This window comes from Streptomyces sp. NPDC020958, from assembly GCF_055562175.1.
Genome location: NZ_JBVHFU010000003.1, coordinates 621670 through 677791, shown reverse-complemented (window position 1 = coordinate 677791; position 56122 = coordinate 621670). Strand labels below are relative to the sequence as shown.

The 56122-nt window shown below is 72.9% G+C and carries 54 protein-coding genes (2 of these 54 running past the window's edge); 28 read left to right on the top strand and 26 right to left on the bottom strand.

Translation table 11 applies throughout. The annotated features are described in order from the left end of the window. The 7 genes from ACZ3KP_RS13260 to ACZ3KP_RS13230 form a co-directional block, all read left to right on the top strand. Positions 1-649, top strand: partial view of a carbohydrate ABC transporter permease gene (locus ACZ3KP_RS13260; protein ID WP_467499029.1) — the 3' portion only. The gene continues 206 nt to the left of window position 1, outside the view; only the last 649 of its 855 coding nucleotides appear in the window; its start codon lies beyond the left edge, outside the window; it ends in the stop codon at positions 647-649. Between the two features lie 8 nt (positions 650-657). Then, entirely contained in the window at positions 658-2664 is a 2007-nt protein-coding gene (locus ACZ3KP_RS13255) for a DUF8034 domain-containing protein (RefSeq protein ID WP_467499027.1), read from the top strand. Continuing rightward, the gene (locus ACZ3KP_RS13250; RefSeq protein WP_467499025.1) at positions 2661-3002 is read left to right on the top strand and encodes an L-rhamnose mutarotase; all 342 of its coding nucleotides are present in this window, start codon (positions 2661-2663) and stop codon (positions 3000-3002) included. The genes ACZ3KP_RS13255 and ACZ3KP_RS13250 overlap by 4 nt, the downstream gene beginning before the upstream one ends. Positions 3003-3066: 64 nt before the next feature. Then, positions 3067-3972: an amidohydrolase family protein gene (locus tag ACZ3KP_RS13245; protein ID WP_467499023.1), complete on the top strand. Its 906-nt coding sequence runs from the start codon at positions 3067-3069 to the stop codon at positions 3970-3972. Positions 3973-4082: 110 nt separating this feature from the next. After that, positions 4083-4286: a hypothetical protein gene (locus ACZ3KP_RS13240; RefSeq protein WP_467499021.1), complete on the top strand. Its 204-nt coding sequence runs from the start codon at positions 4083-4085 to the stop codon at positions 4284-4286. Positions 4287-4427: 141 nt separating this feature from the next. Beyond that, positions 4428-6122 carry an aa3-type cytochrome oxidase subunit I gene (gene ctaD / locus ACZ3KP_RS13235; RefSeq protein WP_467499019.1) on the top strand — a complete coding sequence of 565 codons (1695 nt, stop codon included), beginning with the start codon at positions 4428-4430 and terminating at the stop codon, positions 6120-6122. After that, positions 6119-6475: a cytochrome C oxidase subunit I gene (locus tag ACZ3KP_RS13230; protein WP_358980268.1), complete on the top strand. Its 357-nt coding sequence runs from the start codon at positions 6119-6121 to the stop codon at positions 6473-6475. The genes ctaD and ACZ3KP_RS13230 overlap by 4 nt, the downstream gene beginning before the upstream one ends. A gap of 19 nt (positions 6476-6494) precedes the next feature. Here the strand turns inward: ACZ3KP_RS13230 and ACZ3KP_RS13225 are convergent, their stop codons facing one another. The 5 genes from ACZ3KP_RS13225 to ACZ3KP_RS13205 all read right to left on the bottom strand — a co-directional run bounded on the left by ACZ3KP_RS13225 (position 6495) and on the right by ACZ3KP_RS13205 (position 14028). Continuing rightward, complete coding sequence (locus ACZ3KP_RS13225; RefSeq protein ID WP_467499017.1) at positions 6495-8540, bottom strand: SWIM zinc finger family protein; 2046 nt, start codon at positions 8538-8540, stop codon at positions 6495-6497. After that, positions 8537-11341: a DEAD/DEAH box helicase gene (locus ACZ3KP_RS13220; protein WP_467499015.1), complete on the bottom strand. Its 2805-nt coding sequence runs from the start codon at positions 11339-11341 to the stop codon at positions 8537-8539. Before ACZ3KP_RS13220 ends, ACZ3KP_RS13225 begins: the two co-directional genes overlap by 4 nt. A gap of 97 nt (positions 11342-11438) precedes the next feature. Further along, positions 11439-12020 carry a sugar kinase gene (locus ACZ3KP_RS13215; RefSeq protein WP_467499013.1) on the bottom strand — a complete coding sequence of 194 codons (582 nt, stop codon included), beginning with the start codon at positions 12018-12020 and terminating at the stop codon, positions 11439-11441. Beyond that, positions 12017-13162: an ROK family glucokinase gene (locus ACZ3KP_RS13210; protein WP_358980261.1), complete on the bottom strand. Its 1146-nt coding sequence runs from the start codon at positions 13160-13162 to the stop codon at positions 12017-12019. The genes ACZ3KP_RS13215 and ACZ3KP_RS13210 overlap by 4 nt, the downstream gene beginning before the upstream one ends. Positions 13163-13290: 128 nt before the next feature. Further along, positions 13291-14028 (bottom strand): GntR family transcriptional regulator, encoded by a 738-nt coding sequence (locus ACZ3KP_RS13205; RefSeq protein ID WP_358980518.1) that lies wholly within the window; start codon positions 14026-14028, stop codon positions 13291-13293. Positions 14029-14158: 130 nt separating this feature from the next. On the opposite strand from ACZ3KP_RS13205, the gene ACZ3KP_RS13200 reads away from it, so the two are divergent. Beyond that, positions 14159-15169 carry a Gfo/Idh/MocA family protein gene (locus tag ACZ3KP_RS13200; RefSeq protein ID WP_358980259.1) on the top strand — a complete coding sequence of 337 codons (1011 nt, stop codon included), beginning with the start codon at positions 14159-14161 and terminating at the stop codon, positions 15167-15169. A 10-nt stretch (positions 15170-15179) separates the two neighbouring features. On the opposite strand, the gene ACZ3KP_RS13195 is transcribed toward ACZ3KP_RS13200, so the two are convergent. From ACZ3KP_RS13195 to allB, 7 genes are all read right to left on the bottom strand, one after another. Then, positions 15180-16364 carry a cytochrome P450 family protein gene (locus ACZ3KP_RS13195; RefSeq protein WP_467499010.1) on the bottom strand — a complete coding sequence of 395 codons (1185 nt, stop codon included), beginning with the start codon at positions 16362-16364 and terminating at the stop codon, positions 15180-15182. Positions 16365-16462: 98 nt separating this feature from the next. Continuing rightward, entirely contained in the window at positions 16463-17125 is a 663-nt protein-coding gene (locus ACZ3KP_RS13190) for a response regulator (protein ID WP_467499008.1), read from the bottom strand. 39 nt (positions 17126-17164) lie between these two features. Further along, on the bottom strand, positions 17165-18427 hold the full coding sequence (locus ACZ3KP_RS13185; RefSeq protein WP_467499006.1) for a sensor histidine kinase: 1263 nt from the start codon (positions 18425-18427) through the stop codon (positions 17165-17167). 193 nt (positions 18428-18620) lie between these two features. After that, a complete protein-coding gene (locus tag ACZ3KP_RS13180) occupies positions 18621-19016 on the bottom strand; it encodes a ribonuclease domain-containing protein (protein ID WP_358980251.1) in 396 nt (131 codons plus the stop codon). 114 nt (positions 19017-19130) lie between these two features. Next, positions 19131-19943: an AIM24 family protein gene (locus tag ACZ3KP_RS13175; protein ID WP_132891445.1), complete on the bottom strand. Its 813-nt coding sequence runs from the start codon at positions 19941-19943 to the stop codon at positions 19131-19133. Between the two features lie 44 nt (positions 19944-19987). Then, positions 19988-21100, bottom strand: a complete 1113-nt coding sequence (gene alc / locus ACZ3KP_RS13170) for an allantoicase (RefSeq protein ID WP_467499003.1) — start codon at positions 21098-21100, stop codon at positions 19988-19990. A gap of 80 nt (positions 21101-21180) precedes the next feature. Beyond that, positions 21181-22521, bottom strand: coding sequence for an allantoinase AllB (allB, locus tag ACZ3KP_RS13165; RefSeq protein WP_467499001.1), 1341 nt, complete (start codon positions 22519-22521; stop codon positions 21181-21183). A gap of 272 nt (positions 22522-22793) precedes the next feature. Here allB and ACZ3KP_RS13160 point away from each other — a divergent pair, with 272 nt between their 5' ends. Beyond that, positions 22794-23585, top strand: a complete 792-nt coding sequence (locus ACZ3KP_RS13160) for an IclR family transcriptional regulator (RefSeq protein WP_467498999.1) — start codon at positions 22794-22796, stop codon at positions 23583-23585. Between the two features lie 62 nt (positions 23586-23647). Here ACZ3KP_RS13160 and ACZ3KP_RS13155 read toward each other — a convergent pair whose 3' ends face one another. Beyond that, complete coding sequence (locus ACZ3KP_RS13155) at positions 23648-23962, bottom strand: DUF5955 family protein (RefSeq protein WP_467498997.1); 315 nt, start codon at positions 23960-23962, stop codon at positions 23648-23650. Between the two features lie 153 nt (positions 23963-24115). Between ACZ3KP_RS13155 and ACZ3KP_RS13150 the strand changes: the two genes are divergently transcribed. Both ACZ3KP_RS13150 and aceB read left to right on the top strand, forming a co-directional pair. Next, positions 24116-24715: a nucleotidyltransferase family protein gene (locus ACZ3KP_RS13150; RefSeq protein WP_467498995.1), complete on the top strand. Its 600-nt coding sequence runs from the start codon at positions 24116-24118 to the stop codon at positions 24713-24715. A gap of 184 nt (positions 24716-24899) precedes the next feature. Further along, positions 24900-26522, top strand: a complete 1623-nt coding sequence (gene aceB, locus ACZ3KP_RS13145; RefSeq protein ID WP_358980239.1) for a malate synthase A — start codon at positions 24900-24902, stop codon at positions 26520-26522. Positions 26523-26560: 38 nt separating this feature from the next. Here the strand turns inward: aceB and ACZ3KP_RS13140 are convergent, their stop codons facing one another. The 6 genes from ACZ3KP_RS13140 to ACZ3KP_RS13115 form a co-directional block, all read right to left on the bottom strand. Continuing rightward, positions 26561-26842: an Rdx family protein gene (locus tag ACZ3KP_RS13140; RefSeq protein WP_358980237.1), complete on the bottom strand. Its 282-nt coding sequence runs from the start codon at positions 26840-26842 to the stop codon at positions 26561-26563. Continuing rightward, positions 26839-27744 (bottom strand): HipA family kinase, encoded by a 906-nt coding sequence (locus ACZ3KP_RS13135; protein WP_467498992.1) that lies wholly within the window; start codon positions 27742-27744, stop codon positions 26839-26841. Before ACZ3KP_RS13135 ends, ACZ3KP_RS13140 begins: the two co-directional genes overlap by 4 nt. A 58-nt stretch (positions 27745-27802) precedes the next feature. Next, positions 27803-29230 carry an MFS transporter gene (locus tag ACZ3KP_RS13130; protein WP_467498990.1) on the bottom strand — a complete coding sequence of 476 codons (1428 nt, stop codon included), beginning with the start codon at positions 29228-29230 and terminating at the stop codon, positions 27803-27805. Then, positions 29119-30366: an acyltransferase family protein gene (locus ACZ3KP_RS13125; RefSeq protein ID WP_467498988.1), complete on the bottom strand. Its 1248-nt coding sequence runs from the start codon at positions 30364-30366 to the stop codon at positions 29119-29121. Before ACZ3KP_RS13125 ends, ACZ3KP_RS13130 begins: the two co-directional genes overlap by 112 nt. Before the next feature lie 43 nt (positions 30367-30409). Continuing rightward, complete coding sequence (locus ACZ3KP_RS13120; RefSeq protein ID WP_467498986.1) at positions 30410-32098, bottom strand: FAD-binding oxidoreductase; 1689 nt, start codon at positions 32096-32098, stop codon at positions 30410-30412. Positions 32099-32465: 367 nt separating this feature from the next. After that, positions 32466-33536 (bottom strand): VOC family protein, encoded by a 1071-nt coding sequence (locus ACZ3KP_RS13115; protein ID WP_358987270.1) that lies wholly within the window; start codon positions 33534-33536, stop codon positions 32466-32468. A gap of 426 nt (positions 33537-33962) precedes the next feature. Here ACZ3KP_RS13115 and ACZ3KP_RS13110 point away from each other — a divergent pair, with 426 nt between their 5' ends. The 6 genes from ACZ3KP_RS13110 (at position 33963) to ACZ3KP_RS13085 (ending at position 38827) form a co-directional block, all read left to right on the top strand. After that, positions 33963-34406 (top strand): MarR family winged helix-turn-helix transcriptional regulator, encoded by a 444-nt coding sequence (locus ACZ3KP_RS13110; RefSeq protein ID WP_046734646.1) that lies wholly within the window; start codon positions 33963-33965, stop codon positions 34404-34406. 455 nt (positions 34407-34861) lie between these two features. After that, on the top strand, positions 34862-36070 hold the full coding sequence (locus ACZ3KP_RS13105) for a sedoheptulose 7-phosphate cyclase (protein WP_467498983.1): 1209 nt from the start codon (positions 34862-34864) through the stop codon (positions 36068-36070). Continuing rightward, positions 36067-36936, top strand: a complete 870-nt coding sequence (locus ACZ3KP_RS13100; RefSeq protein WP_467498981.1) for a cupin domain-containing protein — start codon at positions 36067-36069, stop codon at positions 36934-36936. The genes ACZ3KP_RS13105 and ACZ3KP_RS13100 overlap by 4 nt, the downstream gene beginning before the upstream one ends. Further along, positions 36933-37319, top strand: coding sequence for a cupin domain-containing protein (locus ACZ3KP_RS13095; protein ID WP_467498979.1), 387 nt, complete (start codon positions 36933-36935; stop codon positions 37317-37319). Before ACZ3KP_RS13100 ends, ACZ3KP_RS13095 begins: the two co-directional genes overlap by 4 nt. A 14-nt stretch (positions 37320-37333) precedes the next feature. Further along, positions 37334-38242, top strand: coding sequence for an NADP-dependent oxidoreductase (locus ACZ3KP_RS13090; RefSeq protein WP_467498977.1), 909 nt, complete (start codon positions 37334-37336; stop codon positions 38240-38242). 108 nt (positions 38243-38350) lie between these two features. Next, a complete protein-coding gene (locus ACZ3KP_RS13085) occupies positions 38351-38827 on the top strand; it encodes a MarR family winged helix-turn-helix transcriptional regulator (protein ID WP_467498975.1) in 477 nt (158 codons plus the stop codon). Positions 38828-38882: 55 nt separating this feature from the next. Here ACZ3KP_RS13085 and ACZ3KP_RS13080 read toward each other — a convergent pair whose 3' ends face one another. Then, positions 38883-39491, bottom strand: coding sequence for a TetR/AcrR family transcriptional regulator (locus ACZ3KP_RS13080; RefSeq protein ID WP_467498974.1), 609 nt, complete (start codon positions 39489-39491; stop codon positions 38883-38885). A 112-nt stretch (positions 39492-39603) separates the two neighbouring features. On the opposite strand from ACZ3KP_RS13080, the gene ACZ3KP_RS13075 reads away from it, so the two are divergent. Then, complete coding sequence (locus ACZ3KP_RS13075; RefSeq protein ID WP_467498972.1) at positions 39604-40371, top strand: SDR family oxidoreductase; 768 nt, start codon at positions 39604-39606, stop codon at positions 40369-40371. Positions 40372-40468: 97 nt separating this feature from the next. Further along, a complete protein-coding gene (locus ACZ3KP_RS13070) occupies positions 40469-40861 on the top strand; it encodes a hypothetical protein (protein ID WP_467498970.1) in 393 nt (130 codons plus the stop codon). Positions 40862-40944: 83 nt separating this feature from the next. Here the strand turns inward: ACZ3KP_RS13070 and ACZ3KP_RS13065 are convergent, their stop codons facing one another. Next, complete coding sequence (locus ACZ3KP_RS13065) at positions 40945-42471, bottom strand: IucA/IucC family protein (RefSeq protein WP_467498968.1); 1527 nt, start codon at positions 42469-42471, stop codon at positions 40945-40947. A gap of 94 nt (positions 42472-42565) precedes the next feature. On the opposite strand from ACZ3KP_RS13065, the gene ACZ3KP_RS13060 reads away from it, so the two are divergent. The 3 genes from ACZ3KP_RS13060 (at position 42566) to ACZ3KP_RS13050 (ending at position 46234) form a co-directional block, all read left to right on the top strand. Beyond that, positions 42566-44068: an IucA/IucC family protein gene (locus ACZ3KP_RS13060; protein ID WP_467498966.1), complete on the top strand. Its 1503-nt coding sequence runs from the start codon at positions 42566-42568 to the stop codon at positions 44066-44068. A gap of 103 nt (positions 44069-44171) precedes the next feature. Further along, the gene (locus ACZ3KP_RS13055) at positions 44172-45434 is read left to right on the top strand and encodes a VWA domain-containing protein (RefSeq protein ID WP_467498964.1); all 1263 of its coding nucleotides are present in this window, start codon (positions 44172-44174) and stop codon (positions 45432-45434) included. Next, positions 45434-46234 (top strand): hypothetical protein, encoded by an 801-nt coding sequence (locus tag ACZ3KP_RS13050; RefSeq protein WP_467498962.1) that lies wholly within the window; start codon positions 45434-45436, stop codon positions 46232-46234. Before ACZ3KP_RS13055 ends, ACZ3KP_RS13050 begins: the two co-directional genes overlap by 1 nt. Before the next feature lie 56 nt (positions 46235-46290). On the opposite strand, the gene ACZ3KP_RS13045 is transcribed toward ACZ3KP_RS13050, so the two are convergent. Further along, a complete protein-coding gene (locus ACZ3KP_RS13045; protein ID WP_467498960.1) occupies positions 46291-46917 on the bottom strand; it encodes a winged helix-turn-helix transcriptional regulator in 627 nt (208 codons plus the stop codon). 81 nt (positions 46918-46998) lie between these two features. Here ACZ3KP_RS13045 and ACZ3KP_RS13040 point away from each other — a divergent pair, with 81 nt between their 5' ends. The 4 genes from ACZ3KP_RS13040 (at position 46999) to ACZ3KP_RS13025 (ending at position 50123) form a co-directional block, all read left to right on the top strand. Next, entirely contained in the window at positions 46999-48207 is a 1209-nt protein-coding gene (locus tag ACZ3KP_RS13040; protein WP_132891461.1) for a pyridoxal phosphate-dependent aminotransferase, read from the top strand. A gap of 123 nt (positions 48208-48330) precedes the next feature. Then, entirely contained in the window at positions 48331-48930 is a 600-nt protein-coding gene (locus tag ACZ3KP_RS13035; RefSeq protein ID WP_467498957.1) for a histidine phosphatase family protein, read from the top strand. Positions 48931-49017: 87 nt separating this feature from the next. Beyond that, positions 49018-49635 carry a hypothetical protein gene (locus ACZ3KP_RS13030; RefSeq protein ID WP_467498955.1) on the top strand — a complete coding sequence of 206 codons (618 nt, stop codon included), beginning with the start codon at positions 49018-49020 and terminating at the stop codon, positions 49633-49635. Positions 49636-49700: 65 nt separating this feature from the next. Then, positions 49701-50123: an acyl-CoA thioesterase gene (locus ACZ3KP_RS13025; RefSeq protein ID WP_467498953.1), complete on the top strand. Its 423-nt coding sequence runs from the start codon at positions 49701-49703 to the stop codon at positions 50121-50123. A 295-nt stretch (positions 50124-50418) separates the two neighbouring features. Here ACZ3KP_RS13025 and ACZ3KP_RS13020 read toward each other — a convergent pair whose 3' ends face one another. Then, on the bottom strand, positions 50419-50820 hold the full coding sequence (locus ACZ3KP_RS13020) for a winged helix-turn-helix transcriptional regulator (protein ID WP_467498951.1): 402 nt from the start codon (positions 50818-50820) through the stop codon (positions 50419-50421). 133 nt (positions 50821-50953) lie between these two features. Here ACZ3KP_RS13020 and ACZ3KP_RS13015 point away from each other — a divergent pair, with 133 nt between their 5' ends. Beyond that, positions 50954-52387, top strand: coding sequence for an MFS transporter (locus ACZ3KP_RS13015; RefSeq protein ID WP_467498949.1), 1434 nt, complete (start codon positions 50954-50956; stop codon positions 52385-52387). A 3-nt stretch (positions 52388-52390) separates the two neighbouring features. Here the strand turns inward: ACZ3KP_RS13015 and ACZ3KP_RS13010 are convergent, their stop codons facing one another. Then, complete coding sequence (locus tag ACZ3KP_RS13010) at positions 52391-53245, bottom strand: NAD(P)H-binding protein (RefSeq protein WP_467498947.1); 855 nt, start codon at positions 53243-53245, stop codon at positions 52391-52393. A gap of 102 nt (positions 53246-53347) precedes the next feature. On the opposite strand from ACZ3KP_RS13010, the gene ACZ3KP_RS13005 reads away from it, so the two are divergent. Beyond that, complete coding sequence (locus tag ACZ3KP_RS13005; RefSeq protein WP_467498945.1) at positions 53348-54163, top strand: helix-turn-helix domain-containing protein; 816 nt, start codon at positions 53348-53350, stop codon at positions 54161-54163. On the opposite strand, the gene ACZ3KP_RS13000 is transcribed toward ACZ3KP_RS13005, so the two are convergent. Together ACZ3KP_RS13000 and ACZ3KP_RS12995 are read right to left on the bottom strand one after the other, a co-directional pair. Continuing rightward, a complete protein-coding gene (locus ACZ3KP_RS13000) occupies positions 54138-55481 on the bottom strand; it encodes a nucleobase:cation symporter-2 family protein (RefSeq protein WP_467499264.1) in 1344 nt (447 codons plus the stop codon). The genes ACZ3KP_RS13005 and ACZ3KP_RS13000 overlap by 26 nt on opposite strands. Before the next feature lie 273 nt (positions 55482-55754). Then, positions 55755-56122, bottom strand: partial view of an 8-oxoguanine deaminase gene (locus ACZ3KP_RS12995; RefSeq protein WP_467498943.1) — the end only. Its footprint extends 1012 nt past the window's final position; only the last 368 of its 1380 coding nucleotides appear in the window; its start codon lies off the right edge, out of view; it ends in the stop codon at positions 55755-55757.

The following is a 56122-nucleotide window of genomic DNA, read 5'->3' as shown; positions in this document are numbered from 1 at the left end:
GCGCAACTCGGCCGTCTACGCCGCGATCTCCCTGGCCGTCACGCTCTGCCTGGCCATACCGGCCGGGTACGCGCTGGCGATGACCGAGTTCCGCGGCCGGCGCACGCTGCTGATCGCGACCCTGGTCGTGATGCTGATGCCGAACGCCACGCTGGTGGTACCGCTGTTCCTGGAGATCAACGCGGTCCACCTGATCGGCACCATGTGGTCGATCATCCTGCCGTACTCGTTCTACCCCTTCGGCGTGTACCTCACCTACATCTACTTCACCACCGCCGTGCCCAGGGACCTCCTGGCCGCGGCCCGGATGGACGGCTGCTCCGAGTTCGGCGTGTTCCGTCATGTGGCCCTGCCGCTGGCGACACCCGTCATCGCGCTGGTCGGGTTCTTCAGCTTCGTCGCCAACTGGACCAACTACTTCCTGCCCTACGTCATGCTCCCCGACAGCGACCAGATGCCTGTCCAGGTGGGCGTCGGCAGCCTGCTCAGCAACGTGCCGTCGTTCAACCCGACCGTCGGCGACCTCGCGATCCAACGCCCGCAACTGGCACTGGCCACGCTGGTCGCCATCACACCGGTCCTCGTCGTGTTCCTGTTCGCCCAGCGCTTCCTGGTCAGCGGAATGCTCGCCGGCGCCACCAAGGAGTGACCGCTCTCATGCCCTTCGACTCCCCCCTCCAGGCCCACGGTGAGGGCACCCCGCCCCCCGTCCTCGATGTCCGGGCCACGGTCCCGCTGCTCGAACCCCCCGGCTGGGCCGTCGCCCAGCGCGCCCTGTTCGACCTGCTCGACCACGCCTGGCGCCGCTTCGAGGACGCCTTCACCGGCCCCGACGGACGCCTGAACTACACCGGCCCGCTGACCACCCGCGACGGCGTCGACGACTTCTACGAAGTGTTCTTCAACTGGCCCCAGCTCTACCTCCTCGGCGGCGCCGACGACCTCCTGCCCGCCAGCGAGAAGCACTGGGAGGGCGTCACCAGGCAGCTGACCGAACTGGACATGCTGCACGACGAGTACGAGCGCGGCTACGACTGGTTCCACCAGGGCGAGAGCCTGCTCCTGCTCTACTTCCTGTGCATGGCCGCCCCCGACCGCTGGCGGGAGCGCGCCCTGCGCTTCGCCGAGCTGTACGTCGACCCCGCCAAGGGCAACTACGACCCCGAACACCGCATCATCACCCGCCCCCACAACGGCAGCGACCCCGCGCGCACCGGCCTGTTCGACGGCGACGTCTACCCCTGGCTCCGGAAGGAGGCGGAGACCTACGGCTACCCGCTCGAATGGCTCCCCGAGGCCCAGGACGGCCCCTACCCGCTCTCCGCCGACCCGCGGCTGGGCGACCAGATGCGCGACCGGATGGGCGTCGGCGACACCGCGCTCAACCTCGCCGCCGCCGGACTGGTCCTCAACGCCTGGATCCTGACCGGCGAGGAGCGCTACCGCGACTGGATCGTCGAGTACGTCGGCGCCTGGCGCGAGCGCACCGAGGCCAACGGCGGGCTGATCCCGGACAACGTCGGCCCGGACGGGGTCGTCGGCAGCCTGCTGGAGGGCCGCTGGTACGGCGGCCACTACGGCTGGTCCTGGCCGCACGGCTGGCACAGCCTCGGTCACGCGGCCTGCGTGGCCGCGCTCGCGGCGGCCACGGTCACCGGCGACGACGACCACCTCTCCATGGTCGCGACCTCGCTCGACACCCTCATCGGCCACGCCAAGGTCATGCCCCACACGGAGGCCGACTCCAGCCTGCCCTCCAAATGGGCAGTCGAACTCGGCCCCGACGACATCCACACGCCCACCCTCCATCTGCCGTTCCGCCACAACGACTCCGGCTGGTTCGACCACAACCCGGCCACACCCCCCGTGCCGGTGGCCCTGTGGCACCACACCTCCTCCCCGGCCGACCGGGCCCGGCTGGAGCACCTGCGCGAGGCCGACGGCATCGACTGGCGCACCGTACGGCCCTTCCGCGCAAAGGAGGAGTCCGGCCACGAGAAGGCCTGGTTCGCCTTCCTCGCCGGCGACGACCCCGACTACCCCGAGCGGATCCTCGCCATGGCGCAGGCCCAGGTCCGCCACCGGCTGCGGCGCATCGACCGCTACCGCGACCTCGACGTGCCCGAGGCCGACATCCACGTCTGGCAGCAGTGCAACCCGGTGGCCACCGAAGCCCTCGTCCAGCTGACCTGGGGCGGCCCCCAGGTCCTGTACAACGGCGGACTGCAGCAGGCCCGGCTGCGCTACCACGACGCCGACGCCCGCCGCGCCGGCCTCCCTCAGGACGTGGCCGCCCTCGTCACCTCCATCGACCCCGGGGCGACCACCGTCGAACTGGTCAACCTGGCCCCCGAGACGGACCGCACGGTCATCGTCCAGGCCGGCGCCTTCGCCGAGCACACCATCACCGCCGTCCGCCACACCACCTGCCAGGACGACAGCTGGATCGGCGACATGTACGACTACGGCCACACCGAGCCCGTCGTCACCGAGGCCGAAGCCGTCTGCGACGGCCCGTACCTGACGGTCCGGCTGCCCGCCTCCACCCGCATCCGGCTCACCCTGCGGCTCGGACTTCGCACCCGCACGCCCAGCTACCGGTCACCGTTCGACACCGCTGCCCACCCGATCAACTCCACCGACCCGACAGGGGAACCGGCGTGAAGCGCATCGCCCAGACCATCAGGCTCCGTCCCGAACACCGCGAGGAGTACCTCCGGCTGCACTCCGCCGTCTGGCCCGGCGTCGAAGCCGCCCTGCACCGGGCGAACATCCGCAACTACAGCATCTTCCTCCATGCTGACGTGCTGTTCGCCTACATGGAGTACCACGGCGAGGACTTCGAGGCGGACATGGCGTCCATCGAGGCCGACCCCGAGACCCAGCGGTGGTGGAAGCTCACCGACCCGTGCCAGGAGCCGTGGCCCGACCGGGGTGAGGGCCGCCAGTGGAGCGAGCTTCCCGAGATCTGGCACCTGAGCCCGCCCGACGCCACCGCCTGAGCCCGGCGGCGACGCCACCGCCCGACCTCGCCCCGCACCGGCCCGACCCGACTTGGACCAGCCCGTGAACGCACCCGTGCTCGTCGACGCCCACCACCACCTGTGGGACCTCGCCCACCGTGCGCAACCCTGGCTCGACGACCCCGCCGTGGCGTCGATCCGCCGCACCTTCACCGCCGACGACCTGCGCACCACCGCCACCCACCCCGTCGCGGGCCGGCGGCTGCACGGCACGGTGGTCGTCCAGTGCGTCGCGGAGGTCGCCGAGACCGAGGACCTCCTCGCGCTCGCCGCGCGGGAGCCGCTGATCCAGGCCGTGGTCGGCTGGGCCGACCTGACGTCACCGGCCATCGGTGACGCACTAGACCAGCTGCGAGCCGGTCCGGGCGGCGGCCACCTGCGCTCCCTGCGGCACCTCGTCCAGGGCGAGACGGACCCGAACTGGCTGCAACGCCCCGACGTGGAACGCGGATTGCGGGCGACCCGGGACCGCGGACTGCGCTACGACGTGCTGGTGCGCGACCACCAGCTCGACCAGGCCGTCCGGCTCGCGGAACGCTTCCCCGACCTGCCCCAGGTCCTCGACCACGCGGGCAAGCCGGACCTCGCCCGACAGGACATCGCGGACTGGGCACGCCGGATCCGGCTGCTGGCCGGACACTCGCACGTGGTGTGCAAGGTCTCCGGGCTGATCACCGAGGCCGACCACCACCACTGGACCACCGCCGACATCCGCCCCGCCTGGGACGTACTGGTCTCCGCCTTCGGCCCCGAGCGGCTCATGTTCGGCTCCGACTGGCCGGTCGCCAACCTGGCCGGCGGCTGGAACCGGTGGGCCGCCACCGTGGACGAACTGCTCACCGGCTGGAGCGACGGCGACGTCCACGCGCTCCTCGCCGGCACGGCGACCGTGTTCTACGGCCTGTCACCCGCCGCCGGGGAGGGCGACGTCACCACCCCGACGACCTGAACCCCCGCCACAGCGCACAGCGCACCGCAGACCCGCCGGACACCCCGTCACGCAGGCCGAGACCTCGGCGTCCGCGTGCTCCGTGCCGCGCCGAAGGGACTCCGACCCCCATGACCTCAGCCGCCCCCCGCCTGTCCGCCCGATACCTCTCCGCCCGCACCCTGGACACGGCGGCCGCCCAGAGCGCGCCGCCCGGCCCCGCACAGCACGTCCCCGGCGGCCTGTGGTCCGAGTTGCGTGCGCAGGGCCTGATCAGGGCCGGGACATCGACGTCACCCCGGACCGCCGGCAAGGTGGGGCGGTATCCCCGCTGATTGCTCCACTCGTGGGTACCGGACCCCCGATCGGCCGTACGGAGGCCGATCGGGGGCTCCTCTTCCGACCGCAGCCGCAAGGATGACGGGTGACTCGCCTCAAAGGCGCGGATGGCCCGCAGCGTCTGGAGAAGCAAACCCGTGACTGTTCTCAACGAACCGGAGCACCCGGCTCCCGACTACTACGAGGGTGAAGTGCCGCTGCGCGGGCGGCAGCCGGGAAACGTCGTCGTCAAGTGGCTGACCACCACCGACCACAAGACCATCGGCACGCTGTATCTGACCACGTCGTTCGCGTTCTTCCTGATCGGCGGTGTCATGGCGCTGCTCATGCGCGCCGAACTCGCCCGGCCGGGTCTGCAGATCCTCTCCAAGGAGCAGTACAACCAGGCGTTCACGATGCACGGCACGGTCATGCTGCTGATGTTCGCGACACCGCTGTTCGCCGGCTTCACGAACTGGATCATGCCGCTCCAGATCGGCGCGCCGGACGTCGCCTTCCCGCGGCTGAACATGTTCGCCTACTGGCTGTACCTGTTCGGCTCCACCATCGCTGTCGGCGGCTTCATCACCCCGCAGGGCGCCGCCGACTTCGGCTGGTTCGCCTACTCCCCGCTGTCGGACGCGGTCCGCTCGCCGGGCCTCGGCGCCGACATGTGGATCATGGGTCTGGCCTTCTCCGGCTTCGGCACCATCCTCGGCGCGGTCAACTTCATCACCACGATCATCTGCATGCGAGCGCCGGGCATGACCATGTTCCGCATGCCGATCTTCGTGTGGAACGTGCTGCTGACCGCCGTCCTGGTCCTGTTCGCCTTCCCGGTCCTCGCGGCCGCGCTGTTCGCCCTGGAGGCGGACCGCAAGTTCGGGGCACACGTCTTCGACCCCGCGAACGGCGGCGCACTGCTCTGGCAGCACCTCTTCTGGTTCTTCGGACACCCCGAGGTGTACATCATCGCGCTGCCGTTCTTCGGCATCATCACCGAGGTCATCCCGGTGTTCTCGCGCAAGCCGATCTTCGGCTACATGGGCCTGGTGGCCGCGACGATCGCGATCGCGGGTCTGTCCGTCACCGTCTGGGCGCACCACATGTACGTCACCGGCGGTGTGCTGCTGCCGTTCTTCTCCTTCATGACCTTCCTGATCGCCGTGCCGACCGGTGTGAAGTTCTTCAACTGGATCGGCACCATGTGGAAGGGCTCGATGTCCTTCGAGACACCGATGCTCTGGGCGGCGGGCTTCCTCGTGACGTTCCTGTTCGGCGGGCTCACCGGAGTCATCCTGGCCTCGCCGCCGATGGACTTCCACGTCTCCGACTCGTACTTCGTGGTGGCCCACTTCCACTACGTGGTGTTCGGTACGGTCGTCTTCGCGATGTTCGCCGGGTTCCACTTCTGGTGGCCGAAGATGACGGGCAAGATGCTCGACGAGCGGCTCGGCAAGATCACCTTCTGGACGCTGTTCGTCGGCTTCCACGGCACCTTCCTGGTGCAGCACTGGCTGGGCGCCGAGGGCATGCCGCGCCGGTACGCCGACTACCTCGCGGCCGACGGCTTCACCACCCTCAACACGGTCTCGTCGATCGCCTCCTTCCTGCTCGGTCTGTCGATCCTGCCGTTCCTCTACAACGTGTGGAAGACCGCCCGCTACGGCAAGCCGGTCGGCGTCGACGACCCGTGGGGTTACGGCCGTTCGCTGGAGTGGGCGACCTCCTGCCCGCCGCCGCGGCACAACTTCGTCACGCTGCCCCGGATCCGCTCCGAGTCCCCGGCGTTCGACCTGCACCACCCGGACATCGCCATGGCCGAGGCCGAGGCGAGCAGGCTGCACACATGACCGACGCGGGACATCGCGTGGGCACGCCGGGAGCCGACGGGGACCTCGCCCACCAGGCCGAGGGGTATCTGCTGTGGCAGGCCAGGATCGCCGAGGCCGAGCAGCGGGCGCGGGAGTTCACCGAACGCCTGGACTGGCTGACCACGTCCCAGCGCGACGAGGTCGAACGCCACCACGCGGAGGACAGCCTGCGCCGGGCGCGGCAGGACCTCGAAAGGGTCGCCGCCCGGTGCCGGTCCCTGCGCGGCGAGTACGAGCGACGGTACCGCTCGCTGCGCGTGCGCTGCGTGGGATGGACGGTGGCCGTCTGCGCGGGTGCGGTCCTGCTGGCGGCCGTGTCGCTGGTCCGCTGACGGACGGACCGACAGCACGTCACGTCAGCTCGTCCGAGGTGCCGAGGCCCGTGAGGGCGCCCACCGGGTCCAGATCCGGGGTGCCTCTGGGCCACCAGTCGTCGTGGCCCGGTTCGGACTCGTAGGCGTACCACAGGCCGTCCCGGCCCAGGCGGAGCTGGACGTGGCCGCCGGGGTGCGTGAGGTGGTTGCGCCAGGGGCGGAACGCCGGCAGGTCGGCGGCGAGGAGCAGCGGCCGGGCCCGGTCGAAGCGGCCGGCCGGGGGGTCCCAGGGCTCCTCCAGTACGGCCAGCCCGGCCGGGCCGCCCTGCCGCCAGGCCGCGACCGCGCGTGCCAGGTCGCCCGGCGCCCGGCCCACGGCGTCCGCGAGCGACGCGTAGAGAGCGCGGGTGGACGCGGTCAGGCCGGACCCCGGACGGGCGGCGGCGAGCCGTACCGCGTCCTGCCAGAGCGTCAGGTCGCCGACCGGGTCGTGTCCGGTGGTGAGCAGGGTGTGGGCGCGGGCCGCCGCGTCGGTGGCCAGCTGGTCCAGCGCGAAGGGGTCGGGGCCGCCGGGCACGCCCGGATAGACCGGGGGCTGCTCCGGGTGCGGCGGGAGCGGCAACGGCGGCGGCAGCGGCGGGAGCTGTCGGGCGACGAGGACCTCGGTGGCCCGGACGCCGGGCAGCGACTCCGGCCGCCGCTCCCGGGCCGCGCGGGCGGCGTTGCGCCGGGACAGGGCGTCGAGCACGTCCCGTTCGCCGCGGCCCCGCAGCAGGAGCAGCACGAACGGGTCGGCGTCCAGCAGCCGTGCGGTCTGGTAGCAGAGGGCGGACGCGTGCTTGCAGGGGTGGCCGACGTCGGGGCAGCTGCAACGGGGTTCGAGTTCACCCGCGGCGGGCAGCAGCGGGACGCCGCTGTCGGCGAGGGTCTGCGGCAACTCCTTGTCGAGAAGGGCCGCGATGTCTCCCGGCCGGTCGGCGGCGGCGTCCAGGAACCGCTCCCACTCCTGCTCGCCGAAGGTGCGCAGCCTCAGCTGCACGCGGTACGGCCGGGGTCGGCTTCCCTGGACGTACGCCAGGACCGCTCCCGGGGTCACGGTGATGGCGTCCACCTGGCCCCGCTCGGCGTAACTGCGCCCCCGCGCCAACCGCTTGACGTCCAGCGCTCCCTCCTCCAGCGCCCGCACCCAGGCGTTGCCCCACCAGGTCCCGGCGAACCCGGTGGCGGTGCCGGAGGCACGGGACGGGAGGGAGGGGAAGGTACGGCGGAGTTCGGTGTCGCGGTGGGGGGTGGCCATGGTGCGCGGGAGGCGGGGGGCGCCGGGGTCCGCGAGTCCGGGGGCCGGGGTGGACGTGGGCGCGCTGGGCGCGGTGGGCGCGGAGCTGGAGGTGTCGGCGGGCGTCTCGCGGGTGGCCTCCGGCGTCCGGTGGCCGGGAGCCGGGGCTGAGGTGTTCGACTCCGGGGGGTTCGGGGTGGCCACGGCGGACGGGAGCTCGTGCTCCGGCCCGTGCTCGCTCTCGAAGGACGGCTCGGAGTCGTCCGCGTTCGGCATGCGGAACGCCGTGGCCAGGAACTGTTTCAGGTCGCGGGCGGTGCGGGTGCGTTCCGTGGTCGTCGCCGCGGACGGTGCCGGGACGCGGTGCGGCGCCCGGTTCGGGCGCCGTTCCGCCGCTTCCGCCGCCGCGGTCTCTCCGGCGCGCCGCGCCTCGGCGCGCGCCGCCCGCAGCGCCTCCCGGGCGACGTCACCGGGACGGCCGACCGGACGGTCGGCGGCCGGACGGTCGGCGGCCGGCGCACCGGCCCCGGTGTCGCCCGCGAGTTCGGTGTCCCGCCGCTCCGCCCCCTTCGCCGCGGCGGCCGTCCGCAGCGCACGCCGCACGGCGTCGCCGGGCCGCGGCACCCGCCGCTCCGGAACGGCCCCGTCCGGCGCGTCCGGCGCCGCAGGGGCAGCCGGTTGCTCCGCCTCGGCCGGGACCGCCCCGTCGGCGCCGGAATCCGCCCCGCGGTCCCGTGCCGCTCGCAGCGCGCGCCGGGCCGCGTCGCCCGGCCGGTGCCCGTCCTCGCTCATGACGTCCTCGCTCATGACGTCCTCCGCAGCGACACCAGGTCGGACAGCTCCCGGTCCGTCAGTTCGGTCAGGGCCGCCTCGCCGGTGCCGAGGATCGCGTCCGCGAGAGCCCGCTTGGACTCCAGCATCTCCGCGATGCGGTCCTCCACCGTGCCCTCGGTGACCAGCCGGTGGACCTGGACGGGCTGGGTCTGCCCGATGCGGTACGCGCGGTCCGTGGCCTGTTCCTCCACCGCCGGGTTCCACCAGCGGTCGAAGTGGACGACATGGCCGGCGCGGGTGAGGTTGAGCCCGGTGCCCGCGGCCTTCAACGACAGCACCAGGACGGGGGTGGCGCCGGCCTGGAAGCGGTCCACCATGCGCTCCCGCTCGGGTACCGGCGTACCGCCGTGCAGCAGGTCGACGGGGACCGCGCGGGCCTGGAGGTGCCCGGTGATCAGGCGTGCCATGCCGACGTACTGGGTGAAGACGAGCGCCGAGCCGTCCTCGGCGAGCACGGTGTCCAGCAGTTCGTCGAGCAGGGTCAGCTTCCCGGAGCGGGCGGCGAGGCCGTCGGCGCGGGCCTCCTCCTTCAGGTACAGCGCGGGATGGTCGCAGATCTGCTTGAGGGCGCCGAGGAGCTTGAGCACCAGGCCCCGGCGGGCGATGCCCTCGGCCGTCTCGATGGCGAGCAGCGACTCGCGGACCATCGCCTCGTAGAGCGCGGCCTGTTCGCGGGTGAGCGGGACCGGGTGGTCGGTCTCCGTCTTGGGCGGGAGTTCGGGGACGATCCCGGGGTCGGACTTCCTGCGGCGCAGGAGGAAGGGCCGCACGAGTCGGGCCAGTCGCGCCACGGCCTCGTCGTTGTCGCCGTTCTCCACGGCGCGCGCGTGCCGGGCCCGGAAGGACTTCAGCGGGCCGAGGAGTCCCGGGGTGGTCCAGTCGAGCAGGGCCCAGAGTTCGGAGAGGTTGTTCTCCACGGGGGTTCCGGTGAGGGCCACGCGCGCGGGGGACGGGATGGTGCGCAGGGCCTTGGCGGTCGCCGAGTACGGGTTCTTGACGTGCTGGGCCTCGTCGGCGACGACCATCCCCCAAGGCTGTTCGGCGAGGCGTCCCGCGGTGGCGCGCATGGTGCCGTAGGTGGTGAGGAGGAAGCCGCCGTCGAGGCCGTCCAGGCTGCGCTCGGGGCCGTGGAAGCGGCGCACCGGGACGCCGGGCGCGAACCGGGTGATCTCCCGCTGCCAGTTGCCGAGCAGCGAGGCCGGGCAGACCACCAGGGTCGGTTCGGTGCGGGCCCGCTTCAGGTGCAGGGCGATGACGGTGATGGTCTTGCCGAGGCCCATGTCGTCGGCGAGGCAGCCGCCGAGCCCCAGGGAGGTCATGAGGTCGAGCCAGGCCAGGCCGCGCAGTTGGTAGTCGCGCAGGGTGGCGTGCAGTCCGGCGGGCGGCTCGGCGGGGCGGACGCCGGCCGTGAGGCGGTCGCGCAGGGCCGCGAGGACGCCGACGGGGACCGCCTCGACGGTCTCGCCGTCCACCTCGGCCTCGCCGGTGAGCGCCATGGACAGCGCGTCGACCGGGTCGAGCAGGCCCAGTTCGCGTCTGCGGGCCTTGCGCACGAGTGCCGGGTCGACGAGCACCCAGCGGTCCCGCAGGCGTACGACGGGGCGGTGGGCCTCGGCGAGGGCGTCCATCTCGGCCTCGCTGAGGGGGTCCCCGCCGAGCGCCAGCTGCCAGCGGAACTGGAGGAGTTCCTCTCCCTCGAAGAAGCCGGTGCCGTCGGTGGCGGAGCCGGGGGCGGTCCTGACGACCGCGGCCGCGGTCAGGTCCTGGGCCAGGTCCCGGGGCCAGTGCACGGCGACCCCGGCCGCCGCGAGCCGGGTCGCGGCCACTCCGAGCAGGTCGCCCAGCTCCTCCTCGGAGAGCGCGAGGACGTCGGGCACGTCCTGTTCCGTGAGCCGGTCCAGGGGCGGCCACACGCGCGCGGCCCGGCGCACGGCCAGCGCCGCGTCCACGCGCGCGCGGGGGCCGAAGGCCGCGTCGGACCGCCCGGCCCACAGGGCCGCCGCGTCGGTCAGCAGGGTCGGGTCGGCCAGGCTGTGCACCTGGACGATCGCCGCGCCCGCGCGGTGCGCGCCCTCGCCGTCGTCGAACAGGTCGGAGGCCGACAGGTCCAGGCGCAGCGAGATCCGCACCCCGGCGTCCATGCCGGCGGCGACCTCCGCGGCCCATTCCCGGGCGTCGGGCAGCCGCTGGGCCTCGCGCGCGGCGAACGGCCGACCCGAGGTGTGGGGCGCGGCCGGGGTGCGGGGCAGGGTGTCCGCGACCGCGTCGAGGAAGGAGCGGATCAGCGCCTCCGGCTGGGGCAGCAGGAGCGGGCCGGGGCCCGGCAGCGGGACGGCGTGGCCCTCGGCGGGCAGTGCGGCGGCCACCGCGCGCAGGTGGGCGATGTCGGCGGGCTCCAGGGGGCCGGCCCGCCAGGCGTCGTGTCCCGCCGGGGTCAGGCCGGGCAGCAGCCGGCCCCGGGCGGCGAGCCGCAGCGCGTGCTGGGCGGCCGCTCCCCAGCAGGCGGTGGCGGGGTGGGCGGCCGGGTCGCGGCGGGCCCTGACCAGCACCGGGAGGGCGTCGCCGACCGGCAGGGTGAGCGCGGGCACCTGCCGGCGGCGGACACCGGCGCCGTGCCGGCGTACGACGGTCAGCTCCTGGCCCTCCCCGGGCAGGGGGCCGCCCGCGGGGTCCCAGAAGGCGATCCGGCCCTGGCGGGGAAGGTCGGCGGGCAAGTAGACCGCCGCGAGGCGCACGGGCACGTCCGCGTGCGTCCCGGCAACCGCGCCGCTCATACGTTCTGCCACCTCCCGCCCGTGCGTCGGATCAGATGTCTTCGACTGTACGGGCGGGGTCTGACAATCGGCCCCGGCGACCGGCCGGGGCCGGCCGTCACGGCACGGTGCGCGAGACGACGTAGACCATCGGGAACTCGGGGTCGGCGGTGTTCACGACCACGTCCTGGGTGGGCGCCGGGTTCTTCTGGGCGTGCGTGAGGCCCGCCCAGGGTCCGGTGCCGGTGAACTTCCAGCCGGTGATCTTCCGGTCCCGGGAGCTGACGCTGATGTCGTTCTTCTTGAGCGCGTCCCGGTTGACGCCCATGCCCTCCAGGAAGCTGTCCAGTCCGGCGCTGTTGGTGCGGAACTGGACGTAGAGACGGCTGGTCTTCCAGTTGTTCGTCTCGTAGTAGGCGATCCTGTCGGCGGGATGCGGGACCGGTACCTGGTAGAGGCGCCGCTGCACCTTCGAGGGCCAGCCCTCGGCGAGGCCGGTCGCGGAGGCCTTGGACTCCTTGTCCTTGCCGCTGTCGCGGCTCTGGGCGGCGGAGATCACCAGATAGCCGGCCGGCACGCCGATGAGCAGCACGATGATGAGCAGGGTGAGCGCCCGACGACGGGTCCTGTGGCCGGGGGTCTCCGGCGGGCGGCGCGGTTCGTCCGGGGGCGCCGCCTGGCGGGGCAGTGCAGCGGTCATGCGGTGTCCCGGGTACGGCGGGCCTCCGCGTACCGCTCGTAGCGCTCGTAGCGCTCCACCCGGCGCCGGTTGGCGCGCCGGAACCGGCGGGCGACCAGGCGGGCGAGGTCGGCGGCGCCGACCATGCCGGCCTCGGGACCCAGCTGGGCGCGGGCGATTCGGGCCTCGGGGCGGTAGCCGCGCCCGGTCAGCTGGCGTTTGAACGCGTCCCGTGCGGGGCCGATGAGCAGGTCGTCGGCGGCGCTGACGCCGCCGCCGATCACGAAGCAGGACGGGTCGAGGGCGGCGGCGAGGTTGGCGATGCCGACGCCGAGCCACTGGCCGATGTCCTGGAGCAGCTCGATGCACATGGCGTCGCCCTCGCGGGCCAGCTCGGTGATCATCGGGCCGGTGATGTCGTTGACGTTGCCCTTGACGTGCTCGATGATCCCGTAGGCCACCGGGGAGTCGGCCACCGCCAGCTCCCTGGCCTCCCGGACCAGCGCGTTGCCCGAGCTGTACTGCTCCCAGCAGCCGCGGTTGCCGCACGGGCAGCGGTGGCCGCCGGGCACCACCTGCATATGGCCGAACTCACCGGCGACGCCGTACTTGCCGCGCTTGACCTGGCCGTCCTCCAGGATCGCGCCGCCGATGCCGGTGCCGAGCGTGATCATGACGAGGTGGTCCTCGCCGCGTCCGGCGCCGAAGCGCCACTCCGCCCAGGCGGCGGCGTTCGCGTCGTTGTCCACGAGGACGGGTACGGCGAGCCGGCCGGCCAGGCGGTCGCGCAGCGGTTCGTTGCGCCAGGACAGGTGGGGGGCGAACAGCACGCGGTTGCGGTCGGCGTCGACCCAGCCGGCCGCGCCGATGCCCACCGCGTGCACGTCGTGCCGGTCGGACAGGTCCAGGACCAGTTCGACGATGGTGTCCTCGACGACCTTCGGACTCTTGGACTTGTCCGGGGTCTCCGTGCGGAGCTTCTCCAGGATGTTGCCGTCGGCGTCCACGACGCCCGCCATGACCTTGGTGCCGCCGATGTCGATGCCGACCGTCGGCACGCGCGGCGCCGTCAGGTGTGACCGGCGTTCCCTGGTGCCGACGGTACGCAGGACCGGGGCTCGGCGGGAGCCGATGGGGGCGGTGAGGTCGCGGTAGGTGCTCATCGGGCTCGATTGTGCCTCACTGGGAGGGGTGGCGCCGTTCGGGGGAGATAAGGAACGCGACCGCCCGTCGCCGTCCGCCATCTCACGGTCACATTGTCCGGACATTATGACCATCGAGCGGGCGGTGCTCAGGACCGTACGAGCAGCTGGAACTCGAAGGAGTAGCGGGTCGGCCGGTAGATGTGGTCGCCGAACTCGACGGCGCGGCCGGTGTCGTCGTAGGTGGTGCGCTGCATGGTGAGCAGCGGGGCGCCCTCCGGTTCGGCGAGCCGCTCGCCCTCGACGGCGGCCGCGCCGCGCGCGCCGATGGACTGGCGGGCGCTGTGCAGGGTGATCCCGGCGGCCCGCATCAGCCGGTAGAGGCCGGTCGCCTCCAACTGCCCGGTGTCCAGGTCCAGCAGGCCGGGCGGCAGGTAGTTGGTGAGGTACGCCATCGGCTCGCCGTGCGCCAGCCGCAGCCGTTCGATGCGCCGCACCTCGGTGCCCTCGGCGACCCCGAGCGCGGCCGCGACCTCGGCGGAGGCCGTGACGACGGTGTTGACCAGGACCTTGGTGGCGGGGCGCTGGCCGGCCGACTCCAGGTCGTCGTAGAGGCTGCTGAGCTCCAGGGGGCGTTTGACCTGGCTGTGCACGACCTGGGTGCCGACGCCCCGGCGGCGGACCAGGAGGCCCTTGTCGACGAGGGACTGGATGGCCTGCCGGACCGTCGGGCGGGACAGGCCGAGCCGTGCGGCCAGCTCGATCTCGTTGCCCAGCAGGCTGCCGGGGGTGAGCGAGCCGTGCTCGATGGCCGCCTCCAGCTGCTGGGCCAGCTGGAAGTACAACGGGACCGGGGAGCTCCGGTCCACACGGAGGTCGAGCGTCACGGTCGGGTCCACATCTGGTTTCGGCACGGGCCCGAGCGTATCCCCGTGACGGGTTGACGGGAAGTTGTGTAGTTCGATTGTCCGGACATATGGATTGACAGCGCGCGGGGTGCACCAGCACCTTGTTCCCATGCGCATCGGGGTCATCGGTACGGGCCGCCTAGGCACCATCCACGCGAACACGCTCAGCCGCAATCGCGAGGTCGGGTCGCTGATCCTCACGGACGTGGATCCGGCGCGGGCCCAGGATCTGGCACACCGCCTCGGGGAGACGGCGGCACCCGGGACCGACGAGATCTTCAAGTGGGGCGTGGACGCCGTGGTGATCACCACGGCGACCTCGGCCCACGCCGAACTGATCGGTCGGGCAGCACGCTCCGGACTCCCGGTCTTCTGCGAGAAGCCGATCGCCCTCGACCTGCCGGGCACCCTGCACGCCCTCGCCGAGGTGGAGCGGGCCGGTACGGTCCTGCAGATGGGCTTCCAGCGGCGCTTCGACGCCGGGTACGCGGGCGCCCGGGAGGCGGTGCGCTCGGGACGGCTCGGGCGGCTGCACACGGTACGGGCGCTGACCTCCGACCAGTCGCCGCCGCCGCCCGAGTGGCTGCCGCTGTCGGGCGGGCTGTTCCGGGACACGCTGATCCACGACTTCGACATGCTGCGCTGGGTGACCGGCCGGGAGGTCGTGGACGTGTACGCGACCGGCTCGGACGCGGGACCCGCGATGTTCCGCGAGGCCGGTGACGTGGACACCGGTTCGGCGCTGCTCACCCTGGACGACGGCACGCTGGCCACGGCCACCGCGACCCGGCTGAACGGCGCCGGGTACGACGTGCGGATGGAGCTGGCCGGGGAGCGGGACACCGTGGTGGTCGGGCTGGACGACCGTACGCCGGTGGCCTCGACCGAGCCGACCGGGCCGCCGCCCGCGGACAAGCCCTGGCCGGGTTTCCTGGAGCGGTTCGGGCCCGCCTACGAGGCCGAGCTGTGCGCCTTCGTCGACGTGGTGCGCGGCACGCGGGACAACCCCTGCGACGGGCGCGAGGCGCTCCAGGCGCTGCGGGTCGCGGAGGCCTGCGAGGTGTCCCGGCGCGAGCGGAGGCCGGTGGCGCTCGCGGAGATCCCGGACCGGCTCGGCTGACCGCCGTCGCCTACCAGCGGACGGGCAGCCGCCGCACCCCTCTCATCAGCGTCCCGGGCAGCCACTCCCCCGGCTGCCCGTCCAGCGCCAGGTCCGGGGCCCGCTCCAGCAGGGAGCGCAGGGCGATGCGGCCCTCCAGGCGGGCCAGGGGTGCGCCCAGGCAGTAGTGGATGCCGTGGCCGAAGGCGAGGTGGCCGCGGCTGTCCCGGCGGATGTCGAAGCGGTCCGGCTCGGCGTAACGGGCGCCGTCGCGGTCGGCGGCGGTCAGGCCGATCATCACCGGGTCGCCCGGGGCGATGGCGGTGCCGGCGATCTCCAGGGGCTCGGCGGCGTACCGGTACGTCGCGTTCTCCACCGGCCCCTCCCAGCGCAGGATCTCCTCGACCGCGCCGTCCAGGAGGGTCATGTCGGCGCGCAGGGCGGCGAGTTGGTCCGGGTGGCTGAGCAGTGCGAGGACGCCGTTGCCGATCAGGTTGACGGTGGTCTCGTGGCCGGCGATCAGCAGCACGAAGGCCATGCCGCGCAGTTCGCCGACGGAGAGCCGGTCGCCGTCCTCGGCGGTGGTCCGCAGCAGGTCGCTGAGCAGGTCTCCGCTCGGGCCCGCGCACCGCTTGTCCTCGATCAGCTCCGCCAGGTAGTCGGCGAGCGCGGTGAACGCGTCGTGCTCGCTGCCCGGGCGGCTGGACGTGACCGCCTCGTTGGAGAGCTTGCGGAAGCGGGCGCGGTCCAGTTCGGGGACGCCGAGCAGCTCGCTGATCACCGTGATGGGCAGCGGGTAGGCGAGGGCGTCGAGGAGGTCGGCGTGGCCGCGCGGCAGCATCTCGTCCAGCAGCCGGTCGGTGATCTCCTGGATCCTCGGCTCCAGTCCGGCCACCCGGCGGGCGGTGAACGCGCGGGTGACGAGGGAGCGCAGCCGGGTGTGCTGCGGCGGGTCCGCGGCCAGCAGGTGCTTGCCGATCAGTTCCTCGTCGAGGAACGTGAAGCCGGTTTTCGCGGTGTCCTTGGCCAGTCCCGGGTCGGCGAGCGCGGCGCGCGCCTCCTCGTACCCCACGACCAGCCAGGTCTCGTGGTACTGCCCTTCGGGCAGCGGCCACCGCACCCGGTGCACCGGGCCGCGTGCGCGCAGCCGCGCATACACGGTGTGCGGGTCCGTGCGCAACGTCTCGCCGTACTGACCGAGGTCGGTCACCTGCATGTCGTCGCTCCCCCTTCAGGCGGTCCCCGAGGCCGTCCCGTACCGGGAGAACGCGCGGGGCTCCCGGTTGGTGCCCCTGCTCCTCCTCTCCTGTTCCGCTACTCCTCCAGCAGCCCCGCGTCGTACGCCAGCAGGGCGATCTGGACGCGGTTGTTCAGACCGAGCTTGGCCAGGATGCGGGAGACATGGGTCTTGACGGTCGCGACGCTCATGAAGAGACCGGTGGCGATCTCGGCGTTGGCGAGGCCCCGGCCGACCGAGACGGCGACCTCGCGCTCGCGGTCGTTGAGGACGGTGAGCCTGGCACGCGCGCGTGCCTGCCGGGTGTCGGCCTGGGAGGCGGCCGCGTGCCGCATCAGCTGCCGGGTGACGGCGGGCGACAGCACGGGGTCGCCGGCCGCGACCCGGCGCACCGCGTCGACGATCAGGGCGGGCGGGGTGTCCTTGAGGACGAACCCGGCGGCTCCGGCGCGCAGGGCGTGCAGCACCTGTGCGTCGGCGTGGAAGGTGGTCAGGACGACGACCTGCGGGGCGTCGGCACGCGCGCGCAGCCGCTCGGTGGCGGTGAGCCCGTCCACGCCCGGCATCCGGATGTCCATCAGGACGACGTCGGGCCGGGTGCGGTCGACGAGCGCCTCGACCTCGTCGCCGTCGGCACCCTCTCCGACGATCTCGATGTCCTCGGCCCCGCCGATCATGAGGGCCAGCCCCGCCCGCACCAGCGGGTCGTCGTCCACGAGCAGCAGTCTGATCACGGTCATGGTCCCCAACCAATCACGCGGCACCCCGCCACCGGGTCGTCACGCGATGGTCCGGGCGGCGGCCCAGGGCAGCCAGGCCCGTAGCTCGAAGCCGCCGGCGCCGGTGGTCCGGTGCTCCAGCCGGCCGCCGGCCAGCACCGCGCGTTCGGTCAGCCCGATCAGGCCCTGGCCGGAACCGGGCACCGGCGGCGCCTCGGCCTCGGGGGCGGGGTTGTGCACCGTGATGTCCAGGCCGTCGCCGGGGGCGCCGGTGACACGGACGGTGACCTCGGCGCCGGGAGCGTGCTTGCGGGCGTTGGTGAGGCCCTCCTGGGCGATGCGGTAGGCGGTGCGGCCGACGGCCGCCGGTACGGCCGCCGGGTCGTCCACCCGGTTGTCCAGGGTGACCTTCATGCCGGCCCGGCGGGACTCGGCGACGAGCGCGTCCAGAGCGGCGAGCGTCGGCTGCGGGCGGCCGCCGGCCTCGTCGCCGTCCGCCGCGCGCAGCACACCGATGATCTCGCGCAGGTCCTGGAGGGCCTCGTGGGAGCTCTCCCGGATGACACCGGCCGCACGGGCGATCTCCTCCCGGGGCGCGTCGGGCCGGAACTCCAGGGCACCGGCGTGCACGCTGAGCAGGGTGAGCCGGTGAGCGAGCACGTCGTGCATCTCGCGGGCGATCGCCTCCCGGGCCAGCCGCTGGGCCCGCTCGACACGCAGTCCTGCCTCGGTCTCGGCGCGCCGGGCCCGGTCCCGCAGGGTCAGCATGAGCTGCCGTTTGGTGCGGACGAACAGCCCGAGGCAGGCCACCAGGAGGGTCAGCAGCGCGGCGAGCACCACGACCACGAGGTAGGGCAGGTCGGGATCGGGGCGAAGCCAGTAGAAGAGCGGGACCAGGGCCAGGTTGACGACGGTGATCCAGGCCAGGTACCGGAAGGGGCGGTGCACGGCCAGCGTGAACAGGGCGACCATGGAGGCACCGCCCGCGGTGGCGGAGACGAAGCTGACCGGGACCATCGCCAGGGCCAGGCCGAGCGGCCGACGGCGGCGCAGCCAGACGGCGCAGCAGGCGAGGCCGCCGATCAGCTGGTCGGCGACGGCGAAGGCGTGCGGGAGGTCCGTCTCGTGCCGGACCGTCTGCGCGCCGGCCGCGCCCACGAGGACGGCCAGCAGGAAGCAGCTGGAGTCGACGAGCCAGTCCCGCGCGGTACGGCGGGGGCGCCGTCCGCGGGCGTCGGGGTCGGGGTCGAGTTCGTGCAGCACGGAGGACGGGAAGAGCCACCGCCTGCCCTCGAACGTGCGTACTGGGATGTCACCGCTCACGGTCGGCAAATCTACGCAGGACCGGCCGGCGGGGCCGCCCCCTGCGCGGGATCGTCGACCAAAGTCGGACGCGCGTGGACTTTCGGTGCGCCACGCGCGCGTGCGTGCGGCCTTGTGGCGGACGCGGCTCGCCCCGCGGCCGATGACATGGGGGGAGGCCGCGGGGCGAGGGTGGTGCCGGGTGAGGAGGGACTCAGCAGTCGAAGTCGATCAGGTCGAACGTGGCGTAGTGGTCCGCCGTGTAGTAGTCCTCCTGGCTCTCCTCACCGGTCACGATGCGTCGTGCGCCGCGCGTGGAGGAGCCGGGGGTCTTCACCGTGTACTCGTGGTAATAGCCGCTGGGCTGACTCGGCAGCACGCGCTCCGAGTTGCGGAAGACGACCCCGTCCTGCGAGTACGGGAACGGGCCGTCCGACGCGATCAGGTCCAGCGTGTCGTAGGCCTGCGAGGGCAGGTCGCCGTAGCAGATGCTGCCGACCGAGGTGGCGGCGGCGTCCGCCGTGGTGGCGGTGACGGTACCGCCGACGAGGAGGGCGGACAGCAGGGCGCCGGCAGCGCCGATTCGGGTGATGCGTGGGGGGAATCTCATGGCTCCATGATGACGCGCGTAGACGATGGCATGTCAATGACAACTCCGCAGAATTTCCCATCAAGTCCCGTTCGTTTTCACGGAGTTAACCTGGCTCGCGCCGCCGTCAGACCCTCATCCCGCGTGCGTGGAGAACAGCCCGCCGGTCGGGCCCTGCTTGTCACCGCCCTGTGCCTTCTTCAGGGCGTTGGCGAGGCTCTCGATGGTCAGGGACTGGAGGATCACCCGGCCGTTGCCCTCCAGGGTGGCCAGGGAGAGGCCCTCGCCGCCGAAGACGGCGTTCATGAGGCCCTGGCGGTTGAGTCCGCCGACGCGCTGGACGCCGTACTGGATGCCCTCCTCGAAGGCGACGACGCAGCCCGTGTCGACCTCGATGCGGCCGCCGAAGTCGGCGGGGTTGAGGTCGATGAAGTTCCCGGCGCCGGCGATGATCACCGTGCCGCGGCCGGTGAACTTCTCCAGGACGAAGCCCTCGCCGCCGCTCATGCCGGTGCGGCCGCCCGCGAAGGCGATGCCGAACTCCACGGTGGACTCGGCGGCGACGAAGGCGTCCTTCTCCGCGAACCACGCGCGCGTGCCGTCGAGTTCCAGGGCGCGCATCTCGCCGGGGAGCACGCCCGCGAAGCCGACGGTGCCCTCGCCGCCCTGGGAGGTGAAGTACTGGAACGCCAGGGACTCGCCGGCGAGCATGCGCTGGCCGACCTGCATGGCGGTGCCCATGGCCTGGCGCAGCATGCCGCCCATGCCGCCGCCACCGCCCTGCGGTTGGCCGCCGTTGCCCGACGGGCCGCTGAGCCGCGTCTCCATGGTCACGTTCGTCGTCTTGAACAGGAACTTGCCGGCCTCGCAGTAGACGGTCTGGCCGGGATGCAGGTTGACGACCGCCATCTGCATGGCGTTGCCGACGATCTCTTGCTGAAGGGTCACGGGAGAAGAACGTAGCCGACGGACCCCCGGTTCCCTCCGGCCGGTCAGGAAAGTTCGCGGTACCGGACGGAGAGCGCCGCCGCTCCGGCCTCCGTCGGGGACCCGAACAACCGCAGCCGCGAGATGCCGCCGTCCGGGAAGATGTCCACGCGCGCGTGCGTTCCGACGGCGGGCGAAGCCAGTACGAACCGGTGGTTGGTGTCGGGCTGGAGGCGGGTGCGCGGGAGGATCTCCGCCCACTCGCCGTCCTCGCCGTCCTTCACCGACACCGACGCCCAGCCCGCGCTGTTGCCCTTCAGGTACGCCGTGTCGATCTCCAGGGCGCGGATCTGGGAGTGGGTCACCAGCCGGTAGCGGATCCAGTCGTGGCCCCGGTCGCGGCGGCGACGCGTCTCCCAGCCGTCGTCCATCTTGCGGGAACGGCCCGGCTGGATGGTGTTGGTGGCCGGCGAGTAGAAGAGGTTCGAGGCGTCCTCGACCCGGCCGCCGTTCTCCAGGGCCACCACGTCGAAGGTGCCCAGCGCCGCCAGCCAGAGCGGGTCGGGTACGACCTCGCCGTACACGCGCAGGCGTGCGATGCCGCCGTCGGGGTGCTGGTTCACCCGCAGGTGCGTGAAGCGCTGCTCCAGGGACACCGCGAAGCCGTTCGCCGCGTGGCCGCCCACCGGCGTGCGGGGCACCAGGGTGGTCCACTTCACGTCGGCGCCGAGGAGTTCGTCCGGTGCCGGCGAGCCGGCGGCCGACGTGCCCTCGACGGACACCGCCTGCGGGTAGTTCCCGCGGAAGTGGGCCGTGTCGACGACGATCCCGCGGACGACGCCGGGGGCCCCGAGGCGTACCAGCGCCCAGTCGTGGTCCTCGTCCGTCGGCCAGGGGTGCTCGGCCGAGACGCCGCGCCGGCGACGCGTCTCCCAGCCGTCCATGATCTTGCCTTTGTGCCCGAAGTGCTCGGGGTCGAACTCGGCACGCCCGGCCACCAGCAGGTTCTCCCGCTGGGCGAAGAACTCGTCGTTGGCGGCGATGACCCCGGCGCCGAGCTGCCGTCCGGCGAGGTTGACGTACTGGGTGAAGGGGAAGTCGGCGGTGCGGTAGTCCGCGTACGGGTCGCCGCCGGAGTAGGGGTGCGCGTCGCCGGTGAAGGTCGGGATCGCCGTCAAAGAAGGTCTTCCTTTCGGGGTCGGCCGGTGCGGGTGCGGAAGAGGGCGGAGCGGCGTAGGTGCCGGGAGCGGGCGGAAGGTCAGGGAGTACGGGTGAGGAGCCGGCCCCGCGGGGCCGTGAACGCGCCGTCCGCGACGATGCGTTCGCCGCGCAGCCAGGTGGACTTCACGACCCCGTACAGGGTCTTGCCCGCGTACGCGGTGACGCGGTTGCGGTGCTGGAGTCCGGCCGGGTCCACGGTGAAGGTCCGGTCGGGCGCGAGGACCGCGAAGTCGGCGTCCCGGCCCACCGCAATGGCGCCCTTGCGGCCGTCGAGTCCGACGAGCGCCGCCGTTCGCGCGGACATCCAGCGGACCACGTCCTCAAGACCGTGGCCGCGCCCGCGGGCCTCGGTCCACACCGCGGCGAGGCTGAGCTGGAGGCCGGAGATGCCGCCCCAGGCGGTCGCGAAGTCGGCGGTCTTCAGGTCGGCCGTGGACGGTGAGTGGTCGGTGACCACGCAGTCGATCGTGCCGTCGGCGAGCGCCTGCCAGAGCAGGTCCTGGTTGGCCGCCTCCCGGATCGGCGGGCAGCACTTGAACTCGCTGGCGCCGTCCGGGACCTCCTCCGCGGTGAGGGTGAGGTAGTGCGGGCAGGTCTCGACGGTGATCCGCACCCCCTCCCGCTTGGCCTCGGCGATCAGCGGCAGGGCGTCGGAGGAGGACAGGTGCAGGACGTGCACGCGCGCGTCGAGGCGTTTCGCCTGCGCGATCAGCTGGGCGATCGCCGTGTCCTCCGCGTCGCGCGGGCGGGAGGCCAGGAAGTCGGCGTACTTCGGGCCGCCGTGCTGCGGGGCGGCCGCCAGGTGGCGCGGGTCCTCCGCGTGCACGATCAGCAGTCCGCCGAACGAGGTGATCTCCGCCAGCGACCGGGCGAGCCGCTCCTGGTCGAGGTGCGGGAACTCGTCGACACCGGAGGGTGACAGGAACGCCTTGAAGCCGAAGACGCCGGCCTCGTGGAGCGGACGCAGGTCCTTGACGTTGTCCGGCAGCGCGCCGCCCCAGAAGCCGACGTCGACGTGCGCCTTGTCGGCCGCGACCGCCTGCTTGACCCGGAGGTGGTCGACCGTGGTGGTCGGCGGGAGGGAGTTGAGCGGCATGTCGACCAGGGTGGTGATGCCGCCGGCCGCCGCCGCGCGCGTGGCGGTCCAGAAGCCCTCCCACTCGGTGCGGCCCGGGTCGTTGACGTGGACGTGGGTGTCGACCAGACCGGGCAGCAGGACGTCGTCGCCGAGGTCCTCCAGGCGGGCGCCCCGCGGGAGCGGAGCGTCGTACGGCAGTACGGCGGTGATCGTCCCGGCGGACACCGCGACCGCGGCGGGCCGTGTCCCCTCCGGGGTGATGACGCGCGTCGAGCGCAGCACCAGTTCAGCGTCGGACACCCGGACCCCTCTCTCTGCCGCCGTTTTACTTCCGGGAAACGGGATTCACACCCACGTAACGGAATTCAACGTTCTGTTGAAGGAGTCTTCACTCCCGCTCCCCCGCCGTCAAGGGCCCCCACTCTCCGGCGCCCCCCGCGCGCCCACTCTGGACCTTTCCACAAAGCGGAATTATGATTTCAACAGGCAGAACGTAGCTACGTACGACCGGGGAGTCAACCGGCCGCCGGGTAGGCTTCAGCTCTTCCCGTCAGCCTCGAAAGGAACGCGCCGTGCCGACGTCCAGCGCCAGCGCCCACGACTCCGCCAAGTCCAACGGCGGCGGGGTCCAGTCCCTCGAGCGCGCCTTCGATCTGCTGGAGCGGATGGCGGACGCGGGCGGCGAGGTCGGCCTGAGCGAGCTGTCCGCGAGCAGCGGGCTGCCGTTGCCGACGATCCACCGGCTGATGCGGACACTGGTCGCCTGCGGGTACGTACGGCAGCAGCCGAACCGGCGGTACGCGCTCGGCCCCCGGCTGATCCGGCTCGGCGAGTCGGCGTCGCGGCTGCTGGGCACGTGGGCGCGGCCGTACCTGGCGCGGCTGGTCGAGGAGACCGGGGAGACGGCGAACATGGCGCTGCTCGACGGGGACGAGATCGTGTACGTCGCACAGGTGCCGTCCAAGCACTCGATGCGGATGTTCACGGAGGTCGGGCGGCGGGTGCTGCCGCACTCGACCGGGGTGGGCAAGGCGCTGCTCGCGGGGGTGCCGGACGCGGAGGTGCGGGCGCTGCTCGCGCGCACCGGGATGCCGGCGGCGACCGAGAAGACGATCACCACCGCGGAGGGGTTCCTGGCGGCCCTGGCCGAGGTGCGGCGGCTCGGGTACGCCGTGGACGACAACGAGCAGGAGGTCGGGGTGCGGTGCCTGGCGGTGTCGGTGCCCGACTCGCCGACCGCTGCGGCGATCTCGATCTCCGGGCCCGCGGGGCGGGTGACGGAGGCGGCCACCGAGAGGATCGTGCCGGTGCTGCAGCAGGTGGCCGTCGAACTGTCCCGGGCGCTGGCGAGTTCGGGCGCCTGAGCACCGGGCACCGCCGCACCGTCCGCGGGTGCGGGGCGGACGGGACCGCCCCGACGGGACGCTCAGGCGCGCGGCGTCTCGCCGAACAGGTCCACCGCCCGGCGTACGCCCGACAGGCCCGGCGCCAACGCGCTCACCGAGCCGATCGCGCCGGCGATCAGTAACAGGGAACGGCGCAGGCGCGGGATCTCCGGGATGCCGCCCGTGGCCATCGCGGCCAGCGCCGCCAGTTCGTCCTCGGCTATCGCACGGTCCGGGAACTCGGCCGGGTGCGCGGCCAGTTCGCGGCGCAGCCTGGACACCGCCGCGCGTAGTTCCGTGATCCTCGGATCCTCGTCGCTGCCGGTCACCGGCCTCTGCCCCAAGCTCCGCAACACAGCTCCCCCCTCGCCAGGTGCCCCGCGGCACTGATCGAGCGCCCCGGGACGCGGGTCAGTAAACGCCCTCCCGCCGGGAAAGCGCTACAGCGCGGACCGAAATTCAGCCCTGCGGAGCCCGCTCGGCGAGCCGTCGTCGGGTATGCAGGACCCATGACCGACACGCATCGACGGATCGCCGCACTGCTGCTCGCCGCCGGCGGTGGCAGACGGCTCGGCGGGCGGCCCAAGGCGCTCCTGACGTACCGGGGACGGCCACTGGTGGAGTACGCGGCCGGGGAGCTGCGGGCGGGCGGCTGCGGGCCGGTCCACGTGGTGCTGGGGGCCGGTGCGCACGACGTGCGGGAGCGGGCGGCGCTCGACGACTGCGTGGTGGTGGAGAACCCCGGCTGGGCCGAGGGCATGGGGTCCTCGCTGCGGGTGGGGCTGGAGTCGCTCGCAGGGACCGGGGCACCGGCCGTCCTGGTGGCGCTGGTGGACCAGCCGGGGATCGGGGCGGCGGCGGTGGCGCGGGTCGTCGCCGGCTTCCGGGACGAGTCGTCGCTGGTGTCGGCCGCCTATCACGGGGTGCGCGGGCATCCCGTGCTGCTCGGCGCCCGGCACTGGGCCGGGATCGCGGCGAGCGCGACCGGGGACCGGGGCGCCCGCGCCTACCTCCGGGCACACGAGGCGGCGATCACGCTCATCGAGTGCGGGGACGTCGCCGAGCCGCACGACATCGACACCGAGGCCGACCTGATCCACCTGGAGTGAACGGGGCGGCACCGAGCGCCACCCTCCCTCGACACAGAGAATCTCGACGTCAACAAACCATTGAACTTCCACGATGAGGAAACTAGTATCCACTGTCCAGAAGCTCCCGTGCCCCCGCGCGGGCATGCTTCGCTCCACCGGAACGACTGGCACCCGGTGCCACCGCTGAAGGAAGTGACAGCTCATGTCCGCACCAGCGCCGTCTGGGCCGGCCATCGTCGACGCCGAGCCCCTGCCCCGGCAGGAGGAGGTCCTCACCGACGCGGCGCTCGCCTTCGTGGCCGAACTGCACCGGCGGTTCTCGCCGCGCCGCGCCGAACTCCTCGCCCGCCGCGCCGAGCGCCGCGCCGAGATCGCCCGCACCTCGACCCTCGACTTCCTCCCCGAGACCGCGGCGATCCGCGCCGACGACTCCTGGCGGGTGGCCCCCTCCCCCGCGGCCCTCGACGACCGGCGGGTGGAGATCACCGGCCCCACCGACCGCAAGATGACCATCAACGCCCTCAACTCGGGCGCCCGGATCTGGCTCGCGGACTTCGAGGACGCCTCCGCGCCCACCTGGGAGAACGTCGTCCTGGGGCAGCTGAACCTGATCGACGCCTACACCCGGAACATCGACTTCACGGACCCGGCGAGCGGCAAGTCGTACGCCCTGCGGCCGAACGAGGAGCTGGCGACGGTCGTCATGCGGCCGCGCGGCTGGCACCTGAACGAGCGGCACATCGAGGTCGACGGCGAGCAGGTGCCCGGCGCCTTCGTCGACTTCGGGCTCTACTTCTTCCACAACGCGCGGCGGCTGCTCGACCTCGGCAAGGGGCCCTACTTCTACCTCCCGAAGACCGAGTCGCACCTCGAAGCCCGGCTGTGGAACGACGTGTTCGTGTTCGCCCAGGACCACCTCGGCATCCCGCAGGGCACCGTCCGCGCCACCGTGCTGATCGAGACGATCACCGCCGCGTACGAGATGGAGGAGATCCTCTGGGAACTGCGCGACCACGCCTCGGGGTTGAACGCGGGACGCTGGGACTACCTGTTCTCCATCATCAAGAACTTCCGTGACGGCGGGCCGAAGTTCGTCCTGCCGGACCGCAACGCCGTGACGATGACCGCCCCGTTCATGCGGGCGTACACCGAACTCCTCGTCCGCACCTGCCACAAGCGCGGTGCGCACGCGATCGGCGGCATGGCGGCGTTCATCCCGTCCCGCCGGGACGCCGAAGTCAACAAGGTGGCCTTCGAGAAGGTCCGCGCCGACAAGGACCGCGAGGCGAACGACGGCTTCGACGGCTCCTGGGTCGCCCACCCCGACCTGGTCCCGATCGCCCTGGAGTCCTTCGACCGGGTGCTCGGCGACCGGCCGAACCAGAAGGACCGGCTGCGCGAGGACGTCCAGGTGGCGGCGGCCGACCTGATCGCCGTCGACTCGCTGGAGGCCAGGCCGACCTACGCCGGTCTGGTCAACGCCGTGCAGGTGGGCATCCGTTACATCGAGGCGTGGCTGCGCGGCCTGGGCGCGGTGGCCATCTTCAACCTCATGGAGGACGCGGCCACCGCCGAGATCTCCCGCTCGCAGATCTGGCAGTGGATCAACGCGGGCGTCGAGTTCGAGAACGGCGAGCGGGCCACCCCGGAGCTGGCCCGCAAGGTCGCCGCCGAGGAACTCGCCGCCGTCCGCGAGGAGATCGGCGAGGAGGCCTTCGCGGCCGGGCACTGGCAGCAGGCCCACGACCTGCTGCTCCAGGTCTCGCTCGACGAGGACTACGCGGACTTCCTGACGCTTCCCGCCTACCAGCAGCTCCGCGGCTAGAAGGCTCGACGCGCCCTGGTGGCGCGAGAGACGCGGTTCTAGGCCGGGGTGTCCGAGTGGCCCAGGGACCTTCCCGGGGCCACTCGGTCACGTACCGCCTGCTTCACCGCCGTGGGTTCGGGGAAGCCCTGTTCGCGCCGGTCCCACACCACCTCGTCCCCGACGCGGACGACGAAGACCCCGCCCTTGCCGGGTCTGAGCACCAGTTCGGTCAGCTCGGTCTCGAAGGTGGTCAGCAGCTCCTGCGCCAGCCAGGCCGCCCGGGGCAGCCAGCGGCACTGGGTGCAGTACTCGATCTCGACGCGTCCGTTGTCACTCATCCGAGGTGCACCGACCAATCCTGTTCCGCCGCGGGTTTCCCGTGCAGGTCGGGCACCTGCTTCAGCCAGGCCGGGCGTCCTTGCCTGGTCCTGGCCGCGCGGGCCGCCTCCTCGGAGGCGAGCTGGTCGCGGCCCGGGAAGTCGGTGGGAAGCCACCGGGCCGAGCTCCGTGCCCGTGCCAGCAGGTAACCGGCATAGGCCTCGCGCATCTCGTCCGGGGTGCCGAAGTCGGTGAGCCAGGCGTCCGGAACCTCGGCGAGGATGTCCCCGAGCAGCTGCTCGGTCACCCTGGGCGCGAGTTCGGCGTCCGCCGCCCGGGTGTCGGGGCCGTACCGGCCGAGGGCGTGGTGACGGAAGTCGTAGGCCTTGTCGGGCGTCGAGGTGTCCCAGCGGTGGTGGAAGACGAGGGCGGCACCGTGGTCGATGAGCCACAGGCGCGGCCGCGCGATGCCGAGGGCCGGCCAGACCATGAGGTTGGAGCTGTGCACCGTACGGTCGACATTGACGGTGAGCGCGTCCAACCAGACGATCCGGCCCGCCTCCAGCGGGTCCACCGGGAAGACCTCGGCGATCTCCGGGGTGAAGTCCCTGGCACCCGGCAGGAAGTCCATCCCCAGGTTCACCCCCGCGCTGGCCGCGTGCAGCTCGCGCACCTCCTGGTGCGGCTCGTGGGCGGCGATGGCGGGGTCGAAGCGCACCGTCACCAGCTCGGGGAAGCGCAGCCCGAGCGCCCGCGCCAGCTCCCCCACGATCACCTCGGCGACCAGCGCCTTGCGCCCCTGCGCCGACCCGGTGAACTTCACCACGTACGTGCCCAGGTCGTCGGCCTCGACGACTCCCGGGACGGACCCCCCGGAGTGGAGCGGCGCGAGGTAGCGGGTGGCCGTGACCTCTCTGAGCATGTCCGCCCCTCCTGTCCGGCCTGCGGCGTGAAGTGACCATGGTAGTCGCGCGTGACGGTCAGCGGGGGCGGCCCGTGACGGCCGGGTCCGACCGCCCCGTGCGCACGGCCCCGTCCGGTTCCCCGTCCGCTGCCCCGCTCCGCCGCCGGCGGCCCGGCACGGCCAGGGCGAGCAGGAGGGCGGCCGCGGTCAGGGCGGCACCGGCCGCGGCCACGGAGGGCACGGCACGGCCGTGTGCCAGCAGGACCCCGCCGAGCCAGCTGCCGAGCGCGATACCGACGCAGAACGCCGAGTTGTTGACGGTCAGCGCCATGGTCGGCGACGACGGACCGGCCGCGGCCACCATCTGGGTGTTGAGGGCCGGGATGGTGGCGAAGTAGGCGGCTCCCAGCAGGCAGAACAGGCCGGCCACGGCCCACTTCCCGGTGACCGGCAGGCCGAGCAGCAGCAGGCCGGCCGTGGCCGCGCCCAGGGTCACGAGCACGGTCCGGCGGGGGAAGAGGTCGGCGGCCCGGCCGCCGGCCGTGTTGCCGGCGATGCCGCCGGCGCCGTAGAGCAGGAGCAGCACGGTGACGGCCCGCGGCCCGAAACCCGCGGACTCGGTGAGATACGGCGAGGCGTACGTGTAGAGAGCGAACACCCCTCCCGTGCCGAGCACGATCAGCAGGGCGACGAGCAGCATCGGCCCCGCCGCGCCGAACCACCCGCGCGCTGCACGGTCACCCGCCCCGCCGTGCGGTCCGCCGGCCGCCGTCTCCCCGTACGGGGCGGTCGCCGCCGGGGCGGCGGCGGCCGGCGGTGGGGCGTCGGGCACCGTGCTCAGTGTCAGCAGCAGGGCGGCGGCCAGACTCAGCGCGGCCAGCGCCCAGAAGGTGGCGCGCCAGCCGAAGGCGTTCCCGATCAAGGTGCCGGCCGGGACACCGGCCACGCTGGACAGCCCGATGCCGAGGGTGACCTTGGCCCCCCAGGCGGCCCTGCGGTCCGCGGGCGCCATGTCCCGTGCCGTCGCGACGAAGGCGGCGATGAGCGTGGAGTGCACCACCGCGCTCGTCACCCGGCCGGCGACGAGCCAGCCGAAGCCGGGGGCGAGCGCGGCCAGCGCGTTGCCGAGGACGAACACGCCCATCATGCCGGGCATCAGCAGACTCCGGCGGAACCGTGCCGTGACCGCCGTGACGAACGGGCCGAGCAGCACCACCGCGAGGGCGTACACGCTGATGAGCATGCCGACGGCGGTCAGCGAGACACCGGCGTCCCGCGCGATCGCGGGCAGGATGCCGGCGACGACGCTCTCGGCGGTGCCGATGCAGAAGGTGCAGAGCATCATCGCGAAGACGGGCAGCGGCATGGTGACGGCCTCCTTGTCGGCGAGGGTCAGGTCGTGCCGAGGGGGACGGCGCGGTCGCTGTCGTCCCGCGGCGGCCGGGAGGCGTCCGGAGTCGCCGTACCGGACGCCTGCCGCGCCGTCCGGGCGCGGCGCGCCCATGCCCGTACCGCGGGCCGCTCGACGCCGACGTACAGCAGCCAGGCCAGCAGCAGGCTCACCGCGGCCACGAGGGCGGCCACGCCGACGGCCACGGCGGGCGAGTGAGCCGTCCGGAAGCCGAACCGTTCCTGCGTGACGGACAGCAGGATCTGGTGCACCAGGTAGAAGGCGAACGACACCTCGCCCAGCCACACCCAGACACGTCCGCTCACCGCGGTCCCCCGGCCCTGTGCGTCCCGTGCCGCGGCGGCGGAGATCAGCAGGGCGAACGGGACCACGACGACGGCGTTCAGGGAGAAGAGGAAGGGGACGTACAGGCTCGCCGCGTACGCCGCCACCGTGAGCGCCAGGGCAGGCAGCACTCCCAGTCCGACCCACCGGCCCGCCAGCACGATCCGTGCCATCAGGATGCCGAGCAGGAAGTCGAGCACCCGGACCGGCGGGAAGATGTACACGAGCCACATCTGGGTGATCGAGTGCCCGTACAGCGGCGAGTTGGCGTGGTGCGGCCCGAACGTCTCCCCGGTCGGCAGCAGTTGCACGGCCAGCGGCAGCAGAACGATCGCCGCACCGGTCCCGGCGGCCCACCACCACAGCCGTTCGGCGCGGATCCGGCCAACCGCGCGGTTCAGGGCCGGGAAGAGCAGGTAGAAGACGAGTTCGCAGGAGAGTGACCAACTGGGGTTGTTGATGCTGAAGAACACGTCGTCGCGCGGTATCCAGGCCTGCAGCAGCAGGAAGTTGGGGATGCCGCGCCCCCAGGTGGCCGACACGTAGGCGTAGGAGGCCAGCGCGAGGAAGAAGGTGACGACGTGGTTGGGATAGATCTTGACCAGCCGGCGGCCCCAGAACGCGCGGGAGGTGTCGTTGTCCCTGGCCGACCAGGTCAGTACGAAGCCGCTGAGGATGAAGAAGAAGGTGACACCGGCCCAGCCGCCGTTCTTCAGGGCGGAGGCGAACGGGCCGTGGCCCTCGCCGGTGGTGGAGTAGGCGTCGAGCAGCGACAGGTGGAACAGGAAGACCAGGAAGGCGGCGAAGAACCGCATCCCGGTGAGCGAGGGCAGCCGGGACGCGTGCCCCGGCACGGCGGAGGCGGTGGATCCGACGCCGGCGGATTCGACGGGAGCAGTGGACACGAGGATCACCTCGGTGTGTGAGAGCGGGCTGGGGTGGAGGGGGTCACGCGGGCCGCACCGACTGCGCGTGCCGGAAGAACCCGGTGGGGTCCCAGGTGGCCTTCGCCTTCTGGAGCCGCCGGTAGCCGTTCTTGTAGTAGAGGTCGTGCCACGGCACGCCCGAGGTGTTCCAGCGGGGATCGGCGAGGTCGACGTCGGCGTAGTTGACGAAGCAGCCGTCGTTGGTCTCGTTCGGTACCGGCACACCGCCGGTGGCGGCGAACATGTCCCGGTAGCACTCCCGGACCCAGGCGATGTTGGCCTCGTCGTCGGCCGCGTCGTTCCACAGCGAGACGACCTGGTACTTGAGCACGGAGTCGCGCTGCGGCACCGCCGTGTCGTCGGGGGCGACCCGGTTCACGTTGCCGCCGTACGAGGCGATCATGAGCAGCGCGCCCGGGTTGTGGAAGTCGTCGCGGGTCAGGTGCCGGTAGGCCGCGGCGATCTGGGCGTCGGTGTAGGTGCGCCGGGCGTAGACGGACTTGCCCTTGAACCTGACCGTGGGGTCCGGACCGGTGAAGCCCGGCCACTGGGTGGCGTGCAGCCACGGCACCCGCCGGTACTGACGGACCTCCGGCGTGACGCCGACCCCGGCACCGACCTCGGACACGTAGTTCTGCAGCAGCCGTTCGGCGCCGGGGGCGCCGGCGTCGATCAACGAGTCGAGCACGACCGCGCCGGCCGACTTGTGGAAGGGCTTGAGCTGGCTGAACAGGGCCGTGTACGGGGAGTCCGGAGCGCTGTTGCGGGTGTGCCAGTCGCCGTGGTTCCACATCAGCCGGGTGAAACGGGCCTCGGTCAGCTGTTCCCAGGGCCAGGCGACCTCGCTGAGCCATACCTCGCGCGGGGGCGTGGGGAGTTGGGCGGCGGGATCGCTGCCGGTGGCGTCCGGGGAGCGCAGCCAGTAGCGGGTGACCACGCCGAAGTTGCCGCCACCGCCTCCGGTGTGGGCCCACCACAGTTCCCGGTTGGGGTCGTCGGGTTCGCGGGTGGCGGTGACCGCGCGGGCGGTCCCGTCCGCGCCGACGACCACGACCTCGATGCCGTAGAGGTGGTCGACCGCGAGTCCGTCGCGCCGGCTCATGGCACCGTAGCCGCCGCCCTGAATGTGTCCCCCGGCCGCGACGGTCGGGCAGTTGCCGGCCGGGAGGTAGACGCCCCAGCCCTTGTAGAGGCGGTCGTACACGCGGCCGAGTTGGGCACCGGGCCGGACCGAGAACGCCCGGCGCTGCGCGTCGTAGGAGATCTCGTCCATCCGGGAGAGGTCGAGGACGACGGTGATGTCCTGGTCGGTGGTGAAGTTCTCGTAGCAGTGGCCGCCGCTGCGGACGGCCAGTCGCCTGCCGGAGTCGACCGCCTGCTGCACGGTCCGCACCACGTCGGCCGTGGAGGTGGCCAGCACGATCCGGTCCGGGCTGCCGACCCAGCGCTGGTTCGTACCGCGCCGCAGGTCGGCGTAGCGCCGGTCCGTCGGGCGCACGGTGACGGGCGCCGGGTCCGCGGCGGCGGGGGCTGCCGGGTGGTCCGTCCCCGCCGCGACGGCGGGCGTCAGACCGGCCGCGGTGACCGCGAGCGCACCTCCCGCGGCGGCGGTGCCGGAGAGAAACGTCCGACGGTGCACGCGCCGGCCCACCGGTACGGAGGCGAGGGCGGTGAGGGCGGAGTCGGGGGGTGTGAGATCGGGCGAAGACATGAGCGAGTCCTTGCGGTGATGGGGTGGTGACGGTGGAAAGGCACGCGGACGAGCGCACGCGGGGTTCGTACACGGGGCCCGTGGACACCGGCCCCTCTCGCGCGGGATCCGTACGTGCCGGGTACGTGCTCGCCGGGTCCCTCCGGGGGCCGGCGGCGGCATGCCGTGCAGGGGTCGAGTGGGGTGCGGACGGTGCCGGCCCGGCCGGGAAAGCGCTGGCCCGGCGGGGATCCGGTTCCCCGCGGGTCGGTTGCGGGTGGGGGCGGCGGTGACGCCGTGCCGGGCGGCCGGCCCTGGCCGGGCAGGGCTTTCCGGACCGCACGGAGAAACGTTTACCCCTAAGGGAGGCGGCAGTTGGGGCTCGGCGTCAGGGGCGGTCGTGCCAGCGCAGGCCGCCGGGAGTGGCGCGCCGGGCCGAGGTCATGGTCTCGTACGGCAGTGCTCCGTCCGGCATGTTGATGATCTCCATCTGGATGCCGATCGGGGTGCTGAAGTACAGCCAGCGGTCACCCGCGATGGGGCCCTCGGTGATGGTCTCCGGGTCGCCCATCAGCCGTACGCCCCGCTGCTCGCGGAGATAGGAGGCGGCCGCGTCCACGTCGTCCACGTAGAAGGCCAGATGATGACCGCCGACGTCGCTGTTGCCCGGCGGCCGGGACCGCAGCGCGCCCGTCCCGCTCTGGGTCAGTTCGCAGTTGGCGGTCGGTCCGGTGCGCAGCAGCGTCCGCCGGGACCGCTCGGCGCCGGGCGGCCAGTGCCCCTCCGCCCCGTCCGTCGCACCCTCGGTGTGCTCCACCGGTTCGGCTCCGAGCACGTCGGTGAAGAAGGCGGTGGCGGCGTCCAGGTCGGCGACCGTGTAGCCGACGTGCTCCACGCCGAGCAGGCCCAGCGACCGCTGGACGGCGTTCGCGTACCGCGCCGGGCCGGGCACGAAGCCCCCGTGGGGACGCGGCCCGGGGCCACGCAGCGAGAGCAGCATGCCCCAGGGCGTCAGGAACCAGCGCCGGGCCCCGTCCAGGGCGTCCGGCGGACCGAGGCGGACGGTGCCCGCCCGGCGCAGGTGCTCCTCGGCCAGGTCCGGGTCCGCCACCGCGAGGGCGAGGTGGTGGCCGCCCACGTCGTTCGGGCCGGGCGGCGCGACCGACTGGCCGGGGGCGGTGTACTGGAAGAGCTCCAGATTGCTGTACGGGCCGAGCCTGACGAGCGCGACCTGGGCCGTGGCCCGTGGATGGACGCCCAGTTTGCGGGTCATCCAGTCACCCACGGGGTCCTCGACCGGCCCCTCCCGGTAGCAGAGCTCGCCTCCCAGCACACCGGTGACGTAGGCGATGGCCTCGTCGAGGTGCGGCACCGTGAAGGCGTAGTGGTCCACGGCCCGCGCCGTGGGCAGGCCGGAGAGCACCGGTGTGGACGACGATGCCGTGCCGGTGTTGAGCATGGTTCCCCCTTGGAATGGTGCGCCGGGTGCTGGGCACCGCACGGCAACACGAATGCTCGGACTGCGGCCACCTGCTCGCGACCAGGGGCCGGCCAAGGGCGACAGTATGGCAATGTCGATGCGCACGCAAGGAACAAGGGCGTCGACCGAGCCGCGAGGGACCATCCCGTATGGCCTCCCAACTGGGGTTTTGCCATGCAGAAGTTGGTCCGTCGAACGGTCACCGGTTCAAGGAACCGTGAATCTCGTTGTGCGGGCATGTAAAAGGCGGATGGCAGGAGGGTTTCCTTGACTGCCACCGCCTCGTACCCTGGGTACGGCCTGCCCGTCCCGGCCGCCCCGGGACCGAGCCTGCCCCTCCCTCACCGTGCCCGGAAGGTCCTCCGGCGGACGGCGGAACCCTCGGGCACCCCGAAAGGCGACATCATGCGAACGCGCAAGGAAGACAGCGTCGAACTGTGGAGCCAGTTGTCGGTTCTCGTCGCCGAGGTCGGCACCACGCTGGACCGCAGGCTCTCCGAGGACTTCGACCTGGGCCTCACGGACTTCCTCGCGCTGCGGGCGCTGAGCAACGGCGACCCGGCGGGCATCCGCATGAACGAACTCGCCCAGCTCCTCGGCCTCAACCAGTCGTCGGCCACCCGCGCCGCCCAGCGCCTGGAGACCCGGGGCCTCGCCCAGAAGGGGGCCCACGGGACGGACCGCAGGGGCGTGGTGGTGCGCATCACGGACGCCGGCCGGTCCACGGTCGCGGACATCGGCAACCTCTTCCGCCGCGAGGTCGGCATGGCCCTGGAGGTGGCGTCCGTGGACAGTCGGACCAGTTCGGTGGTCGCCCGACTGCGGTACGCACCGACCCTCGACCAGTAACCTCCGCCCGGCCAGGCCCCCCGTCGAACGGGGGGCTTTTCACGTCCCAGCCGGTACGCCGGCACGAGGCGGACGACCTGATTCCTTGCGGAAGCATGCATGCATTGACCACTTCAAGCCATCCCGGATCTCCCGATCCGATCAATACCCCCAGACGGCAGCGCATTTGCCCCCACCTAGGGGTCAACTTTCGGCCGCCCATTCCGTCGACATCGCCATCATGTCCTTGCGTGCGCATCGAACGTTGTGCCAGGGTCGACACGGCGACGGGGGGCAGGCCACGGTGAGGTGGCCGGATCCGGCGCACGCGGCCCTGAGGGCTTCGCGGCGCGGATCATCGAACGAACTGCCCCGACCGGATTCGCGACGAACCCGAACCGAGACTCTTCGTCGGAGGCGGAAGCCTGATGCAGCAGGAAACCCGGACCACACGTGACAACGAAGGTCTTTTTGCCGTGGGCAGCCCGGTCACCCACTGGTCGGTGCAGACCAGCAACCCGGTGCAGTACGAGATACGGGCCTGCGAGAACCTGCTCGACCCCGAGAACACCACCATCCTGGAGGACGCCCCGAGCAGTGGCGGCCAGCGGCGCTTCGTCGTCACCGACCGCGTGGTCGACGAACTCTACGGCGACCGGATCCGCGCCTACTTCGAGCACCACGGGGTCGGCCACCGGGTGTTGGTGCTTGACGACGGCGAGACGCACAAGTCGGTGAACGCGGTGCTGCACGTGGCCGAGGCCCTCGACGCCTTCGGCATCGACCGCCGTCGTGAACCCGTCATCGCCATCGGCGGCGGCGTGCTCATGGACATCGTCGGCTTCGCCGCCAGCCTCTACCGGCGCTCCACCCCGTTCATCCGCATCCCCACCACCCTGATCGGACTGGTGGACGCGGGAGTCGGCGCCAAGACCGGCGTCAACCACAACGGTCACAAGAACCGGCTCGGCACCTACTTCCCGGCCGACCGCACCCTGCTGGACCGGTCGTTCCTGGCCACGCTCGACGCACGGCACATCAGCAACGGACTGGCCGAGATCCTCAAGATCGCGCTGATCAAGGACGCCCGCCTGTTCGACCTGCTCGAACAGCACGGCGCCGACCTGCTGAGCACCAAGCTGCAGAGTCCGGCGTCCGTCGGCCCCACCCCGGCCGACGTACCGGTGGACCAGCGGCTCGCGGCCCGCGGACTGCACCTGGACCCCGCGACCGAGGTGGTCGAGCGGGCGATCCAGGGGATGCTGGAGGAACTCCAGCCCAACCTGTGGGAGAAGGTCCTGGAACGGGTGGTCGACTACGGGCACACGTTCAGCCCGACCATCGAGATGCACGCGCTGCCCGCGCTGCTGCACGGGGAGGCCGTGGCCGTCGACATGGCGCTCACCACGGTCATGGCCGAGCGCCGCGGACTGGTCAGCGCCTACCAGCGGGACCGTGTCCTCGGGGTGATGGCCCGCCTGGGGCTGCCCGCCTGGCACCCCCTGTGCACGCCGGAGACGCTGGTGGACGCGTTGCGCGACACCGTGCGGCACCGTGACGGCAAGCAGCGGCTGCCGCTCCCGGTCGGCATCGGCAGCGCCGTGTTCGTCAACGACGTCACCGAGGCCGAACTCGGCGCGGCGGCGGAGGCGCTCGGCACGCTGGTCTCGGGAGTCTCCCGGTGACCACCCAGGCCACCACCACACCCGAACCGACCACCGCCACCTCCGAACCGGCCACCGGCCACCGACCGGTCCCCGCCCCCGAACCGACCGCCGGCCCCCGGCCGGTCCTCGGCCCCGCGGCCGGCGGTCACCCCCGTGCCTTCCGCTCGATCGGGACCGTGGCCGGCGCCGCGACGGTCTACGGCGTGCACGGCGCCGCCGGGCGCACGCACTGGAAGTGCTTCGCGGGCCGCCGCCAGCTGGACTCCGCGACCGAGGCCGTCGAATGGGCCTCCATCCCGCCGGGCGGACTCAGCGGGGAGCACCGCCACACCCGTACCGAGGAGATCTACCTCGTCCTGCGTGGACACGGGGAGTTCCTCTTCAACGGCGTCGCCCACCCCGTCGGGCCGGGATCGCTCGCCCTGACGGCGCCCGGGAACATCCACGGGCTGCGCAACACCGGGGCCGTCGACCTCGACTGGTGGGTCATCGAAACACTCGCACCCGGCACCGACGCCGTCCTGTCCGGAGCCGACCTCAGCCACCCGGGAGTTCCCCCTATGGGCGACGCAGTCATCCACGACCTCTTCCGTGAAGGGACCGTCGGCACGGACGGCGTCTTCACCGGCCCGCTGCGCCGGGTGGCGTCCGTCGAGCTGGACGCGGGTGAACAGACCCCGCTGGGCTCGCCCGACGCGGAACTCGCCGTCTTCGTGCACGACGGCACCGGCCGGGCGACCGCCGACGGCACCACGGCCGAACTGGCGCCGGACACCTGTGTCACCCTGGCCGCCGGTTCGTCCACCGCCTTCGAGGCCGTCACCCCGCTGCGACTGCTGGTCGTGACCCTCGCCCTCCCCGGGCACCGGGTGGAGGCGTCGTGATCATCTCGACCACCACCGAGGCGGTGCTCGCCGACGTGGGCGACGGCCCGGCGGGAGCGTGGACGTGCCTGGTGCGCCGGGGGATGCTGCACAGCGAGTGCGAAGCGGTGGAGCACTGGCGGCTCCCGCCCGGCGCGGCCCTCGCGGCGACCCCCGAGCACGGCGTGGAGGAGGCGGTCCTCGTGCTGGAGGGTGACCTGCTGCTCGGTACGTCCACCGGCGAACGTTCCGTGCGGGCAGGGCAGTTGGTGCTGGTACCGCACGGTCTACTGGCGCGGCTCACGGCGGTCGGGGGCCCGGTGCGGCTGCTCACCGTCCGCACCCTCGCCGCCTCGGTCACCGACCGGCTCCCCGCCCGTGTCCCCGAGTTGGTCCCCTCCTGAAAGCGAACAGACAGATGCGTGCTGTGGTCCTGACCACTTACGGCGGCCCGGACCGGCTCGCCGTCCACGAGGTGCCGGAACCGGCCCGTCCGGAACCGGACGGCGTCCTGGTCCGGACCGCCGCGGCCGCGGTCAACCCCGTCGACCTCCAGACCCGCGCCGGTCTGCACGCCGGACACAGCGCCGTCCGGCCGCCCATGGTGCTCGGCTGGGACGTGGCGGGCACCGTCACCGCGGTGGGCGCCGAGGTCACGGGGTTCGCCGTCGGTGACCCCGTCGTCGCGATGTCCGCGCAGATGGCCACCGGACGCGGCACCTACGCGGAGACGGTCGCCCTCCCGGCCGGCATCGTCGCGCCCGCCCCGGCCTCGGTCGCGCCGTCCGCCGCGGCCGGGCTGCCGCTGGCCGGGCTCACCGCCTGGCAGGCACTGGACGTCCTCGCCCTGCCGGCCGGTGCCTCGCTGCTGGTCACCGGCGCGGCCGGCGCGGTCGGCGGGCTGGCGGTGCAGCTCGCCCGGCTGCGCGGGCTGACGGTGGTGGCCCAGGTCCGGTCCGCCCGGGACACGGACGAGGTGCTGGCCCTGGGTGCGGACCGGGTGGTGCACGACGTGCCCGCCTCCGGGACGGGCGTCGACGGCCTGCTGGAGACGGCAGGCCTGCCCGGGGCGATCGGGGCGGTACGGGAGAACGGGCGCGCGGTCTCCATCGTGCCCACCCGGCTGCCGGTCGCGGAATGCGGCATCAGGGTCGACGTCTCCCACGTGGAGCAGGACGGCGCACGGCTCGCCGCGCTCGGCGCCCTGGTCGACCGTGGGGAGCTGCGGCTGCGCACCGCTGAGGAGTTCGGGTTCGAGGAGGCGCCCGAGGCACACCGGCTGCTGGCCGCCGGCGGGGTGCGGGGCAAACTCCTGCTGCTGCCCTGACCTGGCCGCCGGACGCCCGGCGGCAGGGACCGCACGCAGACCCGACACCGGGGGACGGAAACGGAACGCCGGGCCCCCCGAGACAGAAGGACCGAGGACAGCGACGCCGTGGCAGAGCCGCACGACGATGACGACCGGGCCCCGGATACCGAGAGCATCTCCCGGCTGTGGGAGCGGGTCGTACCCATGTTCTCCCTGTTGCAGGGGCGGATGGACCGTACATTGACGCACCGTCACGGTGTCGGGGTGGGACCGCTGATGGCCTTGGGCGTGCTGGTCCGCGAGCATCCGGAGTCGGTGACGGTGGGCGGGGTCGCCCGGCGGCTGGGTCTGAGCGTCTCGGCGGCCAGCCGGATGCTCGCCCACCTGGAGCGCGCGGGCTGGACGGTCCGGGTGGCCTGGCCCTGCGACCGGCGCACCAGCCGGGTCGCGGCCACGGACTCCGGGTTACGGCTGTGGAGCCGGGCCAGCGAGACGCTCGACCGCGAACTGGACCACGCCTTCGGGACGTTGCGGTTCGACGAGAAGTACGCGCATGTCGTGGCCCGCCTGTGCCGGGCGCACGAGGAGCCGCCCGCGCGCTGACCGCGGGGCGGCGGGCGACAGGCGAGGGGCGACAGGCGGCGGGACGGCCCTCGCCTCAGGAGGACGGTTCGGGCCAGACCGCCATGGCGTACGCGGCCACGCGGCGCAGCTCCTCGGTGGTCGCCCCGTCCCGGGCCTGCTGGGACATGCCCTGCACGACCGCGGCGAAGTAGACGGCCAAGGCCCGGGTGTCGGTCCCCGCGGGGAGCGAGCCCAGGGCCTTGGCCTCGTTCAGGCGCTCCTCGAAGGACCCGACGTTCGCCGCCCTGCGGGTACGCAGGTCCCGCTCGACGTCGGCGGTCCCCGGGGAGTAGTTGGTCGCCGCGGAGATGACCAGACAGCCCGCCGGGTGCGTGGGATCGGTGTAGGACACCGCCGCCTCGTCCAGCATCCGGGCGAAACCCGTGCGGGCGTCGCTCTCCTCGGCCAGCGCGTTCCCCATGAACGCACCGAAGGTGCTGCCGTACCGGTCGACGACCTCGGTGAAGAGGGCGCGCTTGTCGCCGAAGGCCGCGTACAGGCTCGGCGGCGAGATGCCCATGGCGGCGGTCAGGTCGGCGACGGACGTGCCCTCGTAGCCGTGCTGCCAGAACAGCAGCGTGGCCTGGACGAGTGCGACCTCGCGGTCGAAACTCCGCGGCCTGCCGCGCTTGGTCGTAGTCATGCCTGAATTTTACAGCGATCGCTAAAGAATGCGTGTAGGCTGAATACGTAGCCATCGCTACAGAAGTCCATCGCAGAAGTTCGCACCACAAGTACGGGACGAAGGGAAGACCATGGGCACGCTCACGGGGAAGACGGCACTGGTGACGGGCGGCAGCCGCGGGATCGGGCGGGCGATCGCCGAGCGGCTCGGCGCCGAGGGAGCGCTGGTGGCCGTGCACTACGGGCGCAACGCCGCGGCCGCCGAGGAAGTCGTCGAGGCCGTCCGGGCCAAGGGCGGCAGCGCCTTCGCGGTCCAGGCCGAACTGGGCACCCCCGGCGACGTGGCGACCCTCTGGGGGGGCTACGACCGCCAGGCCCTTGAGCACTCGGGCAGCACCGACCTCGACGTGCTGGTCAACAACGCGGGCGTCACCCCGCGCGGCGAGATCGGGGACACCACGCCCGAGGCGTTCGACGAGGCCGTCGCCGTCAACATGCGCGCGCCGTTCTTCCTCACCCAGCAGGGGCTCAAGCGGCTCCGGGACGGCGGACGGATCGTCAACATCTCGTCGGGCGCGACCCGGATCGCCCTCACCGACATCATCGCGTACGCCATGACCAAGGGCGCGATCGACGCCTTCACGCTCACCCTCGCCAAGGCGGTCGGCGGCCGTGGGATCACCGTCAACTCGGTGGCTCCCGGCATCGTCGACACCGACATCAACGCGTCCTGGCTGCGGGGCAACGAGGCGGCTCAGCAGTCCGCCGCGGAGCTCTCGGCGCTCGGCCGGGTGGGCCGCCCCGAGGACATCGCCGACGTGGTCGCCTTCCTCGCCTCCGACGACGCGCGCTGGGTGACCGGACAGGTCGTCGACGCCACCGGCGGCTCCCAGCTCTGACCGACGGCCGCCACCGGGCGGGACCGGAGCCACGCACGGGTGTCAACGGGGACACCGCGATCACACGCACACCAGACACTCTGCAGCTGGAGGCCCCATGCACGTCGTCATCGCCTGGTGGGACAAGCGACGCACCACCGCGGCCGGCACCGCCCGGCCGTGCCCGTCCGGACCGGCGGGCAGCCGCCCGGCCGGCACCCGTCCCGCGGGCACCCGTCCGGCGGCCCCCGCCGTCGGCGGCGCGCTCCCGAGTGACTTCCCCGGTCTGCGGAGCGGCCGGTGGATCACCGATCCGACGGCCGATCTGCAGGGCCTCGCGCTGATCTGGGACTCGGCGGCCAGCGCGGACCTCTTCCTGCCCGCCCTCTCCGAGCGGACGTTCGGCTGCGCGCCCTCCCACCGGTGGGTCTTCGAGGTACGCGACACCGCGTCGCCCGACGAGGATCCCGAGGGGCTGCCGGGCGAACTGGAGCTGCTGCTCCACGCCTGAACGGCACCCGGCCCGCCGGCCGCGGACGACAGCAGCCGGCGGGCAGTCCGCAGGCCGGGCGGGAGCGGTCGGCCGACGCGGTTTCAGGCCAGCGGGTTGGGCAGCGGCAGGTACCGGGCGTCGGCGCCGTCCGCCCCGGTCCAGCGCAGCAGCAGGTTCGTCTTGCCCGGCAGGGCAGGCGACGCCAGCAGTTCGGTGACCTCCGGGACCCGGTGCCGGGCCAGCTCCCGCCGCGCCGCGGGCCACGGGTCGAAGCCGGCGTGGCGCTCGGCGAGCGCGGCGGCGACCTCCGTGAGGTGGTTGACGACCAGGCAGTACACCAGCCGCTCCCACCCGGCGGCCCGGTCCACGTCGGTGAGCAGCTTGACCCCTTCGGCGTCCCGGAACAGCGCCTGCACCGGCGTGCCGTCCGCGTCCACGGCCACCAGGGTGTTCTGCAGGTGCGCCTCCAGTACGACGCCGTGGTCGGCGAAGGCCGCGAGGACGGGGGGTACGACCGCCCGCAGGTACGCCTCCCACCAGGCCCGCGGATCGGCCGCCGTGGTCAGCGGGTCGCCGTCGAAGCCCTCCACCAGACCGGCGGCGAGCAGCGGGGTCGCCCCGGGCAGCAGTGGTCCGCGCAGCCCGTCCCGGACGATGACCGCGAGTTCCTCGAAGGCGAACCGGGCGGTGCGGTAGCCGCGGTCGCCGAGCCAGCCGGCCGGGCCCTCGACCGCCGTGAACGCGGCGCTCGCCGCGGTGTTCGTACGGGACAGTTTCCGCAGGTCGTGCGCCCACAGCCGGCGGATGTCGTTGGTGATGCGGACATCCAGGCTGAACTTCAGGAAGAGATCGCGCACCGGCTCGTACACCGTGCGGATCGCCGCCGTCGGCCAGGCCGTGAAGTGGCTCTCGCCGAGGCGCAGCAGCCGGCCGTCCGCGAAGGCGGGGGCCAGGTCGCGGGCGGCCAGGTCGAGCTGCCAGGGGTGGGCGGGCAGCAGCCGGTAGCCGGGCGGTACGGCGGCCAGCCGGTCCAGCGCCGACGTGTCGCCCTCCTCCGCCACCTCGTCCTCGCGCACCCCGAGCAGCACCAGCGGGAACCGGGCGTGCGCCTCGGGGGCGTACGGCAGCCAGGCGGTGACCGGGCCGCCGCCGCGTGCCTTGGGGGCGGGGTGGTAGGGATGGCCGGTGATGAGGGACTGCTCCGAGCGCAGGTACGGGTCGTCGGGCGCCGTCGCCCCGGCGCGTGCGGTGAGCAGCGCGGCGACCGCGTCCCGGCTGTCGATCATCTCGGCGGGCAGGTCGCCGTTGGACAGCCCGGTGTGCCGGCGCAGCTCCTCGCTGACGAGTTTCACCAGTTCGGCGTGGCCGAGGCGGCGCCAGGCGCCGTCCGCGTACACCTCGGGGGCGGCAGGCCTGCGCTCGCCGCGCACGCGCAGCAGCCGCCCGCCGCCGGGCAGCCGGTAGACCCGCGGCTCCCCGTCCCCGACACCGTCCGCGTCGCCCGCAGCGGTGCCCGGGAGCGGCTGGGCCACCTCCCGCAGGAGGCAGTTCAGCAAGGGGGCGGCGGCGTACGCGTCGGCGCGCTCCGCGACGGCGTCGCTGGGGGGCATGAGGTCCACGCGTTCCATTCGTTCGCTACGTCCACACAGTCCGATCACGATCAGTATGTCTCTCGACGACGGTCATCATGACCGTGGTACCCGTCCCCCGAGGAGTCCCCCCGTGCACCGTCCCTCCCCCATCGAGAACCGGCTCGCCGCCGAGCTGGCCGAGGCGCGGCCGGATCTCGTCGACCGGTACTGGGCCGAGCTGCCGGGTGCGCGGGCGGCGGTGCTGACCCGGCTGTGGCGGGCGCTGGCGCACGAGCCGCTGCCGTGGGTGGTGCGCCGGGTGCGCGGGGCGCACGGTCTGGCCGTCCGGCTGGCCGACGGGCGGGCGCTGCACGGCCCGCACGCGGATCCGTTCGCCACCGGCGCGTACGTGACGGCGGTGCGTCTGGACGGTACGTCCTACGACGATCCGGCGCGGCTGGTGACCGACCTGGGGTGGCCGCACGCGGCGGGCCTCGCGGCCGAGTTGGGGCACAGTGCGGCCTCGCTCGCGCTCTCGCGGGCCGGTCAGGAGGCCGGTTCCCGGGAGTGGCCCGCCCGGGACTGGCAGTGGGAGCAACGGGTCGTCGACGGGCACCCCTTTCACCCCAACTGCCGTTCTCGGCCGGGATTCTCGGTGGCGGAGCAGCTCGCGTACGGGCCGGAGCACCGGCCGGTGGTGCGGCTGGAGACGGTCCCGGTCCCGGCCGGGGAGTGTCTGCTGACCGGTGACTGGCCGGAGGAACTGCGGGACGGCGGGCGGCTGCTGATTCCCGTGCATCCCTGGCAGGCCGCCCATGTCCTCAAGGGCGGCGCGGAGCCCTGGCGTGCCGCGCACCCGCTGATGTCCCTGCGCACGCTGGCGCTGCCGGACGGACCGCACGTCAAGACGGCGCTCAGCGCCCGGCTCACCTCGTCCGTGCGGGACATCTCCACGTACTCGATCGGCGCGGCGGTGACGCTGTCGTCGTTCGCGACGGATCTGGCGGCCCGCACCGACGGACTCCTGCACGTCACCCGCACGCTGGGCGCGGCCACCGCCGACTCGCCGGATCTGGCGGCGGTGCTGCGCGAGTCGCCGCAGGCCTGTGCGGCGCCGGGCGAACGGGTGCTGCCGGTGGCGGCCCTGGCCACCACCACCCTCCCCGCATCACCCTCCTGGCTGGCCGAGTTCACCCGCCTCACCCTGACGGTGGGGCTGCGGCTGCTGGACCTGGGTGTGGCCCTGGAGGCGCACGGCCAGAACCTCCTCCTGGTGCTCTCCGGGACCGGCGCGCCGCTGCGCCTGGTCTACCGCGACCTGGCCGACATCCGGCTCAGCCCCGCCCGGCTGACCCGGCACGGCATCACCCCACCGGAGCTGACGGGCCGCCAGGTCACGGACGACGAGACGGTCCTGCGCCGCAAGCTGTTCGGCTCGCTGGTCGCGGGCGCGCTGGCGGGCACGGCGGGTTCCGGGCCGGCCCTGGCGAACGCCCTGGCCACGGCCGCGGCCCAGCTGCCCGCCACCCCCGATCTGACGGCGCTGCTCGAACAACCCCTGCCAGCCAAGGCGTTGACCCTGATGCGGCTGTCGCCACAGGTGCCGGGGGACCAGTGGGCGGCGCTGCCGAACCCGCTTGCGGGCGCCGGCTGACCGATGGGGCTCCCGCTGCCCGGAGTTGGCCTTCCGGCCACCCGCGCGTCGGCGCCAGGACCTCGTTTTGGAGCCCGGCACCCTGGATCAATAAGATCCGCCGATGATCAGAACACAACGGCCGGTGGCAGGAGTCTGCGCGCTGCTCGCCGCCCTGGCCGCCGGGATAGCGTTCCCCGGCCCGGCGGCCGCCGACGAGACCGACCAGGCGGCTCCCAAGGTGGAGCTCGTGCTCGACGTCAGCGGGTCCATGCGGACGGCGGACATAGACGGCGGGACGCGGATGGCCGCGGCCAAGCAGGCGTTCGACGAGGTGCTGGACGCGACGCCCGAGGCGGTCCAACTCGGCATCCGCACCCTCGGTGCCAACTACCGTGGCAACGACCGCAAGGAGGGCTGCAAGGACACGGCGCAGCTCTACCCGGTCAGCACCCTCGACCGCACCGAGGCGAAGACCGCCGTCGCCACCCTCCAGCCGACCGGATGGACGCCGATCGGCCCGGCGCTGCTCAAGGCCGCCGACGATCTGCAAGGCGGCTCCGGCACCCGCCGTATCGTCCTGATCAGCGACGGCGAGGACACCTGCCAGCCGCTGGACCCCTGCGAGGTGGCCCGGGAGATCGCCGCCAAGGGCATCGGGCTGACCATCGACACCCTCGGACTGGTGCCGGACGCCAAGACCCGCGACCAGCTCAGCTGCATCGCGGACGCGACCGGCGGCACCTACACGTCGGTCGAGCACAAGAAGGAACTGACCAACAGAGTGGGCCAGTTGGTGGACCGGGCCGCCGATCCGGTGGTGACGCCGGTGGCCACCGAGGGGACGGACCAGTGCTCGTCCGCACCCTCGCTGAAGTCCGGCCTGTACACCGACCGCGAGGAGTTCGGTCAGCAGCGCTGGTACAAGGTGGACGTCGACCCCGGCCAGGAGCTGCGCACGTCGGTGAGCGTCGCGGCCGACCGGGCGGTCAACGCCAACTACGGGGTGCTGCTGCGCGCGGTGACCGCGAGCGGGCGCGAGATCGTGCGCGGTGAGGCCTCGGGGACGGGCCGTACGGACGTCATCTCGACCGGGTTGCGGTACCCGAAGGCGAAGAGCGACGACGAGGACGCCAGCGCGGAGACCGTCTGCCTCCAGGTGACCAACTCCTTCTCGGCCGCGGCCGGGGTGAAGACCAGTCCCGGTCTGCCCCTCGAGCTGACGGTCGACGTGGTGGACGGCCCCTCGAAGGCGAGCGACGTCGCCTCCTTCGGTCTCGGCCGCGGCTGGTGGCTGCTCGGCGCCCTGGTGCTGACCGGTTTCCTCGCGGGTCTGGTGTGGGGCTGGGTGTCGCGCTGGCGGATCGCGGTCTGGAGGACCAACTGATGCGGATCACACGAGTGCTGAGTGCGGCCCTGCTGGCGGTGGGCCTGGCGGCGGGTCCGGCGGTCGCCGACTCCTCCCCCTCCCCCAGCGCCTCCGAGGACGGCGGCGCGCCGACCCGGGCGGGCACCTCCTTCCGTACGGCGACGGAACTCGACCAGGGCCAGCGGGCCACGGCCGGCGGCTCCACGGGCGACTACCTGTACTGGTCGTTCCCGGCGGACGCGGGCCAGCGCCCCGACGTCACGGCGACGGTGAAACTGCCCGCCTCGCACGCGGCGCAGACCTGGGGGATCGACGTGTACGACGGTCTGCGGCGCCGGCAGTCCTGCCAGTACGGCGCCGCGACCCGCACGGCCGCGCAGGACGTCTCCTCGGTGGAGCTGGCCTGCGTGCTGCGCACGGTACGCGCCTGGTCCGAGCCGTGGGCGAACGATCCGCTGCCCGGCACGTACTACATCAGGCTGACGGTGCTGAACCTGAGCACGGCCGACCTCGGCCAGCCGGTCAGCGCCGAGGTGCGGGCGGACTCCCAGGACATCGGCGGCTCGGCGGCGGTGGACGGTTCGCTGGCGAAGCCGCTGGTGCCGGGCATCGCCGTCCAGTCCGAGTCCGGTGACGGGGACAAGAGGGCCGCGGTGCTGTCCAGCTTCGGCTCCGACGACGGCTGGTCGTCCGGCTGGTGGACGGACCGCTGGGTGTGGACCGCGGTCGGCGGTGTGCTGGCCGCGCTGGCGGGCATCGGCGGGTACGCGCTGACGCGGGGGGCGGGCCGGCCGTCACGGGTGCCGCCGGGCGCCTGATCCTGGACGAACCGTATGGACCGGGCCCTCCGTTCGCGGTGGGCCCGGTCGCCGTTTCAGGCCTCGCGCAGCGCCTTGGCCAGTGCGCCGTCGCCCGTCACCGTCACCCGCCCGCCGCGTACCGCGTCCGGCAGCGCCAACTCCCCCCGGGCCAGGGCCGTACAGGTCTCCGTGTCCAGCAGGAGCCGGGCGTCGGGGTCCACCGGGGCCGGGCCGTCGCCGTACACCGGGCCGTCCTCCGCGCCGACGCGCAGGTGGAACTCGCCCTCCTCCAGCCGGACTTCCACCAGCCCCTCGCCTTCCAGGAACCGCAGCAGCGGCAACGCGAACCAGTGGGCGCGGGCCGCGTCCGTGGGGCGCCGCTCGCCCAGCTCCGGCTCGCCCCACTTGCCCAACGCCTGGAGCACCGGGAGCAACTCCCTTCCGCGCGAGGTGAGTTCGTAGACGTAGGCCGCACCGGGCGGGGGCAGCCGCCGCCTGGTCGTGAGTCCGTCCCGCTCCATGTCCTTCAGCCGGGAGGCGAGGACGTCCGTGCTGACGCCCGGCAGATCCGCGTGCAGGTCGGTGTAGCGGCGGGGACCGGCGAGCAGCTCCCGGACGATCAGCAGGGTCCAGCGGTCGCCGACGACGTCGAGGGCGCGGGCCGCGGAACAGTACTGGTCGTAGCTTCGGCGAGGTGACATGCGACGCAGTCTAGACAAGGTGTTGGACTTTCCAAGCTCCCACTTGGTAAAACCAAGCAACACGAGTTCCCGGAGGGGCGCATGGAGTTCCGGCAGTCCAACAAGCTCAGCGAGGTCTGTTACGAGATCCGCGGGCCGGTGATCGAGCACGCCAACGCGCTGGAGGAGGCGGGCCACAGCGTGCTGCGCCTGAACACCGGCAACCCCGCGCTGTTCGGCTTCGAGGCGCCGGAGGAGATCCTCCAGGACATGATCCGGATGCTCCCGCAGGCGCACGGCTACACGGACTCGCGGGGCATCCTCTCCGCCCGCCGGGCGGTGGCGCAGCGCTACCAGACGCTGGGCCTGGAGGTCGGCGTCGACGACGTGTTCCTCGGCAACGGCGTCTCGGAGCTGGTCTCCATGGCCGTACAGGCGCTGGTCGAGGACGGCGACGAGATCCTCATCCCGGCCCCCGACTTCCCGCTCTGGACGGCGGTGACCACCCTCGCCGGCGGCAAGGCGGTGCACTACCTCTGCGACGAACAGGCCGACTGGTACCCGGACCTGGCCGACATGGAGGCGAAGATCACGGACCGCACGAAGGCCGTGGTCGTCATCAACCCGAACAACCCGACCGGCGCCGTGTACCCCAGGGAGATCCTGGAGGGCATCCTCGACCTGGCCCGCCGGCACGGCCTGATGGTCTTCGCGGACGAGATCTACGACCAGATCCTGTACGACGACGCCGTCCACCACTCGACCGCGGCCCTCGCCCCCGACCTGGTGGTCCTCACCTTCTGCGGGCTGTCCAAGACCTACCGGGTGGCGGGCTTCCGTTCCGGCTGGCTGGTCGTCACCGGCCCCCGGCAGCACGCGAAGGACTACCTGGAGGGCCTGACCATGCTGGCCTCCATGCGGCTGTGCGCCAACGCGCCCGCGCAGTACGCCATCCAGGCCGCGCTCGGCGGCCGGCAGTCCATCCGCGAACTCACCGCCCCCGGCGGACGGCTGCACGAGCAGCGCACGGTGGCGTGGGAGAAGCTCAACGAGATCCCCGGGGTGTCCTGCGTCAAACCGAAGGGCGCCCTCTACGCCTTCCCGCGCATCGACCCCAAGGTCCACCCCATCCACGACGACGAGAAGTTCGTCCTCGACCTCCTCCTCCAGGAGAAGATCCAGGTCGTCCAGGGCACCGGGTTCAACTGGCCCGCCACCGACCACTTCCGCATCCTCACCCTCCCCCACGCGGAGGACCTGGAGACGGCGATCGGCCGGATCGGACGGTTCCTGAGCGGGTACCGGCAGTAGGAGCCCGCGGAGCTGCCCGAGCGCCACCGAGGCCCCGTGCTGCTCCTTCCGGTGGACCCGCGGCACCGCCGGCGGGCGCGTGACGTCGCCGAAACGGAGCGCCGGGCTCTTAGCCTCTGACGCATGGCTGATGTCTTTCTCGTCCGGCACGGTGAGACCGAGTGGTCGCGGTCCGGACGGCATACCGGGTGGACCGACGTGCCGCTCACCGAGCACGGCAGGGACGAGGCACGGCGGCTGGAGCCGCTGATCCGCTCCCACCGCATCGGTGCCGCCTTCGTCAGCCCACTGCGGCGGGCCCGCGAGACCGCCGAGCTGATCGGGGTGGACGACGCCCGGGTCGACGCCGACCTGCGGGAGTGGGACTACGGCGGCTACGAGGGCGCGACCACCGTGGAGATCCAGCGCACCCGGCCCGGCTGGTTCCTGTTCACCGACGGGGTGGCGCCCGGCCCGCCGGACCGTCCCGGGGAGAGCCCGGAGCAGGTCGGGGAGCGGGCCGACCGGATGCTGGCCAAGGTCGACGCGGCCCTCGCCGACACGGAGGGGGTCGTGCTGCTGGTGTCCCACGGACACTTCCTGCGCGTCCTGACCGCCCGCCGCCTCGGCCTGCCCGCGTCCGCCGGGGCCCTCTTCCAACTGGCGACCGGGACGCTGTGCCGGCTCGGCACGGAGCACGACCGGCCGGTGATCACGGGCTGGAACATCCGGCCCGGCGGGTAGCGGGACCCCGTTGTCAGTGCCCGGTCGTACGCTGCGAAGTGGCCGCTCACCGGGCGGCCGCGGACGCCGACCGCCGGGAGGAGCACCGTGACCCGACCGCCCACCGCCGCGCAGCGGCGTGTCATCGACGCCGCCGACCCGGTCACCGGGCGGCTGCGGGGTACTCAGGCGCAGCTCGCGGCACTGGTGAAGCGCGGGCTCGCCTTCCGGCACCCGCGCCCGCCGCACGACCACTTCCTGACGCCGGCCGGGCACCGGACACGCGAGAATCCGGAGCGGCCGGCCGTAGCGGAGCCCGAGCCGGCCCACGGCTTCGCCGCGCGGGTCGGCGGGGAGGAGCGGGCCGACGGCGGGTCCGCCCGGGCTCGCGAGGTGCACAGCGCCTGGCAGGGACTCCTCGAACTGCGCCGGATGACCAATCCCGACGGCGCCACGGACCGGCCCTGCGGCTGGGAGCGGACGCACCTGGTGCGGGCCGCCGCGCTCGCCCTGGAGGCGGCCGGACACCCGCCGGAGGGACCGGAGGGGCCCGGCTACCGCGTCCGGGCCACCGCGCAGCCGGAGGCGGTCGCCGTGTACGCGCCCGACGGGCAGGGCCTGCGGGCGTGCGCGGGCACTCTGGAGGGGGCGGGCTGGCAGACCGGCGAGTACACCGAACCGCGGACCAGGAGGCGCTATCTGCTGGCATCGCCGCGCCGGGTGTGACGCCCGTGCCAGGATGCCGACGAAGGATCAGTGCGTCGTCCACGAGAGCACGAGAAGGGGAAGTCGTGAGCGAACCGTATTCCGTCCGCGTCACGGTCCGTGGCTACGAGACCGACGTCCAGGGGCACCTGAACCAGGCGGTGTACATCAACTACGCCGAGCACGCCCGCTGGTCGCTGCTCCAGGCCGCCGGGATCACCCAGGCCCAGCTGGTCGGCCGGGGAGTGGGGCCGGTGGCCCTGGAGACCACCATCCGGTACGAACGCGAGCTGGTCGCGGGTGACGAGGTCGACGTGACCTGCGCGTTCGAGTGGGGCGGCGGCAAGACCTTCCGGGTACTCCAGAAGATCACCAAGACGGACGGCACGCTCGCCGCCGAGGTCGACGCGGTCGGCGGGCTGCTGGATCTGAAGACCCGCAAGCTGGTCGCCGACCCGCGCGAGGTCTTCAAGGAACTCACCTCGTCCCTGGAGCTGTTCGGGCTCTGACGCGACCCGCGCCCGCCGCACCGGCTAGGGACTGTCCGGCGGTCATGCCGCAGACGCGGGGTCCGGCACGCCCTCCCCCACTGCCCGAAAGGCGGGGGGGGACCCCCAGCGGCGTTGTCGTCGGTCCCCGACGTCCCCCAGCCTCCGGCCGGGAGGTGCCCCCACCGCGTCGCCCGCCGCGGCAGCGGCTGATCGGCCACGGCTCCTCCGCCGTGCAGCCGGACGCCCCAGACCCCGCTCACCTCGGCCGACGAGTCACCCTTGCTTTCCTGCGACCTGATCCGCCGGACAGCCCCTAGACGTCGAGCAGCTCCGGACGGTGTTCGGCGTCGTAGGCCGCCCGTGCCTCGGCCACGTACCCGCGGTTGCGCTCGGCCCAGTCGGTCAGCCGCAGCAGGGTCTCGTGCAACTCCACGGCCACCGGGGTGAGTTCGTACTCAACCTTCGGCGGCACCGTCGGATGGACGGTGCGGGTCACCAGCCCGTCGCGCTCCAGGTTGCGCAGGGTGAGGGCCAGCATCCGGCGGCTGATGCCCTCGATGCCGCGCTCCAGTTCGGTGAACCGGATGGGGCCGTGCGCGGCCGCGACCAGGATCTGCACGCTCCATTTGCCGGCCACCCTGTCAAGAACCTCGCGGACCGGGCACGCGTGGGCGTTCACCACCTGGGTGGTAACAGTGGTGTTCCTCTGGGACATCGAGCTGCCTCCTTACGTCGTCCTCCGATGGTCACTCACCATGAACCCCGTTACAAGTCGTGCGCCTTGCGCACGATCGGTTCCCGTCGGTGTCCCTGACGACTTCGACGGCGATTGCGGAGGCCAGAAGGTCATGTCGACCACGACCGGCACACCGGCCGCACCGGTGACTCTTCCTCGAACATACCCGCGCCGGGCGTCCCTCGCCGTGCTGTGCGCGGGTGCGCTGATGACGATCCTGGACGGCAACATCGTCACGGTGGCGATGCCGGCCGTCCAACGCGACCTGGACTTCAGCGGTCCCGGGCTGGCCTGGGTGGTGAACGCCTACCTGATCCCGTTCGGCGGTCTGCTGCTGCTGTTCGGCCGTCTGGGTGATCTGCTGGGCCGCAAGCGGATGTTCTCGGCCGGGCTCGCCGTCTTCACCGCGGCCTCCGTGGCCTGCGGGCTGGCCACGAGCCAGGGCGCGCTGATCGCCGCACGGGCCGTGCAGGGCGCCGGCGGGGCGATGTCCTCGGCGGTGGTCCTCGGCATGCTGGTCGCGCTCTACCCCGAGCCGCGGGAACAGGCGCGCGCCATCGCGGTGTTCAGTGCGGTCGGGTCGGTGGGCGCCACCCTCGGCACGTTCCTCGGCGGGGCGCTGACACAGGCGCTGAGCTGGCACTGGATCTTCCTGATCAACCTGCCGATCGGGGTGGCGGCCTGGCTGGCGGCACTGCGCGTGCTGGCCCGCGACTCCGGCACCGGACTGGGCGGCGGCGCGGACTGGCCGGGCGCCGCCCTGGTCACCGGCGCGCTGATGCTCACCGTGTACGTGATCGTCGGTGCCGGCGACCGCGGCCCGGCCGCCACCGCCGCCCTCGCCGTGCTCGCCCTCGCGCTCCTCGTGGCGTTCGCCGTCCGCCAGGCCCGGGCCGACCGCCCCCTGCTGCGGCTGCGCATCCTGCGCTCCCGGTCGTTGAGCGGCGCGAACGGCGTGCAGGTCCTGATGGTCGCCACCATGTACGGCTTCCAGTTCCTCGGCGCGCTCTACCTCCAACACGTCCTGGGCTTCGACGAGTTGGGCACCGGCCTGGCCTTCCTGCCGGCGCCGCTCGCGATCGGCGTGCTGATGCTCGGGCTGTCGGCGCGCCTCACCGGCAGGTTCGGGGGGTACCGGGTGCTGCTCGCCGGGCTGGTGCTCATCACCGTCGGGATGGCCCTGCTGAGCCGGGCGCCCGCCGACGGCTCGTACGCGGCCGACGTGCTGCCGCCGATGCTGCTGATGGCGGCCGGGTTCGCCGCGGCCATGCCCCCGCTCACCGGTCTCGCCATGTCCGGCGCCCGCCCACAGGACGCCGGACTGGCCTCCGGTCTCTTCAACTCCACTCAGGTGGTGGGTGGTTCGCTCGGACTGGCCGTCCTGTCCACGCTCGCGGCGAGCCACACCGGCGGGCTGCTGCACCGGGGTGCCGAGCTGGTGCCGGCCACGGCGGAGGGCTACCGGCTGGCGTTCCGGGTGGCGACGGTGATCGCTGCGGCGGCCCTGGTGCTGGCGGCGGTCACGCTCCGGCCGGACGAGGAATGAGCCTCAGTCCGTCTCGAACAGGCTCCGGTTGTCCTCGGCCCAGGTCCGGAAGGGCCGGGCCGGGCGGCCCAGCACCTCGGGTACGTCCCCGGTGACCACCGCGTTGCCGCCGGCCCGGACGAACGCCACCCCCGTCAGGACACCGTCGGCACGGGAACCGTCCATGCCCCAGGCGGTGCGCAGGAAGTCGCGCGTCCCGGCCTCGGACAGGTCCCGGGTCGGGACCGGGCGGCCCAGGACCTCGGCGAGTACGGCGGCCTGGCCGGGAACGCTGATCGCCTCGGGACCGGTCAGGGTGTACGTCCGCCCGGCGTGCCCGGCCTCCAGCAGGGCCCGCACCGCCACCTCGGCGATGTCCCGCGGGTCGATCACGCCCGACGCGCCGTCCCCGGTCATGTTGGGCACCGGCTCACCCGCTCGCAGCGCCGGGATCCAGGTCAGTGTGTTGGAGGCGAACGAGGAGGGCCGCAGCACCGTCCACTCGGCCCCGCTCTCCCGCAGCGCCTGCTCGCCCGCCACGTGCCAGAGCCCGGAGGGTCCGACGGCGGGGTCGCCGGTGCCGATGGCGGAGAGCTTCACGAGCCGCTCCACGCCCGCGGCCCGGGCCTCCGCGACCAGCGCCGCGTCCTCCCCCGCGTCGGGGCCGGGCGGCCTGAGCAGGAAGGCGGCCGTCGTCCCGGTGAACGCGGCGGCCGCGGAAGCCGGGTCCGTGCAGTCCCCGCGGACCACCTCCACCCCGGCCGGCACCCGCGCACTCGCGGGGTCGCGGGTGAGCGCACGCACCTTCGCGCCACGCTCGGCCAGTTGTCGTACGAGATCGCTCCCGATGGTGCCCGTGGCACCCGTCACCAGAATCATGCCGTCCACGGTGGGGTCGCCGGGGCGAGCGGCTCTTGGAAATTCCGGCACGGCGGGACCGGCCGGACGACCGTGCCGGGCGCTTACGGTGGAGAGGTGCCGATGACCACGACCGAGCCGCTCCCCACCGCACCCGAGGTACTGCGCCCCTGGATCGCCGGGGTGCGGACCATGTCCTTCACGGAACCGCCCGACGGCACGTTCGTCCAGCTGCCCGACGCGGTGACCAAGGTGGTGCTGCGGGTGACGGGTGACGGGCGGCGTGACGTGCTGGCGATCGGGCCGCGGGTGCGCGCCACCTACCACGAGGGGAAGGGGCACATCGCCTGCGTGGAGCTGCGCCTCGCGCCGGGAACGGCCCTGCCCCTGCTGGGAGTCGCGGCCGCCGGGCTGGTCGGCCGGGTGGTGCCGCTGGACCGCCTGCCGGGCGGTGCGGCGCACCGGTTCGCGCGTGAGGTGCGGTGGCTGGACCCTCCAGGGGCGCTGCCGCGGATCGCCGAGGTGCTGTCCGGCCTGCTCGCCGAGCAGGCGGATCCGGCCCGGACGGCGCTGCTGCGGGCGGGGGTGGACGCGCTGTCGGTGCGGATGGACCGGTCGCCCGCGCGGGTGCGCGAGGTGGCCCGCGAACTGGCCGTGAGCGAGCGCCAGTTGCGGAACCTGTTCGCCGAGGGGGTGGGTGTCTCGCCGAAACACTACGCCCGTATCGACCGCGTCCGCGCGGTGGCCACCCGGGCGGGCAGCACCCGCTGGTCCGAACTGGCGGCCGCCACCGGCTACTTCGACCAGTCCCACATGACGACCGACTTCCGCACCCTGATGGGCGTCCCGCCCCGCTCCTACTTCACCGGCCGGCTGCCGGCCGCCACCCCGTGCCAGGCGGTCCGCCGCACGGTCATGGGATCGACTGCGGGGACGTGAGGGGCACGGCTGTCGCTGCCGACTCCCGCGCCTCCGACTCCCTCGCCGCCGCGCGGCGCCCGCCGAGGTGGTTGAAGACCAGGTTCAGCAGTACGGCCGTCACGCACCCCGTGGAGATGCCCGAGTCGAGGACGATCCGGGCGGTCACCGGGAACGCGTGGTAGAAGTCCGGCGCGGTGATCGGGACGATGCCGACGGCCAGCGCGACGGCGACGACCAGGATGTTGTCGCCCTTGTCCAGACCGGCCCTGACCAGCGTCTGGATGCCACTGGCCGCCACCGAGCCGAACAGGACCACGCCCGCGCCGCCCAGCACCGGACGGGGTACGACGGCGATCAGGGCGGCGGCGGCCGGGCACAGGCCCATCAGCACCAGGAAGCCGCCGCCGGCCGCGACCACGAAGCGGCTGCGGATCCGGGTCATCGCGACCAGGCCGATGTTCTGGGCGAAGGCGCTGCACATGAACCCGTTGAAGAACGGGCTGAGGGCCGAGCCGAGGGTGTCGGCGCGCAGCCCCGCCGTGATGGTCCGTTCGTCGGCGGGGCGTCCCACGATCTCGCCCAGCGCCAGCATGTCCGCGGTCGACTCGGTCATCGAGACCACCATCACCACGCACAGGGAGAGGATCGCGGCGAGCTGGAACTGCGGGGCGCCGAAGTGGAAGGGGGTGGGGAAGCCGACCGGGTCCGCGTCCGCGACCGGAGAGAAGTCCGTGACGCCGCACGGGATCGCGATCAGGGTGCCCGCGACCAGACCGATCAGCACGGCGATCTGCTGGACGAACCCGCGCGTGACCCGCCGCAGGAGCAGCACCAGGGCCAGGGTCGCGGCGGCCAGGCCCAGGTACTTCGCCGAACCGTAGTCGGCCGCCGCGGGGTCGGGTCCCTGGGCCCAGCCGAAGGCGACCGGGAGCAGCGAGACGCCGATGAGGGTGATGACGGAGCCGGTGACGACCGGCGGGAAGAAGCGGACCGCCTTGCTGAAGAAGGGGGCGGCGAGGAAGCCGAGGAGGCCGGCGACGATCACCGCGCCGAAGATGACCGGCAGGGCGTCGGACCTGTCGTGGGTGGTGGCGGCGATCGCGGTCATGGGGGCGACACCGGCGAACGTGACGCCGTTGACGAAGGGCAGCCGGGCGCCGATCTTCCAGACGCCGAGGGTCTGCAGGAAGGTGGCGAGGCCCGCGGTGAACAGGCAGGCGCCGGTGAGGAAGGTCAGTTCGGTGCCGGTGAGTCCGACGGCGGCGCCGACGATCAGGGGCGGGGCGACGACTCCGGCGTACATGGCGGCGACGTGCTGCAGACCGGTGGTCGCCATTTTCAGCGGCGGGAGTTTCTCGTCGACGGGATGCACTTCTTGCACAGCGGCTCTCCTCCGGTCGGTTGCGCGGCGGCTCTGGCGCGGGTTCAGGGAGGTGGTGCGTGTTCCAGGTCGTGCGGGACCCGAGAGGAGGACGGTGACCGTTCCCGGGCGCGCGCGAGGAAGCACGCGCCCGGGGGGCGGCCGCCACCGGACCCGTACGGGTCCAGGGCTGCCGGCCGGGAGCCGTCCCTCCCAGCCGGTGCTCAAGTGCCTTACGGAGTCTTGGGGTTACCGTGCGGCGAGCTGGGCGAGGCGTTGGGCCTCGGCCCGGGTGGAGCGGGCGATCGCGTCCTCGTCCACGTGCAGCAGGCGGTTGTCCGCGACGATCTGACGGCCGTTCACGAAGGAGGCGGTGACCGGGGCCGCCGCGCCGAACACCAGGGCGGTCACCGGGTCGGCGATGGAGGCGTGGGCAAGGGTGTCCAGTTTCCAGAGCACCAGGTCGGCGAGCTTGCCGGGTTCGAGGGAGCCGATCTGGTCCCCGCGGCCGAGGATCCGGGCACCGCCGTGGGTGCCGAGGCGCAGGGCCTGACGGGCGTTGAGGGCGGCCTCGCGGTGCGCGCCCAGCCGGTTGATGAGCAGCGCGTTGCGCAGCT

Coding starts and splice junctions, on each gene's coding strand:
- ACZ3KP_RS13255 (WP_467499027.1), top strand. CDS start 658: ATGCCCTTCGACTCCCCCCTCCAGGCCCACGGTGAGGGCACCCCGCCC.
- ACZ3KP_RS13240 (WP_467499021.1), top strand. CDS start 4,083: ATGACCTCAGCCGCCCCCCGCCTGTCCGCCCGATACCTCTCCGCCCGC.
- ACZ3KP_RS13230 (WP_358980268.1), top strand. CDS start 6,119: ATGACCGACGCGGGACATCGCGTGGGCACGCCGGGAGCCGACGGGGAC.
- ACZ3KP_RS13225 (WP_467499017.1), bottom strand. CDS start 8,540: ATGAGCGAGGACGTCATGAGCGAGGACGGGCACCGGCCGGGCGACGCG.
- ACZ3KP_RS13220 (WP_467499015.1), bottom strand. CDS start 11,341: ATGAGCGGCGCGGTTGCCGGGACGCACGCGGACGTGCCCGTGCGCCTC.
- ACZ3KP_RS13215 (WP_467499013.1), bottom strand. CDS start 12,020: ATGACCGCTGCACTGCCCCGCCAGGCGGCGCCCCCGGACGAACCGCGC.
- ACZ3KP_RS13210 (WP_358980261.1), bottom strand. CDS start 13,162: ATGAGCACCTACCGCGACCTCACCGCCCCCATCGGCTCCCGCCGAGCC.
- ACZ3KP_RS13200 (WP_358980259.1), top strand. CDS start 14,159: ATGCGCATCGGGGTCATCGGTACGGGCCGCCTAGGCACCATCCACGCG.
- ACZ3KP_RS13195 (WP_467499010.1), bottom strand. CDS start 16,364: ATGCAGGTGACCGACCTCGGTCAGTACGGCGAGACGTTGCGCACGGAC.
- ACZ3KP_RS13190 (WP_467499008.1), bottom strand. CDS start 17,125: ATGACCGTGATCAGACTGCTGCTCGTGGACGACGACCCGCTGGTGCGG.
- ACZ3KP_RS13180 (WP_358980251.1), bottom strand. CDS start 19,016: ATGAGATTCCCCCCACGCATCACCCGAATCGGCGCTGCCGGCGCCCTG.
- ACZ3KP_RS13150 (WP_467498995.1), top strand. CDS start 24,116: ATGACCGACACGCATCGACGGATCGCCGCACTGCTGCTCGCCGCCGGC.
- aceB (WP_358980239.1), top strand. CDS start 24,900: ATGTCCGCACCAGCGCCGTCTGGGCCGGCCATCGTCGACGCCGAGCCC.
- ACZ3KP_RS13140 (WP_358980237.1), bottom strand. CDS start 26,842: ATGAGTGACAACGGACGCGTCGAGATCGAGTACTGCACCCAGTGCCGC.
- ACZ3KP_RS13135 (WP_467498992.1), bottom strand. CDS start 27,744: ATGCTCAGAGAGGTCACGGCCACCCGCTACCTCGCGCCGCTCCACTCC.
- ACZ3KP_RS13130 (WP_467498990.1), bottom strand. CDS start 29,230: ATGGGCGCGCCGCGCCCGGACGGCGCGGCAGGCGTCCGGTACGGCGAC.
- ACZ3KP_RS13120 (WP_467498986.1), bottom strand. CDS start 32,098: ATGTCTTCGCCCGATCTCACACCCCCCGACTCCGCCCTCACCGCCCTC.
- ACZ3KP_RS13115 (WP_358987270.1), bottom strand. CDS start 33,536: ATGCTCAACACCGGCACGGCATCGTCGTCCACACCGGTGCTCTCCGGC.
- ACZ3KP_RS13110 (WP_046734646.1), top strand. CDS start 33,963: ATGCGAACGCGCAAGGAAGACAGCGTCGAACTGTGGAGCCAGTTGTCG.
- ACZ3KP_RS13090 (WP_467498977.1), top strand. CDS start 37,334: ATGCGTGCTGTGGTCCTGACCACTTACGGCGGCCCGGACCGGCTCGCC.
- ACZ3KP_RS13080 (WP_467498974.1), bottom strand. CDS start 39,491: ATGACTACGACCAAGCGCGGCAGGCCGCGGAGTTTCGACCGCGAGGTC.
- ACZ3KP_RS13075 (WP_467498972.1), top strand. CDS start 39,604: ATGGGCACGCTCACGGGGAAGACGGCACTGGTGACGGGCGGCAGCCGC.
- ACZ3KP_RS13070 (WP_467498970.1), top strand. CDS start 40,469: ATGCACGTCGTCATCGCCTGGTGGGACAAGCGACGCACCACCGCGGCC.
- ACZ3KP_RS13065 (WP_467498968.1), bottom strand. CDS start 42,471: ATGGAACGCGTGGACCTCATGCCCCCCAGCGACGCCGTCGCGGAGCGC.
- ACZ3KP_RS13055 (WP_467498964.1), top strand. CDS start 44,172: ATGATCAGAACACAACGGCCGGTGGCAGGAGTCTGCGCGCTGCTCGCC.
- ACZ3KP_RS13050 (WP_467498962.1), top strand. CDS start 45,434: ATGCGGATCACACGAGTGCTGAGTGCGGCCCTGCTGGCGGTGGGCCTG.
- ACZ3KP_RS13045 (WP_467498960.1), bottom strand. CDS start 46,917: ATGTCACCTCGCCGAAGCTACGACCAGTACTGTTCCGCGGCCCGCGCC.
- ACZ3KP_RS13040 (WP_132891461.1), top strand. CDS start 46,999: ATGGAGTTCCGGCAGTCCAACAAGCTCAGCGAGGTCTGTTACGAGATC.
- ACZ3KP_RS13035 (WP_467498957.1), top strand. CDS start 48,331: ATGGCTGATGTCTTTCTCGTCCGGCACGGTGAGACCGAGTGGTCGCGG.
- ACZ3KP_RS13020 (WP_467498951.1), bottom strand. CDS start 50,820: ATGTCCCAGAGGAACACCACTGTTACCACCCAGGTGGTGAACGCCCAC.
- ACZ3KP_RS13015 (WP_467498949.1), top strand. CDS start 50,954: ATGTCGACCACGACCGGCACACCGGCCGCACCGGTGACTCTTCCTCGA.
- ACZ3KP_RS13010 (WP_467498947.1), bottom strand. CDS start 53,245: ATGATTCTGGTGACGGGTGCCACGGGCACCATCGGGAGCGATCTCGTA.
- ACZ3KP_RS13005 (WP_467498945.1), top strand. CDS start 53,348: ATGACCACGACCGAGCCGCTCCCCACCGCACCCGAGGTACTGCGCCCC.
- ACZ3KP_RS13000 (WP_467499264.1), bottom strand. CDS start 55,481: ATGGCGACCACCGGTCTGCAGCACGTCGCCGCCATGTACGCCGGAGTC.